The sequence below is a fragment of the Synechococcus sp. BDU 130192 genome, assembly GCF_963876085.1.
Lineage (GTDB): Bacteria > Cyanobacteriota > Cyanobacteriia > Cyanobacteriales > MRBY01 > MRBY01.
The window spans coordinates 57,672-113,816 of sequence record NZ_CAWNNO010000044.1 but is presented as its reverse complement, the minus strand read 5'-3'; the positions used below and the strand labels follow the sequence as shown (position 1 = coordinate 113,816).

The window sequence follows — 56,145 nt, the reverse complement described above, 5'->3', positions numbered from 1 at the left end:
ACCCGTCGTTGGTACCGCATTACCCAACGGCTGGCTCCCCAGTGGACGCCGAATCCCCAAGAACTGATCAGCTCGCAAATGTGGGAATATCAGCTCCTTTACCAAGGGATCACAACCAAACAACTGACGGTCATGCAAGCGAAGGCAATTATTCGGGCGATCGCCCAGGAAGTCTTCTTCGATCTTGGTTGCTATGCCGATGCCACCATCGAATCCCATGAAACCCAAAAAAATGCCACAGAAATCGCCCTCAGTTTGTCCTTGTCTTACCTAGAAGTCGAACCCGACCTCAAGCGAGTGATGCAACTCCAACAACAATGGCAAGCCGCTGGTCTTGGTAACTTGAGTCCCACCCTCGCCCCAGTGCTAAAGGCAGGTATTGATGCCAGTGCCCTTGGCAGTTTGGGGCAGTATCTCAATGGACAATTCACCATGTGGGACATTTCTGTGTGTCTTGGTAAATCGGTTAATAGCGTTGCCAATGCCCTAATTCCCCTATTAAAAAAGCGCATTGTTCAACTGAAAAAAATTGCCGATTTACCCCCTCCCCTAGGCCATCTTGCAGAATCTACCGATGCTGATGGCCCCACCTCCGGCAGTCTGAGATCGCCCGAAAAGCGTGATGCCCTCATTGCTTGCATTGATGATAGCCCCGTGATTCTCCAAACCCTACGGAAAATCCTCGAAGGGGCTGGTTATCGCACCATCGGCATTAGTGAACCCATGCGGGGCGTTGCCAAGCTCATCGAGAGTCAACCGGACGTGATCATTCTTGACCTCGTGATGCCCAATGCTAGTGGTTACACCGTGTGTAAGTTTCTCAGACAAACCTCTGTGTTTGAAAAAACGCCAATTATTGTCTTGACCAGCCGCGATACCTTGATTGATCGCAATCGGGCCAAGCTCGTGGGGGCTTCAGATTTTTTGGGGAAACCACCGGATCCAGAGAAAACCATTGCCTTAATTGAAAAATATTTAGATGAAGTTGCCGCACAGGATAATGAAACAGAAGATGTCACCTTAAAAGTTTCTAGCTCTACCCGATAAAATTTGACTTTTCAAAGTTTACTTAAGGGTTGCTCTCAAACAAAAATTGTTATTTAATTTGAATTTTCCCCAGAGGTTTGTAATGGCAACTTTATTATTAGTTGAAGATAGTCCGACAGAAGCACAAATTATCACAAGTTGCCTAGAAAATGCCGGGTTTAGCTTGCTAAAGGTGACGACGGCAGAGGCAGCGCGGGCCATCTTGGATCACAAAATGATCGATGGCATTGTCTTGGATGTGGTGCTGCCAGGCCAAAGCGGTTTTGGCTTTTGTCGTGAGGTGAAAAATAATCCAAAAACCCAAAATATTCCTGTCATCATGTGCTCTAGCAAAGCTGAAAAAATGGATAAAAAATGGGCCAGTAAACAGGGGGCCAATGATTATGTCACTAAACCCATTGACCAAAATGAATTGTTAAACGCGGTACGGCGTTGGATCCCTTAAGCTTGGCGCTGCCTGATTTGCCATCCCGTCTAGCGCAACTATTTGTTGACTGAAGTTTGATTTGGAGCGTTGTTTATGGCCCCTGTGACCTCTGCCCCGGAAAGTAGCACAACACAATACATTGGTATTCTTTTGGCCGATGGTTTTCGGGCCATGGTGCCCACGGCTCAATTGGTCGAAACGATCAATGTCGAGTTGGGACACATTGTGCAAATGCCTGATTTGCCGCCTGCGGTGGTGGGGGTCTGTGGCTGGCGCGGCGATGTGCTGTGGCTGGTGGATTTAGCCTATGCCCTGCGTTTGCCTCCTTTATTGGCTGGTGATTATGGGCGATCGCAATGCCATGTTTTACGGGTTACGGTCAACCACCAGACATTCGGGATTCTCGTCGCCGAGGTGCAGCATCTCATACGCGGCGATCGCCTGGAGTTATTACCTGGTCCTCCAGGGCAAATCCCCCGTGAGGTTTCAGCTTTGGTGGCTGGCCAGTTTCGGACGGCTTCGGGGGAAACCATCTTGAGCATCAACCTCGAAGCCTTGCTAGATCACCTCAAATCCCCAGGCTAATTTTTCCAGACTGAATAATGAATCGGCCTAATGTTTCGGCCCCTCATTTTTTCATTTCCCTGCGTTTATCTAAATTGAAATTCCCTGAAACTGCCATGACTCAAGCTCCCTTCCGCCCCAACAGCTCCCAAGACAACCGTCTTCAGCCCCAATCCCTTGGCCACGACCGCAAAGAACGACCCATTGAAGAAACAGTGACCATTGTGCCGGTACAGGCCACCAACGCCAACAACGGCAAGCATTCCACCCTCACCTCAAAGGCTGGCACCCTTGTGAGTGAACTCAGTAATCTTCGTTCCAACATCGACATGATGACGGAAGAACTCCAATCTCTGTTAGCCACAGAACGGGCGGCAGTGGAACGGGCTGAGCTTCTCAATGCGATGACTTCCCACATTCGTGAGTCCTTAAGTTTTGAATATATTCTCAATGCGACGGTCTCGGATGCGCGCAATGCCCTGGATGTAGACCGGGTGGTGGTGTATGTCTTTGATGATCCAGATTGGCTCGGCAAAGTGATGTACGAGTCTGTGGAACGGCGGTGGCCCAGCGCTTTGGGAATGTCCTATTCTCTAGTGGGGTTGTCAGACCATGCCATTCGGCTCTTTCAGCAGGGGCGGGTTGAAGCGTTCAATAATCTCGGCCACGGGACGACAACGGATGATACCCAACTGGATCAATGGCAACAATTGGAAGTCCAGGCAAGTTTAACGGCACCGCTGCTTTTGGGGGGAGAGTTGTATGGGTTATTGGTGGCCCACCAATGTGCGATCGCCAGGGAATGGTCAGAGTCGGAGATCGAATTTTTCCGGCAGTTAGCGGTGCAGGTGGGTTACGCCCTCGACCAGGCCCAATTGTTAGATCAACAGCGGGCGGCGGCGGAACAGGCTCAATGGTTAAACCAAATCAGTGCGCGGATCCGGGAATCTCTCACGCCAGCGGATATTTTTGCGGCGGTGGTTCAGGAAGTGCAAACTGCGCTCCGGGGCGATCGCACGGTGGTCTATCAGCTCGGTGAAAATGCCCTTGGGGGTCAAGTGGTTGCTGAGGCTGTGGAACGGCAATTTCCGACAATCCTGGGCCTAGAACTCGATCTTCCCTGGTTGGAGGCCTCCCACCAAGACGCCTATCTCCGGGGTCAGGTGACTGTCATCGAGGATATCTACGATGCCAACCTTGATGAAGCGGTGCTCAATCACCTAAAGGCAAAAGGGATTCGCGCCAGTGCGATCGCCCCCATTATCGCCCGCCAAAAACTCATGGGCTTTTTGATGGTGCATCAATGCTCACTACCCCGCCGTTGGGCCGATAGTGAACTAGAGATTTTGCGCCAGGCCGCCACCCAGGTCAGCACTGCCCTCGATCAAGCCTTTGCCCTCCAACAGCAAGAAAATGCCGCCCTCCAGGCCCAAATTCTCAATGAATTGTCGTCCCGTCTCGGTAGTTTTAACGACACCGCAGAGATCCTCGAAACAGCAGTAGACGATGCCCGCGAAGCCCTCCAAGCCGACCGAGTGCTCATTTTCCGGGTCGATGGCCCCCAAAAAGCCATGGCGATCGCCGAAGCTGCCGATCCCCGCTGGAAAAGCCTCATGGGCAAAACACTCCAGGACTGTGGCCTCGATGAACGCTACCTCAAGCAGGCCCAGCGCGGCAAACTCACCGTCCTAAATCGCCTCAGCGACATCGGTTTGAGTGCCTCCCAACTAGAAACCCTCGACCAGGCCCAGGTGCGGGCGATGATGATTGCTCCTATTACCATCGAACGCAATCTTTTCGGCCTGATCGTCGTCCACCGTTGCCAAGGTGCCCACCCCTGGCAAGAGGTCGATAGCAACCTACTCCAGCAAATTAGCAACCAAGTTAACTTTGCCCTCGAACGCATTAGCCTTATTGAACAACGGCAGATGACCGCCGAGCGCGCCCAACGCCTCAGTGAGATGAGTGCCCGTCTCCAGGAATCCCTCGAAGTCCAAGAAATTCTCAGCGCCGCCGTCGAAGAAGCGCGAGACATCCTCACTGCTGATCGAGCGATTGTCTATCGCTTGGATCAAAACTGGCGCGGCCTGATCAATGCAGAATCCGTTGTGTCTGGTTTTGAGTCGATCCTGGGATTAAAAACCAACGAACCCCGTGTCACCGAAAAATTTGCCAAGGCCTACATCCGGGGGAAAGTGACGGCCTACGCCAACATCTACGAAGCTGACTTTATCGACTGTCACATCACCGAATTTGCGACCCATGCCGTTAAAGGCTACATGGCCGTTGGCATCGTCGCTAACCAAAAGCTCTATGGCATGTTGATCGTGCATCAATGTTCTGGGCCGCGCCAATGGACTGACCTAGAGATCAATACCCTAAAGCAAATTGCCCAGCAGATTGGCTATGTTCTAGAGCAGGCGTTCCTCAAGGAAGAACAAGACCGTGCCAAGCGCCTGAATGAAACCCGGATGCGACTCCAGGCCGCCTCGACGGTAGAGGCCATTCTCAATGTCGCCGTCGAAGAAGCCCAGGATCTTTTGGGTACAGACCGGTCGATTGTCTATGAATTTGATTCCTCTTGGAAAGGGCTAATCACCGCAGAATCGGTGGAGCAGGGCTACCCCACAACCCTCGGCTTACGCACCAATGAACCCCGGGTCACAGAAAAGCTTTCAAAAAATTACCAGAAGGGTCACATCGTCGCGATTCCCGATATTTTTAATGCTGATTTTGTTGACTGCCATGTGAATGAGTTTGCCCCCTATGGTGTCAAGGGTTATATGGCCACCGGGATTAGTGCGAACCAACGTCTCTATGGCATGTTGATTGTGCACCAATGTGCCAGCACCCGTCTTTGGAGTGAGGTGGAAATTGATATCCTCCGTCAACTCTCAGAACAGGTGGGGTATGCCCTCGACCAGGCCCTCCTCCGCCGGGAACAGGAGCAGGCACTCGTCCGGACACGCCAAGTAAACCTCATCAGTTTCCGGATCCGTGAATCCCTCGATCTAGAACGGATCTTCCGGACTGGCGTCGAAGAAGCCCTCAAGCTTATGAAGTGCGATCGGGTCGTGGTTTATCGCTTTGATGACAACTGGGATGGCCGGATTAAATACGAAGCCGTCAAATCCGGTTGGCGCAAACTCAGCGAAGATATGATGACCTCCGGCGATGCCCCCTGTTTCCCCGAAGATTACGTTGAACCCTATCGCCAAGGGCGGGTGCAAGTGACCCCCGATGTCTCCCAAGCTGGCCTCACCGCTTGTCACGAAGAACAACTCGGTAAATGGCAGGTAAAGGCCAACGTGGTGGTTCCCATTCTCGTTAACCAAAAGCTTTATGGTCTTTTGGGGGCGCACCAATGTTCGAGTACCAGAGAATGGGAGGCTCCCCTGGTAGAGTCCTTCCGTCAGGTGGCGATCCAGTTGGGCTATGCCCTCGACCAAGCCCTCCTCCTCGAAGAAGTCGAAACATCCCGTCGCCAAGCAGAAATTGTTTCCGAAGAACAGCGTCAACAGCGGGAGCAACTCCAAGGGCAAATTGAAAACTTCCTCGAAGAAATCGAAGAATCCTTTGAAGGGGATTTGACCGTGCGGGCTGGGGTCACCGAAGGGGAAATGGGCACTGTCGCTGACTTTTTCAACGCCACCCTCGAAAATCTCCAACTGCTCGTACAGCGGGTACAGGAATCGACAACCATTGTGTCAGACACTGCCCAAGAAAGTGAATCCTTGATTCAAAACCTGTCTGCGGAAGCGTTGCGCCAAGCTGAGAGCGTCAATGTGGCCCTCGATAAGCTCTTTAAAATGACTGGATCCATCCAAGAGGTCGCCAGCAACGCCCAGGAAGCCCAAGCCAAAGTCCAATTGGCCAACAAAACCCTCCAATCAGGGGACATGGCCATGAACCGGACGGTCCAGGGGATTGTGGCGATCCAACAAACCGTTGAAGCAACGGCCCGCAAGGTTAAAAATCTGGCGGATTCTTCCCAGAAGATCTCCCGGGTCTTAAACCTGATCCGCGAACTGGCCAACCAAACCAATCTCCTCGCCCTGAATGCTTCTGTGGAGGCAACTCGCGCCGGGGAAGAAGAACAGGGATTTGCCGTCGCCAATGAAGTGCGCACCCTAGCGGAACAATCGGCCAACGCCACCAAGGAGATTGAGGCGATCATCGAAGAAATCCAGGCGGAAACCAACGAGGTAATCAAAGCCATGGATGTGGGCCGGAAGCGGGTCTTGATCGGGACGAAATTAGTGAAAGGGACACGCCAAGCCCTCACGGATCTTGCCAAGGTCAGTATGAGTATCAACCAAACCGTCGAAAAAATTGCGGATTCGGCGTCTACCCAGGTTGATATTTCCAATGAGCTGAACCAAACGATGCAGGATGTGGCCAATGTTTCTAATCAAACCTCCGCCCAATCGGTGAAGGTGGCGGAATCGTTCACCAAGCTCCTGGGAGTAGCCGGGGAACTGCAACAGAGTGTGTCTCGCTTTAAGGTGCAGTAGTTGTCGGGGTATCGGGGAGAGGCGATCGCCCTTTCCCCACCCTGTCGAGTAACATCGCATCGCAACATTATTTTTTATCATCACATCGGTTGAGTAGGGGATCATCATCCAATCATGGCCAAGGAAACAGTTGATACAAACGATCAAGCCTATGAATTCTTTGTCCAGGAATCACAGGCGCTTTTGCAGCACCTCGAAACGGGTTTGATGAACCTCTGCCAAGACCACGAAACACCGACAATCCATGGTTTGATGCGGGCCGCCCATTCCATTAAAGGGGGAGCCGCCTGTGTGGGCTTGATGGCTATCCAAGCGATCGCCCATGATCTAGAAAACGGCATCCGGGCTCTTTACAAAGAAGACACTGTATTCGATGTGGAGCTGGAAAACCTGTTGCTCGAAGCCTATGACGCCCTCCAAGACCCGATCAATCAGCAAATTCACCAGGGAGAATATGACCCTGACCACGCTTTAGGACGGGCAAAACCGATCTTTAGCCAGTTAGAAGAGAAGTTAGGCCATGCCCTAGATGAAGCGGCAGAACTGCCAGAAATGCAGATGGAAGGGGATATTACTGAATTTATTTTCAAAGAAGAAGTCCCCCAAGCCCTTGGTCGCCTCGAAAATTACGTCAACAAACCGCCGACGAAAAATCCCCACGGGGAACTCGTTTCCCAAATGGAAGTTTTGGCAACCCTAGGCGATATGTTGAACCTCGAAGGCTTTGCGGCGATCGCCCAGGTGGCCCAAACGGCCCTTGAAACCAATGCTGAGCAGTACCTAGAGATTGCCCGCTGCGCCCTTGCTGATTTCCAAGCGGGCCAAGCCGCTGTCCTCGCTGGCGATCGCACCCAGGGTGGAGAACCCAGTGCCGCCCTCCACCAACTCAGCCAAACCCAGACTCCCTCCCCGTCAACGACACCAGAAGCTCTTCCCCTAGAGACGGTCAATGACCTCGTGAATAACGGCAATGGCGAAGATTTAGGAAACGGTCTTTCCCTCGATGCCGATGAACTGGCCGCCCTCCAATTTTTAACCCAAAATGCCCGACCAGAAGCCGAGATGCGACCCGTCCTGAGTGACATTGATCTGGCTGAACTGATCCTAGAAGCCGATGACGCCCTAGGGGAGGTCGATGTAGATCTCACGAGCTTGGTGCTCATGGATGAACCGGAACCCAGCGAACCGATCATCCAGAATGATATTGTTTTCACCGAGGACGAGACTCCCCCCAGCCCTCCTCAGACTAAGGCGTTAGAACCCAAGTTAATTCCAAATTCTGCAGCAGCAGCACCAGTCCCAGAAAAGGCTCCGGTGCCAGAAAAGGCGATCGCCCCCCCTGCCAATCCCGTTCTACCAAGCATTGACACCAATAGCCTCAGCGTGCGCCTCGACATGGGCCGCCTCAATCACCTCAACAGCCTGGTTGGCGAATTAGTCACCCAGGACAACAGCGCCCTACTCCGGAATAAACAAAGCAGCGACACCCTCGATTCCCTCAAACGCTGGTATGGTCGCTTCGATAAAATTACCGCGCAATTCCAAGAATATGCCAAAGAACTAGTGGTCAAAAATCCCCAGGCCCGGGCTCAGTTGGCACAATTTGTCATTTTTGCTTCGACCATGACCGAGGAAATGGCCCAGCTCAGTGAAACCATTGAAGACACCACCCTCATCGCCCAGCAGGATCAGCAGGCCCTCAAACAACGACAACAAACCCTCAAACAACTAGAAAATAATCTAATCCAAGCGCGGATGTTGTCCATTGGGGAGCTTCTGAACCGTTTTCCGCGTACTGTGCGTGATCTTTCCGTTAAGGGTAATAAACCCGTCAGCCTGAACCTAGAAGGAACCGATACCCTTGTGGATCGAGCGATTTTATCGAAGCTCTATGATCCTCTGGTTCACTTAGTTCGTAATGCCTTTGACCATGGCATCGACTCCCCCGAAGAGCGCCTTGCCCACAATAAATCAGAAGCGGGCACGATTACAATCAAAGCCTACAACCGGGGCAACTCTACCTACCTTGAAATCCAGGATGATGGTCGCGGCATTGACATTGAAAAGGTTCGTGCCAAAGCCGTGCGCAAAGGCTTAGTCAGTGCCACTGAAGCGGCGGAATTATCTCGGTCACAACTGTATGAATTACTCTTTGTTCCGGGTTTTTCAACAGCAGAAAAAGTCAGTCATTTATCGGGTCGGGGGGTGGGCCTTGATGCGGTACGTCTGCAAATTCGCGCCCTCAAGGGGAATATTTCCCTGACCTCTGAGCTAGGCCAAGGGACAACTTTTACCCTCCGGCTCCCCTGGAGTATGACCATTACAAAATTGTTGATTTTCCGTTGTCAGGAGAGTGTCTTTGCGGTTCCCATCAATAGTTTGTCGGCGATCGCCGCTGCCGAAAAAGCAGATCTCACAAAAGACGGTCATCAAGAACAGTTCCGCTGGCAGGGGAAAACAGTGCCCCTTGTCCAAGCCCTCCTGAGTGGCTTTAATTATCCCGCTTCGGCCATTGCCAGTCGCCAACAAATTGGCTCTTTAGCCCAGGGCAATATCAGTAATATTTGGAATCAAGTGGGCCAACAGATGGTTTTGGTCATGGCCCAGGCCAATGAAGTGATTGGTTTGCGGGTCGATCAAATTCTCCTCGAACAAGATCTGGTGATCAAACCCTTTGGGACGGCGATCGCCTCACCTCGGTATATTTCTGGTTGCACCATTTTAGGGGATGGTCGTCTCGTTCCTGTCCTAGATAGTGCCGCCCTCATTGAACGGGTCTGCCAAAAAGATAGCCACAACACAACCATCATTAATCCCCAATTCCAGACCCGCCAGCCAAAATTAACTTTGCCGACTGTCCTCGCCATTGATGATTCTCTAACGACCCGACAAACCCTCTCCACCACCCTGCAAAAGGCTGGTTATCGCGTCATCCAGGCCCAAGACGGTGCCGATGGCCTCAACCAATTGGAGCTTCACCCTGAAGTGGTCGGGATTATTTGTGACGTGGAAATGCCCAATATGAACGGCTTTGAGTTTCTCGGCCGCTGTCGCAAAAAACATCCAAAAGCGGAACTTCCGGTGCTAATGCTGACTTCCCGGGGCAGTAAACGCTACCGGCAGTTGGCCCAGCAGTTGGGGGCAAATGGCTACTTAACGAAGCCCTATTTAGATCAAGAGTTAATTGAAACCCTCCAAGGGGCGATCGCCGAAACAAAGGCACAACCAGCGGCGATCGCCACCCCTTAATTACTACAGAAATTAGCTCATTTTCGGACGGCGTACCTGTTGGTCTTCCATCTGGGCCTTGGCTTTGGCGGCACTCTTCCGTAGGAACTGGAGCCGTGTTTCGTAATCCTTGCGTTTGCGGCGGTTGGGGGTTTGCTCAATCAGGGCTTTAAGGGCACTCCCCAAACTCTTGTAGGCATTGGGTAGGGTATAACCAAACCGAGTAGCGAGGCGAATCGCCTGTTCGTCGGCATCAATGGCGATGGTCATCCGTTTTTCACCGCTATTTTTTTGCCACAGTCGGTAGCCCGAAAAACCACAAAGGGCGATCGCCAAAACCAAGAGCAAACCATCCTGAACCCAAAGCTCGCCCACAGCACCCCCCAGACCAATGGCGAGGGCTGCCATTTCCCAGCCTTCCCGGGGAATTGTATCGTTCTGGATCTTTGCGACTTCATGCCAAAACAAGAGGTTGCGTTGGTCAATGGCGAGATTTTCCCACTTCGCCAAATCAATTTGAATTTCGACTTCATCTTTGCCTAATTCTTCGCAGCGGATGAGGGGGGGATTGACTTCTGTGGTGCCCTCAACCATCACCCAACTTTGCAACTCAGGGGGCAACAGCGTCTTGAGGCGACGCAGCTCACTCATTTCGGCTCTGGCAGAAAAAGTGGAATAGGAAGTCATAGGATCGGCAATCTGTAGGTGGGCTAGGGAATAAATTCTTGCTTCGTTATAACAATTGTAAACTTTCGTGACCTAATCCTTTTGTTAACCTTGGACAGCATCAACAAAGGCGATCGCCTAGGAAGTCAAAGAGGCATTGCGAAACTTCTTTGCCTGTTCTTCAATGCGCTCAGCCAAGCGATTACAAACTAAATTACACAGGTCGTAGATCAGTTCATCACTGACCCGATAATAGGCAGAAGTTCCTTCACTCCGTCGCTGTAAAATTCCCGCCTGGAGCATCACCTTGAGGTGTTTAGACACGTTTGCTTGGCTTGTATCCGTTGCCTGAACCAAATCCTGGACGCAGCGTTCCCCGTCCTGTAAAAGACCTAAAATCCTCAACCGCATCGGTTCTCCCAGAACACTAAAGTACGAAGCTACCTGTTGGAGAACTTCTGGGGGCATCTGATGGTCGTCAGGCATTGGTTTTCTCAGAAAAAGGAATAGATAGTTTAAGACTATTGTATCAATTGATTATTGGAACGCTTAGGTTGGGTTGACCCACATTAGGGTCTGACCAAATTCAATGGGTTCACCGTCTTCAACGGCAATTTTAACAACTTCACCGCTGACTTCTGCCTCAATCTCATTCATTAATTTCATCGCTTCGATGATGCAAACGGTTTGACCATTGCCAACGCGATCGCCGACGGCAACAAAGGGATCTTCCCCAGGGGCCGGCGCGCGGTAAAACGTTCCCACCATGGGGGAGGTAATGGCGACCCACTTATCATCAATGCTCGCACTGGGAGCCGAGGTTTCCGCTTGGGGGGCTTCTGGGGTTGCAGTCGGTTGAGAAACAACGGGAGTGGACGTCGCTGGTTGGGCGATCGCCTCAGGCATCACCATCGTCTGGGGAGCAGCCACAACAGTACCTTTGCTCACACGGAGTTCAAAATCATCGGTTTTGAGTTCAAACTCGGTGACATTGGTTTGGCCGATGGTGGATAGAAGTTCTTGGATCTCTTGTAAATTAATAGCCACAGAACAGGTTATTCCTCACAACTGCATGGGTAGGGGGGAGATCCAAGCCAGGATTAGTGCGGATCTCCAAAAAAGCTTTGGGGCTTTATTCGCGACCGAGATAGGTATCGGTGCGGGTATCGATCTTGATGCGCTCACCAATCGAGATAAAAAGAGGCACATTGACCTGGGCCCCTGTGGAAACGATGGCGGGTTTGGTGCCCCCTGTGGCCGTGTCGCCTTTCACACCAGGATCTGTCTCCGTGACTTCGAGGACAACGGTATTCGGGAGTTCAACGTCAATGACTTGGCTGTTCCAGAAGAGGACATTAACTTCCATTTCTTCCATCAAGTATTTAACGCGATCGCCAATTTGCGCTTCCGTTAGGCGGACTTCCTCATAGGTTTCCATATCCATAAAGACAAACTGCTCGCCCTCTTTATAGGTATGTTGCATAGTGCGTTTGTCGAGGATCGCTTGGGGAACGGTTTCACCAGCGCGGAATGTTTTTTCAACGACGCTGCCTGTTTGGGCGTTTTTTAGTTTTGTCCGGACAAAGGCGGAACCTTTACCGGGTTTAACGTGGAGAAATTCGACGACGCGCCACACTGAACCGTCTAATTCGATGGATGTACCAGTACGAAAGTCATTACTTGAAATCATGGAGCTTTAGCAACATTACGGGCTTGCATAATCAAACCATATTCTACCGTTGATAGGGAAATTTCCGGCTAAATTCCTCCACTGCTTTCGGGGGGAGGTGTTTTTCAGGTTTTAGGGGTGGCGATCGCCGCAATGCCGCAAACTTCTAAGCCCCCACGCACAAGGGTTTGTTGGGCTTCGGTGGCCGTTGTCCCTGTTGTGTAAATGTCGTCAATCAGCAAAATAGGCCGGCGCAATCCTTGGGATATGACTTTAGGGTTAAGAGAAAAAGCCCGTTGCAGCTCCCGTTGTCGTTGTGCCACCGTCAGTTCAAAGAGGGCTTGGGTTGCTTTTGGGCGTTGGAGAAGCTGGGCTTCGTAGCGTAATCCGGTGACTTGGGCAAATTGACGGGCGATAATCTCTGCTTGGTTAAAACCCCGTTGCTGTTGTTTTGCGGGGTGCATTGGGATAGGGATAACGGTTAATTTTTGCTGGTTTGGAAAGGATTTTCGCCATTGCAAACCCAATTGGGTACCGAGCCAGCGTCCCAGTTGAGGGCAATTGTCGTATTTCATTGTGGCGATCGCCCGTTTGAGAATGCCGTCATACTGGCCCCAGACGAATAGCGGCAGATCGTTTTGCCAGTGGCGTTTAGGATTGATGAGCTTTGTTTTTTGTAATTGGCGATCGCAGTCCCGACAGACGATATTTTCTCCAGGGCGATCGCAGAGGGGACATTTATCCTGAAGAAATAGGGAAAAGAAATCTTGAAAAAGCTTCATGCAAATTGGCGCAATCTATTTAGACATGGCTGGTATTAGCAAAAAAGACTTGCAGTTGCTCATAGGCAGTTACAGGCAACCGAGACTCTAAGCTTTGCCACTGGCTTGGTTGAAGCGACTTGACCCCTAACAATTCTAGGGCGATAACATTTTCATTCTGGTCATAATCCAAAATTATTCCCGCACTGATTTCCTCAGATTCAACGTAACTCCCTTTCTGAATCTTGAGATAGGCAGCATCCGTTTCTGGGTCGTATTCGATCATGTTCATCCCTTAAAGCTCCTGTCAAAAAATACAGTAATAATGACGGGGGGTTGTTTTTCTGAATTGTAAACGACCCTTAAAGCACGATTTCCATACTCTGGGATGCGTTTCCAGGCTCGGCAAGCATTTGGCCTCTCGTCTCGGTCAATATAATCTGGCGCCGTTAAGGTTCGTCGTATCCATTCTGGATTAATATAATTACGATCGCTTTTTTGTAAGACGTCACGGGCATGGCGGGAAAGTATATACCCATCGAGGGGGTCAAGCATTGGTACTACTGATATTCTAGCCCTACTCATTTTACGTTTTGGAAGAAACAAAAAAACTCTCCTAACCTAGGAGAGCATCGAAGTAGCGACAGGTTATTGATCACGAGTAACGAGTAGTTTCTATTTAGCGAATTGAATGTCTAAGGTACGCATATAAATTTGCATCCCTGCATCCTGTACCGGAAAAACAAAGGCATCTTCGTCAGACTCATTGTGGTGGGAATGCCAAAGGCTCGGCGGCGTTACAAAAACGCTATTGGGCTGCCACATCACTTTCACTGGGTTGATGATATTGCCATCGTTATCAAGGGATTTGCCGATCAACGTGTAGGTATTTTCTTTCGCTGAAACCGCTAAATCTAAGGCAATGGAATTGTGACGGTGGGGCTTTTGGGAAGAATGGGGCGGCACCAGATTATACAGAGACCACATGGTGTGGGTGGCGGTGCGGGTGGCTTCACTTTCGGGGTTGCCTAAAATTACACCGTTACGGTTGAGGTTGCGGCGAATGCCTTCTTCCCGGATACGTTCAATTTCGCTGTTGAGATATTCGCTGGCGTAGAAAGCCGGTTCAAAGCGGGGGGCAGTGGGCCGAACGCCAAGATAAGCCAACATCGGCGCATCGTGAACCCAATAGAGCGCACTATCTTCATCGGCATAGTGGGTAACGCCTGCATTCATTGGCAGGGTAAAGGAGTCACCTTTTTTCCATTCGAGCACGCCATATTCAGTTTCGGTACGCCCGGCACCACGCATCACATAAAAAACTTCAGAACTGGAAGCGGCGATCGCCGGAATCTGTTCCCCAGCATTAATCCGAATATAGTTAGCGAGAAGATTCGGAGTCGTGGCGGGGTATTTTGTCCCCAGTTCCACCGCAAGGTCGAGGGGGATGACCCGTGTTTCACCGGATTCATGGAGGCTGGCCGGAAATGCACGAATGGGTACATCTGCTAAACGCGGATTGGCTGCCTTGTGATATTCCCAGCTGAGAGCTGTCTTTTGCCAAGTCTGATTCATGACATTTTCCATATCCCGACTCCCGCTCAACCTAAATTGATGCCTAAAGAAAAATGTCTCTCCGCGACGCCCTATCAAGCCATTGTTTGGGTCGATGCAAAGAGATGTTTAATCAAAGTTAACATGAATGCCAGTAATAACAGTACATTTAGCAACAAAATCCCTAAAGGGTGCCATTGTTTATGCTAATCACGGCAATGTTTTTTACTCACTTTGTCTACTTGTAAAAGTCGTTGGTTGAAGTAGAGGCAATGGGTTCGTAAACTTTTTCTTTTTCCACATGGGGAGCCAATTGTAGCTCCGGCAAAATCGGGTGAAAGGGCTGATGGAGGCTAATCATTTGGGCGAGGGTTTTTTTCAATTCAGTGCGGGGCACAATCGCATCCACAAACCCATGTTGGAGTAAATATTCAGACGTCTGGAAATCGTCAGGAAGTTTTTCGCGCAATGTTTGTTCAATGACGCGGCGTCCAGCAAAACCGATGGTTGCTTTGGGTTCGGCAAGAATCAAATCTCCCAACATCGCAAAGCTAGCGGTGACGCCCCCGGTGGTGGGATTAGTCAGGACAGGGATGTAGAGTAATTTTTTGGTGCGATGGCGTTCGAGGGCACCAGAGATTTTCGCCATCTGCATCAGACTGAGCATGCCCTCTTGCATTCTTGCTCCACCAGAAGCACAAACAACCACCACGGGTAAACCTTCGGCGGTGCCATGTTCTACGAGGCGACAAATTTTTTCGCCGACGACGGATCCCATGCTGCCGCCCATAAAGCCAAAGTCCATCACTGCTAAAGCAAGGGGCAAACCGTCAATCAGTCCTGTGCCAGTGATCACGGCATCGGTGAGGCTTGTTTTTTCTTGGTAATCTTTGAGGCGATCGCTATAGGCTTTTTTGTCGCGGAATTTCAGGGGATCGGTCGGCGCGACATTCTGACCAATTTCTGTCCAGGTGCCTTCGTCAATCAATTGACGTACCCGTTCCCGACTGCCGACCCGGTTATGGAAGCCACACTCTTTACAGACCATTTGATTGTTGCGGAGGTCTTTGGTGTAGGTGAGGGCATCGCAGGATTTGCATTTCGTCCAGAGGCCATCGGCAATCTCGCGCTCCTGTTGGGGCTGGAGCTGGGTTTCAGAATTTTGGCGATTTGCGGCAAACCAATCAAAAAGAGACATAGGCGGTTAGGGCGAAACACAAGGGTTTAGGGGTCATCTTCCGGGGGACTGAGCAGGAGTAAGGCGGTCCATTGATCAGGCGATCGCACCTGGAGGGCAGCTTGACTACCCTGCCCAAAATAAATGCCCAGTCCAATATCCAAAACGCGGTTGGGGATACTGTGGGCGGTGAGAATTTCTCCCATCATCTCAGCTTCCCAACGGGCTTTTGTGGTTTTAATTGTAATCCAAGTCACAGTTTAGAAAAAGACAAAAGGTAGAGGTGCCTAAAGCACAAGGACAATTCTAAATGGTTTATTTCAACAAAACCCTCCATTAATCTGGGCAAATGCGGCGGGAGCCATCTCCTATAATGATCGGGTTTATCTTGTGTGCGGAGTTAAAAAAATGTCGCCTTTGCCCCATAAGCAGATCGGTGTCGCCGTTATTCGCGATCGCCAGGGAAAAATTTTAATTGATCGCCGTTTAGACCAAGGGGAAATGGCGGGCCTGTGGGAGTTTCCTGGGGGGAAGATCGAACCAGGGGAAACAGTAGAAGCCTGTATTGCGCGAGAAATCCAAGAAGAAATTAATCTCCAGGTAGAGGTGGGCGATCGCCTTATGCTAATTGAACATGATTACCCGAAATTCAAAGTTTCACTCCATGTGCATTGGTGCAGTGTCCTGGCTGGAGATGCCAAACCCCTTGAATGTGCAGAGATTTTGTGGGTCAATCCCGGCGAATTGGGGCAATACCAGTTCCCAGAAGCCAATCAAGCGATCATCGAGGCAATTCAAGAAAGCTAAATGGAACCCTAAATCTGGGCTAATCGTCTAAGAATTTTAGTTTGGGTGTGAGGGCAATAGAAGGGCGTCGGGGGATCGTAACTCAGGCCAGATCTCCGGGCGCTTTTCTATGGCTGGGGCGTGAAATTTTCGAGGGGGGCGATCGCCTCAAAGGCCATGCGGGCGGCAGCTTGTTCAGCGGCTTTTTTAGAACGACCAACCCCTTTACCGAGCAAAGTATCCCCCAGCTTCACTTCCGCCAAAAACCGTTCTTCTTCGTGGCGAAATTCTGGATTTTCAGTCACTTGGTAGGTGGGGAGTTTTTGGTATTCCCCTTGGCTCCAGGTTTGTAGGGCATCTTTATAATTTTCCCGGGCTGGATCTTGTTTAATCTCAGCGGCTTTGTGGCGGAGATGCTCATCGAGCCAAGGATGCACAAGGCTTAAATCGTTGGTGGTGAGAAATAAAGCCCCCAACATCGCCTCAAAGGCATCGGCCAACAGGGAAATTTCCCCAGCACCGTGGTAATGGCCGTGGTAGGACAAATATTTTTTGAGATTGTAGCGGTGGGCAAATTCTGCCAGGGTGCGATCGCTCACGAGGATCGACCGAATGGCGGCAAATTCTCCCACGGGTTCAGCGGGATATTCGGCATAGAGCACTTCAGACGCGGCCAGACGCACCACCGCATCGCCGATAAATTCTAACTGTTCATAATTTTTGTCGGGGGAAATGCTGGGGTGGGTGAGGGCCAGATCCAGTAAATCCCAGCGCATACCATGGTAATCGGGGAGGCCGAGGCGATCGATGAGGCGACGGAGGCTTTTTTGACGTTGGGGAGGAACCATGGAAATACTAAGATGGCAAAAGCAGGGAACTTTGCCTGGTGATTTTCGTCTACTCTCTACACCATAGCAATTTGAGGCAACATCAGCGGAAAATTATGGGCTTTTTTGGGCAACGGATCACACGGCTCACTCAGTTAACCCTAGGCTCTGCCTTGGTCGCGGCGGGCTTGTTTCCCAGCCCTGGGGCGATCGCCAAACCGGATCGCAAACCCGAACCGACAATCGTGCAGCAATCTTCGGGGTCTAGTCAGGGGCTTCCTGGCCGCCAAACGTGGCAGGGCATCCTGGCTGATATTCGTAATCAATATCAAACCATTCCAGACAGCCGCTTTACCCAGTTACAGGGGGATAATTTTTTTCGGGATCAGCTTTTTTCTCTGTTCTGGGGGCAAACGGGCGATCGCCGCACCATCCAAGAAATCCTTGTCGATCTGCTGCTGAATGGCTCCCGTTCCCAAACTTCCCAAGGCTATTACTTTTACGACGTGGATCGCCGCTGCCTCCCTCCGGGCCAACAACAACGCCTCGCCAGCGGTAAACCGATTCCCCCAGGCATCCTACAAAAGTGCGGGCGGCCAATTTTCCGGAATTATTGATCGAGCGTGATTTTTAGGCCAGCAAGTCGATACAATCGGCACCATGGATAAAAAATGGTCACTAATTATCTATCTATGCTGTGCGATCGCCGCCGGCTGGGGTCTATTTGAATTAGTCTCCCGTTTCCTCGTTGAACAATTTTGGTTCGCTGAGCTAGGGTATCGTTCTGTCTTTTTGAAGCAGGTTTCCCTACGCATTGGCCTGTGGAGTCTTGGTTTTTGTGGCTCCTTTGTGTTCCTCTGGATAAATTACCGGGTGGTTGACCGCCAGGAATGGCAAATAATCCCGGATCAGTCGGGGGGCGATCGCCAAACCAATGTGCCCCGGCCTCCGTTGCAATGGTGGCAAAAATTTTTCCTCGAACCCATCCCCTATCACAAGAAAATTCCTGAATCGCCAGCGATCAATTTTCGGGGACTACTGCTGTTAATGGCCGGGTTTAGCCTATTGATTGTCTTGATTTTGTTCCACTACGGCTCGGTGGTCTGGGAGATGGGACAACGGGACATGAGCCTGCCGCTAATTACCCCTGCTTTACCGGATCCCCTGGCATTCAAATCATTGCGCAGTTTGTGGCAATTTACCCAACAGCAAATCTGGCGTTTGGGGTTAGCTGCGGTGGTGTTGGGGGGGATTCTCTGGCGACGGTGGTTTTCCTTGCGGGCGATCGCCGTGGTTTTAAGTCTCTGTTTCGGGACGATCCTGGCGAATAATTGGGTGCGGATATTCCAGGGTTGGTTTGGGGTGCCCTTCAGCCAAATTGATCCGATCTATAACCATGATGCTGGTTTCTATGTTTTTACCCTGCCCCTGTGGCAAATCCTCGACTTTTGGTTTGAGGGTTTATTTCTCTATGGTTTGGTGAGTGTCACCCTGTACTATCTGCTATCTGGCGATAGTTTTTCCCAGGGGCAGTTTCCGGGCTTTAGTCCAGCCCAGTTACGGCATCTCAATCTCTTGGCGGGCCTCCTCTTCCTCGCCGTGGCCGGACGCCATTGGTTAGTACGTTATGAGCTGCTCTACTCCAAGCTGGGGGTGGTTTATGGGGTGAGCTATACCAATATCAACGTCGATCAACACGTGGAAATTCTCCTCACAGTTTTGGCCTTGGCGATCTCCGCTTGGTGTTTAGGGCAATTCTGGCGTTATCCCCACCGCCGTACCGTTTCTATCCGTCGCCAACAGCCCCAGGTGTTAAAGGGCATTCTTTTGTATATCGGCGTTATGGCCATCGGTGCTATTCTCTCTGCCGGGACCCAACGTCTCATCGTGCAACCGAATGAATTAGCCCGGGAGCGTCCCTATCTGGAATACAGCATCGCCTCCACCCGCAGGGCCTTTGGGCTGGATGCCATCGAGTCACGGGTGTTTAACCCAGAAGGAGAACTCACCGCCTCCGACATTGACAGCAATCCCCTAACCATCAACAACATCCGCCTATGGGACAGTCGCCCCATCCTGCAAACTAACCGCCAATTGCAGCAAATCCGGCTGTATTATCGCTTTTCAGATGCTGACATTGATCGCTATACCCTACGCCTAAACCCAGACCAAAATCCCAGCCAACAACAGGTGATCATTGCCCCCAGGGAGCTAGATTATGAAGCGGTGCCAGAACAAGCAAAGACTTGGGTGAACAAGCATCTCATTTATACCCATGGCTATGGTTTTACGGTGAGTCCAGTCAACCGGGCTGAGGAGACTGGCTTACCCCAATATTATGTACAGGATATTGGGGCTGGGGCGACGGCAGATAATGGCAACTTGACTACCTTAACCCCAGCGGTACGGGAGGCAATTCCCATTGGTCAACCGCGCATTTACTACGGTGAACTGACCAATAACTACGTGATGACCGATACCAAGGTGCAGGAGTTGGACTATCCCAGTGGGGAAGATAACCGCTACAACACCTACGACGGGACGGGGGGCATTGCCTTTGGGAATCCTTTGAAACGTTTGTTTTTCGCGCAATATCTCCGGGATTGGCGGATCTTGTTATCCAATGATCTCACCGGTGATACTCGCTTGTTGATGCGACGCAATATTAATCAACGGGTGCGGGCGATCGCCCCATTTTTGCGGTTTGACCGTGATCCCTACCTCGTGTCAGCCGACATTGGCGAGACCAATCGCCTCGGCGAAAAAAATTACCTCTATTGGATTTTGGATGCCTACACCACCAGTGACCATTATCCCTATGCCGATCCGGGGGAACATCCCTTCAACTACATCCGCAACTCCGTTAAGGTGGTGATCAATGCCTACAATGGCACAGTGCGTTTTTATATCGCCGATGCTGCCGATCCGATGATCCAAACTTGGGCAAGGGCCTTTCCAGAATTGTTTCGTTCCTTTGCCGAATTGCCCGATGGTTTAAAAGAACACCTGCGCTATCCAACTGACTTGTTCAATGTGCAGTCCGAACGCCTCCTGAGCTATCACATGCAGGATCCCCAGGTTTTCTATAACCGCGAAGACCAGTGGGAAATTCCCCAGGAAGTTTATGGAAATGAACCCCAGGAGATCGCCCCCTACTATCTGATCATGCGGCTACCCACGGCCACTTCAGAGGAATTTATTTTGCTCCACCCCTATACCCCCACCAGTCGCCCTAATTTAATTGCCTGGTTAGCGGGCCGCGCCGATGGAGAACATTATGGCAAGCTGTTACTTTACCAATTCCCGAAACAGAAGTTGATTTATGGGCCGGATCAAATTGAAGCCCTCATTAAACAAGACCCGGTTATTTCTCAGCAAATTTCCCTCTGGAATCGAGAAGGTTCCCGGGCAGTGCAGGGCAAGTTATTGGTAATTCCCATTGAACAGTCGCTCCTCTATGTGGAACCCCTTTACCTAGAGGCCGAAGAAAATAGCGTCCCGACCTTGGCACGGGTGATCGTGGTTTATAACAACCAAATTGTGATGTCCCGCACCTTGGAAACAGCCCTCAACACGATTTTTCGTCCGGAGCAAGTAACGCCCCAGGAGGAGACGATTTTTCGAGATCTAGAAACAGATGTGGTCGTTCCACCACCTGTCTAGGGAAATTGCCCTTCAGCGTAAATATCACAATTTATGAGCGATCGCCTTTTGCGGCGGTGACCTGAACCATCATGAAGGGATTAGTGATGGATTTGGTAATAACCCATGTTTTTTGATTGCTTTGGGAAGGTCGTTCGTTCTACGGTGCTGGTATCTGGGGCCATGGTCAGTTTGGTGATCGCCCCCCTATCTCTCTGGGCCGAAACGGTAGAATTGCAACTGCTTCACCTCAATGATGTTTATGAAATTACGCCCCTGGGTGGTGGGGCAACGGGGGGGCTGGCGCGGTTGGCGACCCTACGCAAGGAACTGCTCGCCGAAAATCCCCACACTTTCACCGTTTTAGCTGGGGATTTATTTAGTCCGTCGGCCTTGGGGACTGCGGTGGTGGATGGCGATCGCCTCGCAGGAAAACAAATTGTGGCGGTGATGAACCAAGTGGGCTTGGATCTTGCCACCTTCGGTAACCACGAATTTGACATTAGTGAATCCCAGTTCAAGCAACGCCTAGCAGAATCAGACTTCCAGTGGTTTTCGGGGAATGTCCTGACGGCGGCGGGGGAACCCTGGGATAATGTGCCTCCCTACGTGATTGAAACCATTTATGGTGAGGCGGGAACTCCGGTGCGGATTGGTTTTGTGGGGGTGGTAATTCCGAGCAATCCCGTGGATTATGTCACCTACCTCGACCCGCTAGAACAGATGGAAACCCTCGTCGCAGAATTAGAGACACAAACGGATATTATTGTGGCGGTCACTCACCTGGCGATGCAGGATGACCATTATCTTGCTGAAAATATCCCGGAAATTGACCTAATCCTGGGGGGCCACGACCATGAAAATATTCAACAGTGGCGTGGTGCGGATTTTACGCCGATTTTCAAGGCTGATGCCAATGCTCGCACGGTTTATCTCCACAATCTCAGCTACGACACAGAAACGGAGCAGCTTACAGTGCAATCACATTTGCAACCGATTACCGGGGCGATCGCCGCAGATCCAGAAACAGAACAGGAGGTTAATTATTGGCAGCAACTGGCCTTTGATGGTTTTCGGGCTGATGGTTTTGAACCAGAGCAAATCATTACCGAAAGTCCAATCGCCCTAGATGGTTTGGAAAGTTCCGTGCGCAACCAACCGACGGCGTTAACGGACATCATTGCCCAGTCAATGTTAACGGCGACACCCGCTGCCGAATTAGCCATTTTTAATGGCGGCTCGATCCGTGTTGATGATGTGCTGCCTCCCGGCCCGTTGTCCCAGTATGATGTGATTCGGATTTTGCCCTTCGGGGGAAATTTAGCCACCGTTGAGATTAAGGGGATGACTCTGGAACGAATTCTCAATCAGGGCGTAACCAATCGCGGCACGGGGGGATATTTGCAAACGGCGGGGGTGACCTTTGTTCCGGAAAGTCAAACCTGGCAAATTGGCGATCGCCCTTTAGATCCCGAACGCATTTATCGGGTCGCAGCGACGGAATTTCTCATCTCTGGGCGGGAAACGGGCCTCGATTTCTTGACGCCTGAACATCCCGATGTGACTTTGCTCGAAACGGGGGAAGATGTGCGCTTTGCCTTCATTCAACAACTCCAGCAGCAATGGGCCGATTAGAACCTTCCCCTAACCCTCTAGCCCTTCCGCTGGAAGGGAACAAGAAGTCTCCCTTATGAAGGGAGATTTAGAGGGATGTGGGGATGTGGATACCCTATTTTTCAAAGCGCACCGCATACCACTGCAAAAAACCGTCCTCGATTTCCAGTTCGCAATAATCTGCGAGGAGTTGATCAATTTGCTCAGCTTGGGAGGGGAGTTTGGCCAAATCGGCGGGCAATAGATCCGGCTGGATACTGAGGAGCGTTTCAAAAAAGGTGCGGATCTCGTCGGGCTCCATCAATTGTTCCGGGTGGTCGTGGCGCAACACCACATAACCATCCACTTGGTACATAATCGGATCTGCCATAATATGCCTTAATGCTTTTTGGTTTAATTGTACGCCCATGGCCCCCATCAGTGAGCTCACCCAAAATCCCCTCGTTTGTCTGCCCTATGAACAGGTCTTTGCAAGCCTAGGCGATCGCTTTTCTGATGAAGTAACAGCGGCAGATTTTCCCCACCATGAGCTACGCTTCCGCAATGACGCCGTTTTAGAAAAATTGGGCCTCGAACCGAAACAAGTAGACGATCAAGATTTCCTCGAAGCGTTCGGTCAGTTCCAAGCGCCCCATCCCTTGCGGGCCATGTGTTACCACGGCTATCAATTCGGTCAGTACAATCCCCAGTTAGGGGACGGACGGGGTTTTCTCTACGGGCAGGTGCGCGCCCAGGATGGCTTACTCTACGATCTCGGTACGAAAGGTTCTGGTCAAACTCCCTATTCCCGCAATGGCGATGGGCGTTTAACCCTCAAGGGTGGCGTTCGGGAAGTTTTGGCGGCAGAGGCACTGCATCAACTAGGCGTGAATACTTCCCGCTGTCTAAGCCTGATCGAAACAGGGGAATCCCTCTGGCGGGGGGACGAGCCTTCTCCCACTCGGTCTTCGGTGATGGTCAGGTTCCAGCGATCGCATATTCGGTTTGGCACCTTTGAGCGGCTCTACTACCTACAACGGCGGGACTTATTACAGCAACTCCTCGACCATGTGGTGGAACATTACTACGACGAATATGCTGGAGACCAGGATGCCTACGCCCTGTTCTACGCTGATTTGGTGAAGCGGGTGGCACGATTAGCGGCTCAGTGGATGGCGGCGGGCTTTTGCCACGGGGTTTTGAATACGGACAATATGGCAATTACGGGGGAAAGCTTTGATTATGGCCCCTACGCGTTTATTCCCAGCTATGACCGCAAGTTTACGGCGGCTTACTTCGACTACAGTGGTCGCTATAGCTATGGCAACCAACCAATGATCTGCCGCCTGAATTTAGAAATGTTGCAAATGCCCCTGGCGCTGGTGATGGATAAGCGGGATTTGGCGACGGGCCTCGTGAATTATGAAATCGAATATGAGCAAACCTATCGCCAGTTAATGCTCGAAAAATTGGGGCTGCAAGATTTGCCGGAAGATCTAGGGGCCGATCTGTTTGCCGCAACCCTGGCACTGTTGGAGGAAACCCAAACGGGCTACCACGACTTTTTCTATCAATTAGCGACCCAGTTTAATTACGCTTGGCGATCGCATTCCAGCACCATTTTGGAAAATAGTGATTTGTCAGGGCCGCTCTTTGAACAATGGCAAGGACTTTACCAGCGGGCCTTACAGGAGATCCCTGAACCTGAGTTGGCACAAATTGGCGATCGCCTGACCTCCCAAAACCCGAAAACGGCTTTGCTGCGTCCGATGATTGAATCTATTTGGGAACCGATCACCACAGAAAATAATTGGCAACCCTTTAACAATTTACTCGACAGAATTCGCACGAAACAATAATCTTTTGAACGAAACAGTTTTTATTTTGATTGAGATTAACCCCGATGGAATGGACAGACGAAGCTAAAGAACTCTTTAAAAAAATTCCCTTTTTTGTGCGGCCCTTTGCTAAAAAGAAAATTGAAAAACTTGCCGAAGAAATGGGGGCAAAAATCATCGATAAGGAGATTTATATCCAGGCTAAAGCTCAATTTAATGACCCCAAAAAATCGGGGGAAACCTAATTTTATCGCCCGTGATTGGGGAAGGTGAGAATATCGACAGCCGCCACATCACAGGCTTTGCCATCGCCCATCACTGCCCGCATTTCTTGATAATCTTGCTGGAGTTGGGCTTGGCGATCGCCATCCTGAAGTAATGCCAAAGATTCTTGGGCAATGCGGGGGGCGGTCGCTTCTGTTTGTAGTAGTTCGGGAACGATGCGCCGCATCAGGGTCAAATTCACTGGACACATAAAAGGAATCGAAAATTTCAGCAGATGTTTCGCAATCCAAGCGGTGACGGGATGCACTTTGTACAGCACCACCTGGGGGACGTCTAACAGGGCAATTTCGAGGTTTACGGTGCCCGATTTTGTGATCGCTAGATCCGCAGCGGCGATCGCCAAGGGAGTTTGGGCCGGATTATCAATCAAAATTGCATTTAAACCCGCCTCATTAACCGCTGTTTCTAGAATGTTGCGGTAGTGGGGCAAGGCGACGGGAATTAAAAACTTCACCTCTGGCACCTGACGCTGGAGAATTTTGGCCGCTTCCACCATCACAGGTAACAGGTATTTCAGCTCCTGGCGGCGGGAGGCTGGCAACAAGGTAATCAGGGGGCGGTCTTGGTTGAGGCCCAGTTTTTCCCTAGCGGTGGCACGACGGGGACAGGTGGCCATTTTTGCCACGAGGGGATGGCCCACAAATTTTACGTCTATGCCGTATTCTGCAAAGTAACGGGCTTCTTCCGGGAAAATGGCAAGAATCCGGTCGGTGATGCGGGCGATCGCCTTTGTATTGTTGTCATTAAACGACCAAACCCAGGCCTGGGGCGCAATATAGTAAATAATTGGCACCTGGGGCAACTGACGGCGGACAAAATTACCGATACCAATATTCGGGCCGATGTAATCGATCAGCACCACCAGATCCGGCGGATTTTCTTTGAGATAGCGTTTCGCCTGCCGTTGAATGCGGAGGGTCGGAATGATATAGGGTAGGGATTCGATCAGACCGATGGAGCCAATTTTTGTAGTGTTACCCAGGAGGGTTGCTCCCGCTGCGGCCATGCGATCGCCACCGAGGGCAGTAATTTTTAGGTCAATATTGAGCGCCTCGGCCTGACGAAAGAGCGCTTCCACCAAGAGACTCCCCTGGAGATCGCCGGACACTTCCCCCGTACTGATGAAAATATGCATTATCGCCTAGCTCCGTTTCCCCGGAATTAAACCCCGACGGCTGGGATCGAGGGCTTTTTCGAGAAACTGTTGGAGATGTTGGAGATGTTCATGGTCGCCGATAGTCGCAAGTTGGGCGATCGCCTCGGAGGTTTTGAGATCCGAGCGGTACAGTAAGCGAAATGCTTGTTTAAGCAGACCCATTTCCGCCGGGGTTAAACCACTGCGCTTGAGGCCCACCAAATTCAAAGAACGCACCTTCGACGGATTGCCTTCGACCAGCATAAAGGGCGGCACATCCCGGTCAATGCGACTCATGCCCCCCAACATTGCCATCTTGCCGATATGTACAAACTGGTGAATGCCCAACATCCCACCAATCACCGCTCGCGATTCGATTTCCACATGGCCGGCGATCGCCACATTGTTCGCAATGATGATGTTGTTTTCCAGAATGCAATTGTGGGCCACGTGCACATAGGCCATCAGGAGATTGTCATTCCCAATGATCGTTTTTTCTCCCGCCGCCGTCGCCCGATTCACCGTCACATATTCGCGGATCGTATTGCGATCGCCAATTTCAACTAAACTGGCCGCTCCCTGATACTTGAGATCCTGTGGTTCTAAGCCAATGGCCGCCCCTGGGTAAATCCGATTCCCCTGACCAATGCGCGTATAACCATCCAAAATTGCATGGGCACCAATAACCGTACCTTCCCCAACCGTGACATATTCACCAATCACTGCATAGGGGCCAACCTGAACCGTTGGATGAATTTGAGCGTTGGGGTGAACCACCGCCGTCGGATGAATCAGAGTACTCAAAAGAATTCTCCAGTGTGCTCCATAGTAGTGTAGTGGGCCTCAGGGCCAATTATTCAAAATTCAGACGGGAAAAGAGCATCTCCCCTTCCACCGCCACTTGACCATCCACGGTGCCACAGCCCTTCATTTTCGCAATGCGCTTGGCCTTTACCGTGATCACTTCCACCGTCATAATTAGCTGATCACCAGGGACTACCGGTCGCCGAAACCGAACTTTATCAATCCCAGCAAACGCAAAAAAGCTATCTTCCATCCCCGGCATTTGGGTCAAAATAAACCCGCCCACCTGGGCCATCGCTTCCACCATCAGTACCCCCGGCATGATCGGGTGATTTGGGATGTGACCTTGGAAATGGGGTTCATTAAAGGTGATATTTTTCAGGCCCACAGCCTTTTCACCGGGAATATATTCGAGGATGCGGTCTACCAGCGAAAAAGGATAGCGGTGGGGTAATAATTTTTGAATCTCTTCGACGGGGATCGGCTGGGCCAAAGTTCCGGGATGTTCTGTGGTCATAGACGGTGATCAATTAATAACAGTCTGTGCGGCTAGTTTAGATTACTACAAAATGTTAATTCTGCAGCGCTTCTCCACGGCAGATCTGTATTAGTGCCCCATGCGGATGAAAATCAGGTCAGTCCATGGCTTCGATTAAGAACCTTTTTGATTTGCGGAACGAAATCGCCCTTCTATGAAATCTCGCTTTTGGAGATGTTTTGTGTTCCGCCCGGTCACCCGCTTGCGCCACATCTTAAAACTAGAGCGTTTCATATAGCGCCGCATGACTTGAATTACTTCCTTTTCCTGAAGCCCAAATTGCATCTCAATGGCCTCAAAGGTGGTGCGGTCTTCCCAGGCCATTTCGATCACCCGGTCAATGGTGGCCTCATCTAGCGCCTCAAAATTCATTGTTGTCTTTTAATAAGTTCTATCTAAATCAGTTTCACGCTGTACTGTAGCGCAAATCTTTAATTCGGTAATTCGAGGGGGATTTGTCCCAAAATGCCCTTACGAAATTCATTGAGCAACGTAACTGCACTACGTTCCCTGTCGCCTTGGAAGCGATGGTCTCCGAGGGCAATGACATAATCTTCGCCAGACATATCGAGGGGGTCGAGGTCATAGCGCTCAGTCAGATGCTGTTCTAAATTCAGTTCCACGAGCAAATCCACCATGGCCGCTGCGACCAGTTGGTTGTCATAGGAGGCTGCGCCAATGTCCTCACAAATGGCTAGTTTCACCGCATTATGTTGATCATCGAGCTTCCAGGGAATTACCCCTGGGGCATCAAGCATTTCAATTTGGTCAGAGATTCTCACCCAGCGCAATTGTTTCGTCACCCCAGCTTTGCGGGCACTTTCGACGACTTTTTTACCGACTAAACGGTTAATCAGGGCCGATTTCCCAACGTTAGGTAAACCCATAACCACTGCCCGCACTGGACGGGGCCGCATCCCCCGGGAAATGCGGCGATCATTCATTGCTTTTCCAGCTAATTGGGCGGCTTTAATCACGCCTTTAACCCCGGTTCCTTTTTTGGCATCGGTAAAGACAGGCTGAATTTTTTGGGCTTGGTACCAGTCACGCCATTGACTGAGGGTTTCGCTGGGGATCATATCCCGCCGATTGACCACAACAACTCTGGGCTTTTCACCAATCCATTCATCGACTTGGGGGTGGTGGGATGCGAAGGGGATGCGGGCATCGAGGACTTCTAGCACCACATCAACGCGGTTGAGCTGTTCTTTGAGTTGGCGTTCAGCTTTGGCAATGTGGCCGGGATACCATTGGATCGGTTGGGGCATGGGAACGAAGTCAAAACGGTGTTTTTTATCATACTGCCTTGGGTTGGGTCGAAAATTGCTTAGGGGCAAATTAGCGGCGCTTTTGGCGACTCACCACAAAAAAGACCACAGCGATAGAACACTGTGATCCGGATGGGAGTATGAAAAAGTTAAGGCTGAATGTCTGTTAGGCGAAAAATCTTAGAATTGGGGGCCAAGACCAACTTTGGGGGCATAGACCGCGCGATCGCCAAGTTCATCTTCAATGCGGAGTAAGCGATTGTATTTCGCTACCCGTTCACTGCGGCAGAGGGAACCAGTTTTGATTTGGCCGGCACGGGTTGCCACCGCCAGATCAGCGATGGTGGTATCTTCCGTTTCCCCAGAGCGGTGACTAATCACGGACTGATAGCCATTGCGGGTCGCCAGATCGATGGTTTCGAGGGTTTCAGTGAGGGTGCCAATTTGGTTGAGCTTGATAAGTACCGCATTACCTGCTTTTTTCTCAATGCCCTGTTGGAGTCGCACTTTGTTGGTGACAAACAAGTCATCTCCAACCAGTTGTACCCTGTGGCCGATGCGTGCGGTCAAAATTGTCCAGCTATCCCAATCATCTTCATGGAGACCATCCTCAATGGAAACAATTGGGTACTTTTCGACCATCGCCGTCAGGTAATCGATAAATTCTGCGGGACTGTGGGCTGTACCGTCGTAGGTGTACTGACCATCGGCGTAAAATTCACTGGCGGCAATGTCGAGGGCGAGGGCCACCTGTGTACCGGGTTCATAGCCCGCCGCTTTGATCGAATCCACGAGAATTTCGAGAGCTTCTTCGTTAGAGCCTAGGTTAGGGGCAAATCCTCCCTCATCACCGACACCTGTTAATAAACCCTTGCTGTCAAGTACCTTGCTCAGGGCAGTAAAAACTTCCGCTCCCCAACGGAGTGCTTCCTTAAAGGAACTGGCCCCCACCGGGACGATCATAAATTCTTGGAAATCAACGTTATTAGCTGCGTGGGCACCGCCATTGATCACGTTCATCAAGGGCACGGGGAGGACATTAGCCAAAGGGCCACCGAGATAACGATAGAGGGGCAGGGCGAGTTCCGCTGCTGCCGCTTTTGCCGCCGCGAGGGATACCGCCAAAATGGCATTGGCCCCTAGATTAGATTTGTTGTCAGAGCCATCCCGGGCAATCATGGCGTAATCAACTGTCGTTTGGTCAAGGGCATCTTTACCGATCAGTTCCGGGGCAATTTTTTCTTTCGCATTGCGCACGGCCTTTAGTACCCCATTGCCGCCATAACGGGCTTTGTCTCCGTCCCGCAGTTCATGGGCTTCAAAACTACCGGTAGAGGCTCCACTGGGCACTTGGGCGAGACCTACTGCACCGCTTTCTAAACGAACTTCTGCCTCGACGGTGGGGCGACCTCTGGAATCTAAAATTTCTCTAGCATCTATTGCTTCGATGATTGCTTCGGATTTGTCCAGCATTTGGGATTACTCACTGACCATTGATATTCAGGTATAAACATACCCTGTTCTGGTGGATTTGTTGCTTTTTTTAGGGGGGATTTTGGGAACAATGGCCCGTTGTCAAGGTTCAGGGATATATCTTGATATTTTCTTTAGGTTTGCGGCGATCGCCAACGGGAAGATAGCCAGGGAGTTGAAGGGTAGGGTTTTTTCAAGATACACTGAGGGCGTTGTCACACCGCCAAACCGACTTCGAGTCACATCAAGCCGCCACCGCGATCGCCACATTTTTTTGCAGCTTTTTGAATCAATGGAAGACTCAAGGAAATGGCTAAGAAGCGACTGGGGTTGTAAGTGCCTGGAACGCGGTACAGGATTTTAGGAGGCGAATAGAGTCATGGCAAATAGTCGACGGGTATCAAAAGTGTCTTCGCTAATCAAGCGGGAAGTGAGTTTGATGCTCATGCAAGATATTAAAGATGACCGAGTTGGGGCGGGCATGGTGAGCATTACTGAAGTGGAAGTGTCTGGGGATTTACAGCACGCCAAGATTTTTGTGAGCATCTACGGTTCCGAGGAAGCCCGGGCCGAAACGATGGAAGGACTGCGGGCCAGCCAAGGGTTTGTGCGTCGTACCCTGGGTCAACGGATTCGTCTGCGGCGATCGCCAGAGGTTTTATTCATCGAAGACCGTTCCCTTGAAGAGGGAGACCGGATGATCCATCTCATTAACCAACTAGAAATTAAGGATCCAGAGGAACTAGAAGCCCAAGAATCCGAGGAAATGGTGTAGCGCCCTTGGTGATGGCTTCCCTCCCCCCGGTTGAATCCTTGTCTCTCCGTCAGGCGATCGCCCAGATGATCGTCGTGCGGGGGGCTGGCTATCTATTTGACTACGAACGCCCCTACCCCCAGTGGGAAGCTGATCAAACGACCCTACAACGCTGGATCGAGGCGGGGATCGGTGGTGTAATCCTTTTGGGGGGAAGTGCCGCCGAGGTAGCCCAGAAAACCAAGCAATTGCAGAGTTGGGCCGAAATTCCCCTCCTGATTGCCGCAGATATCGAAGAAGGGGTCGGCCAACGGTTTCGCGGTGCGACGGAATTTCCGCCTCCCATGGCTTTCGGTGAGATTTGGCGTACGGATCCCCACCAGGCGATCGCCCTTGCAGAAACCATGGGCGCAACTACGGCCCAGGAAGCCCTCAGCCTTGGTATCAATTGGGTTTTGGCCCCGGTGCTGGATGTGAATAACAATCCCCACAACCCGGTGATCAACATCCGTGCCTTCGGGGAAACGCCTGATCAGGTGAGTGCCTTGGGTACTGCGTTTATCCGGGGAGCGCAACAATATGCTGTTTTAACGACGGCAAAACATTTCCCTGGCCATGGGGACACAGCAACTGATTCCCACCTCGCGCTCCCCACCATTTCCCACGATGACACGCGCTTAAATACCGTCGAACTGCCTCCCTTTAAGACCGCCATCCAAGGGGGCGTAGATGCGGTGATGAGTGCCCACCTCATGATCCCCGCTTGGGATCAACAATATCCAGCAACCCTTTCGCCAGCAATTCTTACGGGCCAACTGCGGCACAAGCTGGGGTTTGAAGGGTTAATTGTCACCGATGCGTTGGTCATGGGGGGAGTGACCCAGTTTGCGGCTCCTGATACCGTTGTTGTCCAGGCGATCGCCGCTGGGGCGGATATTCTCCTGATGCCTCCCGATGTGGATGGAGCGATTATTGCCATCGAAGCGGCGATCAAAACAGGTCAACTTTCAGAAAGTCGCATCTATGAATCCGTAGAACGAATTTGGCAGGCCAAGCAAAAAATCCTTATGGCAACACCATCAACTTTTCCCCAGGGGATCAGCGGGGATCGCCCGGAAACGAGAAAAACCGTTGCCATGGTGCTGGAAAGAGCGACTAAACATCAAAAATCCCCCGTAAAAATATCAAGTTTTCCTGACAATTTTGCGCGCAACTTAATTGTGGTGGATTCAGTTTTAAAAAGCCCTTTTTTGCGTCCCAATTGTCCGGCGATCGCCATTCCCCAACGCCACGGTTATGCCGCTGAAATTGTCGAATTAAAAACGCTCCCTCGCCTGCAGTTAGAAGCGATCCCTACCCTTATCCAGTGTTTTCTTCGGGGTAATCCGTTTACGGAAAAACTGGCAGATCCCATTGATGTTCTCCAAAAAATTGCCGCCCAAATACCGTTACAGGGCGTTATCTTTTACGGCAGTCCCTACTTCCTCGAAGCTTTACAAACGACTTTGCCAGAAATTCCCTGGTGGTTTAGCTATGGTCAAATGGCGATCTCCCAAGCCGAAATCTGTACAGCCCTCTGGGAAGAAGCGCCCCAAGCGGATCCCAGCGCCGCCGAATTCATTTAAAAAGTTCGCTGGACTTTGGACAACGGATAATCAAACCTTAATGATCTTTGATTACATTACTTAAAGTTTCGCTAAAAACGTTATTGATAAGTATTGAAATATACAGCGTTTTCTGTATAGCAATGCCTTGCATAATCCAATAGAATAGGCATGGAACAAACATCAGCCACCCAAGAGGTAAATCCTATGACCACCACGACAATGCCTCCGGCGTCTCCTACCCCAAAACATTTTTCTATTGAAATGCTCAAGGACGAAGCCCGTCAGTTGGTCGAATCAGGAACAGTAGACTGCTGCCAGCCCATTTATGTCCTCTGTCAGTTCATTCCAGCCCGGGAATGGGTTTGCGTAGAATGTGAACTTGAACGAAATGGTTTTCTTCTCCGGGATCAAATTGCGGATCTAAATCCAGCCCAATGCTGGTCTGATGACTAAATAAATTCACTGTTGTCGGTATCTGGGTGCGCTGCCCAACGCCGACCATTTCCTTGGATGACTTTCCATGACTCAATCTGTCTTTGCATTGCGATCGCCTTTCTTTTTTTCATTGGGACAAATTCGCGATGAAGTAAAACAATTAGTCGAGCAAAATCGCATCAGTCGTCAACAGCCCCTCTATAGCCTTTGTGAATATATTCCTCCCCGCGAGTGGCACTGCATCGAAGTCGAGCTAGAACGCTGTGGCTTTCTTCTCCGGGACTGCATCGGGGATTTGTTAGGGGCAGAGCGATGGGAGAACGATTAAACGATTAATTGCTCTCGTCATTCTTGCTCTAGGGAATAGACAAAAAAATAGGGCAGCAACTTTAACTGCCCCAAGCGGTTGGACTCACATAAGATTTACCGACAGCTCCGCACTCGATGCCTAGTTTGGTTCGTTTTCTTGTTTGTCCTGACGGAGCGCCGCAAGCTCGCTTTTGAGGGTGACAATTTGATCTGTTAGGTTCTTTAGTTCGTTTTGCAGATCGCTATCTTTTACTTCCGTTGCCGTGGTCACGATTTCTTGGGTACCGGGTTCCCTGGCGGCTTTGTCTTGCTGGAAGATTTTTTCGAGGAATTTACGGGCTTCTTGCTCGGTCATTTCACCTTTTTCTGACCATTCTTCGGCGCGATTTTGAAGCTCTGTACGAAATTCAGAAATTGTCACTTCCCGTTTGGTGGGATCTTGGATCGTTTCGACTAAGGTGGCAGCGGCCCCAACGGTGACATGGAAGCCCTTTTGAAACAGTTCAAAGAAGTTTGTGGATGTACTCATGGCAACAGTTTTCTCGCTTGAGGGATTGAGATGGGACTAGAAAATTGCATTATTTATGTTTAGCCTAGCGCACCGCCACAAAAATCGCTGTTATCTTTCACACTAATCGGCCTGGGCCAGATAATTCTCTAAATCTTCGATTAAACGGGGTAATTCTGCTTCGCTGGTGAGCCGAATCCGATCATCCCGGAGGGTGATCAATACCTTGGCGGCGAAGGGACTGGGGTAAATATTCGGATTGCAAAAAATCTCTAAAAAAATGTCCCCGGTGTACTGATAATTCATGGATTCTTGGGGCTGGGGACGGCCTTTGGGGTTACTATTGCCGGTGATCGCCTTCATGCTGTGCATCAGTTGATCGATTTCTGCTTTGAGGGTTTGGGCGGCAGTGCTGGTGAACCGAAAGGTGACAGAACCTTGTAATAAATTGAGGGTGAGGGGCGTTGACATTCTGTTAGTTTAAACTCGAAAAAATAACGATGGTTTCATCATAGGAATTCCTGGGGCGATCGCCAATTTTTTGTGATCTTTTATTGAGCAATGTCGCTGAATGCTAATTTAATTGATTTTGCCGGAGGGCTGTGCCACATCGCTTACAAAATTGAGCATCTTGATCATGAAAAGCTAGACCACATTTTGTGCAGTCGATTTCCTGTTGATTCGCACTTTTGAGAAACTGGCGCACTAAATCCCCTAACTGCCAAGGAATCACCGCAATCCCCGTGAGAATCATGGTTAAAGTTACGACTTTGCCAATGTCTGAAATGGGCGTTTTATCGCCGAAACCCACTGTAGTCATCGTCACCACGGCAAAATACAAAGCATCTAAAAAGTTGCCAAAAACAGCAGGGTTAATGTCATGTTCGACTTGATAAATTAGGCCAGAATAAACAAAGATAATTGTAAATAAGGTCAGGAGAATTCGGCTGAGAATAATGCTGTCTTCGGCCTTGATCTTAAAAATCGAGATTTCTAGGCGAAAAAATCGGATCAAGCGTAGTAATCGAAACCAGCGGAACAGCCGCACAAAACGAATGTCGAGGAAGCCAAAAAATAATGGGGCGATCGCCAACAGATCAAGGTAGGAAAAAAAGCTAAAAATAAACTTCCGAGGTTCAGCGGCCCCCACACAGCGACAGCAATATTCCACGGCAAATAAAATCAAAATGCCTGTATCTAAATAATCCAAATATTGTGCCCAAACCGTTGGCAAAGGATAGGTTTGCGCCACAAAAATCCCCGACGAAATGAAAATCAGTCCACACAAAGCCAAATTGAGGAGGCGGCCTGTGCCACTGTCAAAATCATCGAGGTAACGGCCTAGTCTTAATCGCCAAGGCAATTGGCTTTCCATCGGAATTTCTTGCCTAGGCGGGAGTATGGCCTGCTTCGGTAATAATGTTTTTTAAGGCCGTTTCAGAAAGCGTTGTCTGAATCGAAACTACTTTACTAGGAATATCGACGGCAACTTGGGCCTTTTGATCATGATTTTGGATGGCTTTTGTAATGGTTTGACCGCAGACTTCACAGGCGATTGTCGGCACAGTAATTGTAAATTCCATAAATATTAAAAAATAACGGTTTACGGTAAGTATTTAGTCAGTTTTAAAGCCTTTCGTTTGAAATTGATTTCAATGTTAGTTTAGTAACTTACGCCAGGTTTGAGCACCAACAATCCCATCTCCATCTAATTTCAAGGCAGTTTGAGCCGCAATGACAGCGATGCGAGTATTCGGGCCAAAAATACCATCGATACGGCCTGTGTAATAGCCCAATGCCTTCAGGCGAGTTTGCAAGAGTTTCACCGAATCCCCTTCCATGCCTTCCTTTAACAGGGGCAGTGTATCTGGATCTGTGCTGGTGGCCGTCTGATTTGTGCTGGAGCTGGGAGTTGCCTCGGCATCAGTTGCTTCCTGGGCTGGGGTTGCGGGGGTTTCGTTCTGGGTTGTTGCTGGGCTACTGGCTGTTGGAGTTGGGGCTTGTTCCTCAGCAACGGGCAAATTCGCCGCCGAAATCGGAAATAATGTCTCCCAAGTGGTGCGATCCATGACTCCGGTCTGGGGGATTTGGGCCGCCTTTTGAAATTGGTAGACTGCGATCACGGTAGCTTCGTCATAGGTACCCGTGGTTTCGCCGCTGTAGTAGCCCAGCAGTCGCAGGGTGGTTTGCAGCTCCTGAACCATAGTCCCCGTACTGCCAATGCGCAATTCTGGTCGGGGAGATTGGGCGCTGACTAGAGGGCTAAGACCGAGGCTACTCGACAAAATCAGGGCTGTCGATAGACCTAAATTTAAAACGGTTTGACGCGCAGACATGACGATTTTCTTCATGATGTTTAGGGGGCGATCGCCTTTTACGATAGCTGAAGATCTTCGATCAGGGAAAGGGCCGTTTGGGAGCCCACCACCGACACATAGGGATGGCGAAAATGACGTTGGGCCGCTTGATGGGTTTCCGCCGTTGTGATCTTTTCGACGTGGTGCTGGAAAGCTTGATCAAAGTCGATGCCGAGGCCAATGCTCTCATACCACCCAAAAATTTGTGCCAATTCAGCATTGGTCTGTTTCCCCAGGGCGTACTGGCCGAGGAGTTTATTCTTCGCAATTTGCAAATCCGCTTCCGACAGGGGAGCCGCCACCAGCCGTTGGATTTCTTGGTGTAATCCATTCAAGGCGATCGCCGTATTTTGGGGGGCCGTACCAATGTAGGTAATAAATTGGGATTGACTCAAGCGCGTGGGAAAAAACGCCGACACGTCATAGGCAAGCCCTTGTTTTTCTCGCAATTCCACAAACAGCCGACTAGATAGTCCATTACCCAAATAAGTGCTGAGGAGTTTCAAGGCAAAAAAATCATCATCGGCCACCGTTCCCGTCAGATAACCCAAGATAATGATCGCCTGTTGACTCTCTTTTTCCTTTGTCCACACCCCTCCCTGGGGCTGTAGGGGCGCAATTTCTAAGCTTGGTAGCGGCGTTGTCGGGTTTTGCCAATCCCCCAAGGTTTGTTCCACGATTGCCTCTGCCTGTTCGAGGGTCAGCCGACCGGAGAGGCTAATCACCAAATTGTCTGGCCGGAAATGGGTTTGGTGGGCCTGTTGTAAATCTGCAGCCGTGAATCGCGCCACCGTTTCTGCCGTCCCTAAAATAGATTGGCCGTAGGGGTGCTGGGGATACATCTGGCTCCGGAGGAGGTCATAGGCCACATTAAAGGGCTGTTCCATTTGGGAACGGATATTTTGTAGGGTAATTTTGCGCTCTAACTCCACCTCTTCGGGGGGGAAAGTCGGTTCCCGGAGGATTTCTGCTGCTAGCTTGAAAATTGTATAAAAATCCTTTGTGACTGTCTTGAGACTCAGGGCCACATAATCGTTGGACGCACTCGCGCCGAGGCTCGCGCCGATGGATTCGATTTGTTCGGCAATTTCAACGGCACTGTAACGGCTTGTTCCCTTCGTAATCACTGCCGCCAAGAGATGAAATAAGCCCGCTTGGTCGAGGGATTCCCACCGTCCGCCCGCCTGGGGAAAAAATAAGCGCGCTGCCACCAAGTCTGCCACAGGATTTTCCGTCACAATTAGGGTAATGCCATTTTTGAGGACGGTGCGGTGGGTCATTTGGGGAGACGTGGGGCTAGCAACCATGGGCAGATGAAACTTTCCGAAAAAGAACGCTGGCGTTTCACTTTAGCAAATTCCTGGGGTGAGGAACGCTGCAAGGTACGCTATTTGAGAAAAGCGATAAAAATATTTACTGACTGTGTTCCATCCTGACGCGATTCAAGGGGCCTTAAGCGATCTTCTCGCCTGTGAAACGACACTTCCCATCGAAGTTTTCCCGGAGCTTGACTCGACCAACGCGCTCCTGTGGCAACGGTATCAAGCACAATGCACAATGCCTAGGGTGGCGATCGCCTTAACCCAGACAGCGGGGCGGGGCCAGTGGGGACGCACCTGGATTTCCGCACCAGGGGGATTATATTTGTCGGTTTTGTTGCCTATAAAATTAGATCCCCAATTTGCCTATAGCCTAACCCTGGCCAGCGTCTGGGGGATTATTGAGATGTTCCAACAGCAAGGGCTTCCCGTACAAATTAAATGGCCCAATGATCTTCTCCTGCAAGGCAAAAAACTGGGGGGCATTAAAACCGAAACAAAAGTCTCCCAGGGGAAAATTAGCGCGGCCGTGGTCGGGGTCGGCATTAACTACCAAAATCCGGTTCCCCCGACGGGCATTAACCTCGAACAATTCTGGCAAGGGGAGCTAAAAATTAAAGGCGATCACCTTGCTGCGTTGGTTATTGCCGGAATTCTAGAGGGGACGCAAAAACTAGCTCGAAATTCAATTGAAAATATATTGCCGGGCTATTTAAAACATCTCAAAAACCTAGGCGAAATAATCACCTACGAAGGCCATCAAGGGATCATTACCGGGGTCAATCAAAAGGGCGAACTACTGGTTAAACTTAGCGCTCCCGGTGCCAGTAGTATTGTAAAAATTCCCCCTGGTCAAATTTCCCTCGGCTATCTGTAGAGAATCTCGTTTTAGATTTGACTTTCCTAATAGAGCTTGCCACACTGCAAATCGTTGTCTCAGAACAAATACTCAAGAATATGTCAACCTATCTCGTTACTGGCGCAAACCGGGGCATCGGCCTGGAATATTGCCGTCAACTTAAAGCCCAAGGCGATCGCGTGATTGCCGTTTGTCGGACGCCTTCTGAGGAACTGCTGCAACTGGGTGTAACAGTAAAAGCAGACGTGGATCTGACGAATCCCGATGCCGTTAAACAGCTTGCCCAAGATCTCCAGGGGGAAACCATTGATGTCTTGATTAACAACGCCGGGATTTTAGAACGGGTCGATTTGGATCAGCTAGATGTTGACAGTATTCGCCGTCAATTTGAAGTCAATGCGATCGCCCCGCTGCGTTTCACCCAAGCCCTTTTAGCGAATCTTAAATCTGGTTCAAAAATTATCCTGATGACCAGTCGCATGGGTTCCATCGAAGACAATACCTCCGGCGGTTCCTATGGCTATCGGATGTCAAAAGTCGCCCTTTCCATGGCCGGAAAATCCCTGGCGATCGATCTCAAACCCAGGGGAATTGCGGTGGGTATTTTACACCCAGGCCTCGTCAAAACGCGGATGATTAATTTCCGGGAAGATGGCATTAGCCCCGCTGTGGCAGTCGAAGGATTACTGGCCCGCATTGAAGCACTAAATCTCGATAATACAGGCACGTTTTGGCACGCCAATGGGGAGATTTTGCCCTGGTAATACGTCATTTTTTCTAACTGTAGAGGTTGGCGACGTATTCCCCGTAGCCATTGTAGGGTAGGGTTTCCTTCATTTCCCAGCTAAATTCTGGGGTATTGCCAATAAATTTTTCGGTGGCCTGAGACCAACGGGGATGGGGCACATTTGGCTCGACGTTGGCTTCAAATTTGTACTCGTGGCCGTCGATGGTGTTCCAGTAGGTGGCAGGTTGTTCCGCGAGAAATTCAATTTTGACGATAGATTTTGCCCCCTTAAAGCCGTATTTCCAGGGAATGACCATCCGCAGCGGCGCACCATGCTGTTTCGGCAAATCGTGGCCATAGATTCCCAGAGCAAAGAAAGCGAGTTCATTATTCATCTCTTCGATGCGCAGTCCCTCGGTATAGGGCCAGGGCAGATTCCCCAAGTGGAAACTGGGGCCATAGGTAACATTTTCGTCGTAATAGCTGGTGAAGCGGACAAATTTTGCTTGGGTCTTGGGTTCGACGGCTTTGATTAATTCGCGCATGGGGAAGCCAATCCAGGGCAGCACCATCGACCAGGCTTCGACACAACGGAAGCGGTAGATGCGTTCTTCGAGGGGGAATTTTGTTTTCAGGTCGTCGATGTCATAGGTGTGGGGGTTGTTCACGAGACCGCCCACTTCTACTTGCCAGGGCTTAGCGGGGAGATTTTGGGCGTTTTGCCAGATGCCTTTGGTGCCGCCAAATTCGTAGAAATTATTGTACTGACCGGCGAAGAGTTCTTTGGTGATGGGGCGATCGCCAATTTTCCGGAAGTTGGGATTTTTAATCGCGTCTAGTTTGGGCAAATCTAAAGTTTCACGGAGGGCGCTGTACTGCTGATCCTGGGACTGACAACTCGCTAAACCAATGCCGACCCCAGCCCCCAGGAGAGTTTTGATAAATTTGCGGCGGTTCCAATAGACGCTTTCGGTGGTGACGAGATTTTCGGAAAGGGTATAGCTGGGGGGGACTTTAAACAGCACCATGGCAGGTTTTGCAGAGGACGAGTAGGTTATACGTTTTAAAAATCTAACGCATTTTGCCAAGGGTCTCCGGCCCCAACTTCGTTAACATCCCTTTACAATTTGAAAAGATATGTCATGTGTTCAAGCAATTGTTAGGGAAATTTAGGTGAAGGTTTTTTTGCAGCTCCAGCCGGAAATGCGCTGGAATTTGGGCTTGTTATTTTTAGCGGCCCTGGGATTTTGGTTGAGTATGACCAGTTTATTGCCGGTGCTTCCGGCCTATATCCAAGATCTGGGGGCAACAGATCAGCAGGTGGGCTTTGTGATGGGTTGCTTTGCCATTGGTCTGCTTTTGGCCCGCACCCGCCTCGGTAAAATGGTCGATGAGCAGGGTCGCAAACGGGTGATTCTCATTGGTGCTGTGGTGGTGGCGATCGCCCCTTGGGGATATATTTTTTTAAATTCGATTCCCCAGATGATGGTGTGGCGAGCCTTCCATGGAATTAGTATCGCCGCTTTTACGACGGGTTACAGTGCCCTAGTGGTAGATTTGGCCCCAGAACGAAACCGGGGTGAGGTGATCAGTTACATGAGTTTGGCGATTCCGGTAGGGATGTCCATTGGGCCAGTGTTGGGGGGTTATCTCCTGGGCGTCGTCGATTACCCGTGGATCTTTGCGGTGTCGGGTCTGTGTGGGGTGGGGGCTTTGCTCCTGGCTAGTCAAACTAAAGAATCAAATCCCCAGGCGATCGCCATTGATAAAAATTCCCTGACGCCCAACCAAGGGGAAACCAACCGCGATTACCCGGAACTATTTCGCCATAAGGGGCTCTACATTCCTTCCTTGATTATGCTCTGCATTGGCTTGGTATTCGGCGTGTTAGTGACGTTTCTCCCCCTATACATTCGGGAACTGGGCTTAAATTTCAATACCGGACTGTTCTATGGGGCGGCGGCCATTTCCAGTTTTAGCAGTCGTATCCTCGTGGGTCGGGCGTCGGATACCTTGGGGCGGGGTTTGTTTATTAGCGGCAGTCTGCTCTGTTACGCGGCGACAATGCTGATCCTTACCAATGCCAGCGGGACGAATTGGTTTGTCCTGGCAGGGGCAGTGGAAGGTTTGGGGGCGGGTACGCTGGTGCCGATGATGATTGCCCTGATGTCGGATCGTTCCTCCAGTGCGGAGCGGGGAAAGGTTTATTCTATTTGTATTGGCGGCTTTGATGTGGGGATTGCCCTGGCGGGTTTGCTCCTCGGCACCGTGACCCAGACCGTCGGTTATCAAGGGATTTTTGCGATCGCCGCTGGGTTAGCCCTGTTTTCTTTCTTTATCTTCCTCACCCAAGGAAATGCCAAAATTGGTACCTCCTTTAAATTTGCCCTTGGGCGCACCGGCGATCGCTATGCCCAAAAATTCTAAAGTTTAAGAATATTTCGCACAGTTCAAGATGAAACATCCCGAACCTCTTTCCCTACCTCCCCTTGCCCCCTACGAAGACCGTTTGCTCCATGCCCTTGCTTTTTTTCGGACAGGCCGCGCCGTGGAAACCCAAGCCCACCATTGCCTATCTATGTACCTACGCCAGGGGGAAGCGCGTGTGATGGGAGAAGTGGGCTTCTATGCCAAGTTGCTCAAGATCAGTCCCGATGAATTATTGGAATTGATCTATTGCAATCCAAGCCAAGCCCAAACGCTGTTAGCCGAATTTGGGGCGATCGCCCCCGTCGCAGAGGAAAATCATTCGGCATAATGGAAGAAAACCATTCCGTTGCGATGCATCGATGAGCGCACCCCAAGGGCCCGACACCTATCAAGTTGAAGATATCCAAGCCATTCTCCAATTGGCGATCGCCCGCCGGGATACCGATGGCGAACTGACCCGCAGCCAACTCGAAGAAATTGCCGCTGACCTGGGCATTCCCCAAACCGACCTCGTCGCTGCCGAACAGACTTGGCTCGACCTCAAGGTTGAAACTAGCAAAAAGCAAGAATTCAATTTATATCGCCGTCAACGCCTCAAAAACCGCGCGATCCGTTTTGGTATCGTCAATAGCTTCCTCGTTGGCCTGGATACCCTCGATACCGGACATCCTTCCTGGTCTCTGTATGTGCTGCTGCTGTGGGGGCTGTTTTTTACCCTACGCAGTTGGCGACTGTGGCAAACCAGCGGCACCGATTACGAAACAGAATTTCAGAAATGGGACCGCAAAATGCAACTCAAAGAATCTGTCCAAACCCTCTGGCAAAAAACCCAGGAATTCCTTAAGGGCATTTCTTAGGGCCACGTTTAATCCAGTCATCATTGCTAACCCAAGCCCATGACCCAGATTCCTAAACCCATCGCGACTGAATTAGAGGATTTTTTACGTCAGAAAAATATTGAAGCTTCCCCTGCTTGGGAATTTCTGTTTGGGTCTGCAAAACAAAAGCCGATGCCGTCTCTATTCCACTCCCGTCTCCAGCGCAATTTGGTAAACGCCATTAACCAGCAAACTACCCAGTATGAAGCGATTCAGGAATTGCGTTGCATTGTGCCGCCCCTGTCGCCTGTGCCGAATATTGTGGTCGCCAAAGCAGAGAGATTAACAGAAGATGGCCCATTACAGGGAGCACCGGACTGGCTAATTGAAATTCGCTCCCTCGACCAGAGCACCCTTGATCTTCAAAACAAAATTCTGCATTGTTTGGGGCAAGGAACAGAATTGGCTTGGTTAATAGATATTCAGCGGGAACGGGTTTGGGTTTGGGAACAGGATGAGCTACCCATTATTTATGCTGGCGATAACGTTTTACCGACTCTAGGGGCAATCAAAAATCTGACGGTTGCAACAGTGATCGCCATGACCCAGCAGCGTTCAACCTGAATTTTCCCGTTAATTGTCGAGCCTCGTAATCCACTCTCTAAAGGATGACCGTGCCCCGTTGGTCAATGTCTAACACATGGGCGATCGCCTTTACACCAATCTCTTCCCAAGCGGTTTGCATCGCCGTTGCGACTTTGGGGGCATTTTCTGGCGCCGCAAGCGCTAATAACGTCGGGCCAGCGCCACTGATTACCATGCCATAGGCCCCAGCGGCGATCGCGGCTTGTTGCACTGGGTCATAGCCTTTAATCAGGTTTTTTCGGTAGGGCTGATGAATTTGATCATCCAGGGCTGCCGTTAAATATTCAGCCTTGTTTTGCGCTAACCCGTGGGGCAACAAACCCAACCGCGACGCATTGAAAATTGCCTGGGCCCGGGCGTACTGTTGGGGCAAAACGGCGCGGGCTTCTTCCGTGGACAGCTCAAAATCAGGGATCGCCACCACAGGCACCACATTTTTATGCCAAACCCAAGGACAAATCACCCAATCCTGCTGATGTTTTACCGACAGTTGACAGCCCCCCAGTAGGGCAGGCACCACATTATCGGGGTGGCCCTCCATTTCGATGGCGAGGTTCATAATTTCCTGCTGGCTCAGAGGAGATCCGGCCAGGGCATTGGCCCCCACCAAGCCGCCCACAATTGCCGTCGCGGAACTGCCCAACCCACGGGATAAAGGCACTTTGAGATCAATGGCAATATTTACATGGGGAACAGGCTGGCCGAGGCTTGCAAAGACTTTCGCAAAGGCACGGTAGAGCAGATTGTCGGCTGTGGCTTCGAGCTTCTGGGTTTCCACATCCGCACCGACGAGTTCGAGGCTGAAAAATGGCTCCCTTTCCCCCGCAAGGCGAAATTGGAACTGGTTATGGAGACTAAGGGCAGCGCCTAAGCAGTCAAACCCGGCGCCAATATTGGCAGTGGTAGCAGGGACTTGGACGTGGATAGAGGTCATAAACTTTTTCAAAAAAAACAAATCAAAGGCTAATGTCGGCCTTCAGCAGAATGACTTGATCGGCTGGAACGGCGATCGCCCCGAGGCCATTTTGATTGAGACGATTTAACAATTCGGTGATCCGGGCGGAATCTGCGGTGTGGGCCGCGAGTAGATAACCGCGTCCCCCATAGGCGACCAGACCAATATTTTGCCCCATTAAGCGCTGCAACTGATTGGCGATCACCAAATTCCCGCCGTATTCTACCAGCACCCCAAATCCCCCCCGGAGTCCTTGGGGTCGGAAGTTAGCTGGCCCTTGGGTTGCGGGGGGAGGCGTCGATTTTGTTTCTGCCTGGGGCTGGGCCGGGGGCAGAGCAACGTTACGGGTTGGTGTCCCGGTTGTTTCGACCACCAGATCGGGGGCGATCGCCGTTGCCATGGGGGGAATAGTCGGCGCTTGGCTGGTTTCTAGGGCCAAATCACTATCTACTGGGGTGATCACCATCAAGGGCAAACCCACCGCTTCCCCAAAATATTCAGCCCACTGGGTCGCGTTTTCGAGGCTCGTAAAGCCCCCGACCCGACTGAGAACGTTGCCGTCGTATTCACAAACCACTGCCTGTTGGTTTTCCGGGAGGGTTTGACTCACTTGATTGCGCACTTCCGCCTGGAGGGGTTGAGATGGGGTAAATACCAATACCAAAAACTCTGCGCCCTGAGGCGGCTGACATTGGGATAAACCCCGCTGGGCAACACTGGGGGGGACAAAGGCGATCGCCGCGATACTGCCGATGCAAGCAGCACGCCCAAGCCTAATCAACGGTTGCCAGAAATTGCCCATCATAAGTTCACACGCCAGAAAGAATAGGGGAGTCTAAGCGGCTAGGGACTTGAGGGGCTCTGGAATTTCCTCAGAGGGAGCCTCAAATTCGCCGACGTAGATATACTCCAACCGTAATTTTAACCAAGTAATAAATTGCTTCTTCGTGGAGATGATCGCCACACAGGGTTTGGGGGTTTTTTCGCTCGCTTCTTTGAGGCTAGGAGCGTTGATAAAGGCCGGATTCTCCACTACCCAAAAATCCCGTTCTTTGCCTTGTTCTTCGTAGTGGCGGATGCGTTCTTTGATTACTTCTTCGAAGGGTTCTTCTTCAAAGAGAAATTTTTGGCTGGCCAGGGCAAAATGATAGGTCGTCATCACTTGTTCAATATAGAAAGATTTATAACTGTTTTTGTTCCAGTAAAGATACCCTACAATTGTCCCCACATGGCAAGCTTCATCTCCCGCACGGCCCGTTCTAGGCCCACCAACACAGCCCGGCTGATGATGGTATGCCCGATGTTTAACTCTTCCATGCCTTCGATACAAGCGACGGGGTAAACATTACGATAGGTTAAGCCATGGCCGGCGTTGACCCGTAACCCCAGGGCGATCGCCTGTTTTGCCCCAGTTTTGAGGGTCGCCAATTCTGCCTGCTGCTGATCTGAGTCCTGGGCCTCGGCATATTTCCCCGTGTGCAGCTCAATAAATTGCGCCCCGGTTTTCTGGGCCGCTTCGATTTGCTCTAGCTCAGCATCGATAAACCAACTGACGGGAATCCTGGCCCCCTGGAGTTGTTCAACCACTTCCTTAAACCGGGCAAAATTACCCACGATGTCGATCCCCCCTTCCGTGGTGATTTCCTCGCGTTTTTCGGGGACGAGGGTCACGTAGTCGGGTTTGATGTCTAAGGCGATCGCCACCATTTCTGTCGTGGGGGCCATCTCTAAGTTCAGGTGGGACTGCACCGTCTGCCGCAGGATTTTGACATCCCGGTCTTGGATATGCCGCCGGTCTTCCCGGAGGTGTACCGTAATCCCGTCGGCTCCCCCCAGTTCTGCTAAGGTTGCCGCCGCCACTGGATCTGGTTCTACCGTGCGTCGCGCTTGGCGAATCGTTGCAACATGGTCAATATTCACACCGAGGGTCAGGCGAGGATTTGGGGAAACCATTAGGGAAAATAAGCTTAGAAGATAAAAAACTAAAAGCCCATTTTATCAGGGTTGCCAAAGGAGATGGAAGGGGCATTACGCAGAATTTGCAGGGGATTACCACGATCCCCCACTGGATCTCTGGGGGCGGCGATCGCCCTTAAATAAACGATTCCCAAATCTTAAAATGACGTCGGTGAAAATCAGACCTATGATGGATTCTGGGGAAAAAATCCCGAAAAAGTTTGAATTGTTACTTTTCGAGATCCCCCCTCCAGTCATACACTTGACACAGAGGTCAAAGGCAGTCGTGAGGTCTTTTTTGTGAAACGAGTCCTAGGAATCATACTTGGCGGCGGCGCAGGTACTCGCCTATATCCGCTAACAAAACTCAGAGCTAAGCCCGCAGTACCTCTAGCAGGCAAATATCGTCTAATTGATATTCCTGTTAGCAATTGCATTAATTCTGAAATTCATAAAATCTACGTTTTAACCCAATTTAATTCAGCATCTTTAAATCGTCACATTAGTCGAACCTACAACTTTACCGGGTTCACCGAAGGCTTTACCGAAGTACTCGCAGCCCAGCAAACTAAAGAAAATCCCGATTGGTTCCAAGGCACCGCCGACGCTGTCCGACAGTACAGTTGGCTTCTAGAAGACTGGGATGTCGATGAATACATCATCCTCTCCGGTGATCACCTCTACCGTATGGACTATCGCGAATTTATCCAGCGCCACCGTGACACCGGAGCAGACATTACCTTGTCTGTGGTTCCCGTGGGCGAAAAAGTGGCTCCCGCCTTTGGGTTGATGAAAATTGATGCCAATGGTCGCGTAGTAGACTTTAGTGAAAAGCCCACCGGTGAAGCCCTCAAGGCGATGCAGGTGGATACCCAGTCCTTGGGTCTCGATCCAGAGCAGGCGAAAGAAAAGCCCTACATTGCGTCGATGGGGATCTACGTCTTTAAGAAACAAGTACTCCTCGATCTACTCAAAGAAGGCAAAGATAAAACCGATTTCGGGAAAGAAATTATTCCTGATGCGGCCAAGGACTACAACGTTCAGGCCTATCTCTTTGATGATTATTGGGCTGACATTGGGACCATCGAAGCTTTCTATGAAGCAAACCTTGGCTTGACGAAGCAGCCGATCCCACCCTTTAGTTTCTATGACGAAAAGGCACCCATCTACACCCGGGCACGCTACTTACCGCCGACGAAGGTGCTCAACGCTGACGTGACAGAATCGATGATCAGCGAAGGTTGCATCATTAAAAACTGCCGCATTCACCACTCAGTTCTTGGTATTCGCACCCGTGTCGAAGCGGACTGCACTATCGAAGATACGATGATCATGGGTGCAGATTATTATCAGCCCTATGAAAAGCGCCAGGATTGTCTCCGTCGTGGCAAGCCTCCCATTGGGATTGGTGAAGGTACAACGATTCGCCGGGCGATCGTCGATAAAAATGCACGCATCGGTAAAAACGTGATGATCGTCAATAAGGAAAATGTGGAGGAGTCAAACCGTGAGGAGCTTGGCTACTACATTCGCAGTGGCATTACAGTGGTGCTAAAGAACGCCGTTATTCCCGACGGTACGGTCATTTAAGATCTGTTGCGGCCCTTGTTTTAAAAATTCTTTTTAAATCACATTTTTTGTCTAGGCAATGTGCCCTGTCTCTCGGTGAGATGGGGTTTTTTTGTGGACAGAGATAACCTTTGGCATTACTAAGTATCGAGAGACCAAGACCAGTGGTTTTGCTGGAGTCGTTGGGCAATGGTCGCTCCCCAGGCTTCTAATTGGACAGTAAATTCGGGCTGATCTAAACCCTTGCGCCACATGATCAGGGCGTCTTCTCCGGTGTCTTGGTAGTACCCTTTACGGCGTCCGGCCAGGGTAAAACCAAATTTTTCGTAAAGGGCGATCGCCCGCTGATTGGATTCTTTGACTTCGAGGGTCGCCCGTTCTAAACCCCGTAACCAAGCATCCCGGAGCAAACCCAACAAAATGAGTTGTCCCAAGCCCTGCCGTTGCACCTCCGGATGAACTGCCATCAGCGTAATGTGAGCTTCTTCGACAATCGCCCAGAGACAACCCAATCCCAATAATTTATTTGGATCATGGGGAGCCGGCACAATCAGCAAGGTACTATTTGGACTTTCTAGCTCCCGTAGATAACCATCCTTAGACCAAAGGCCACCAAAACATAATTGATCTAAAATCAATGCCTGGGGCAGTGTTTGTTCTGTCAGGGCCTGCACCGATAAAGCAACTGCACTCACGAATCTCACCACTCACTCATAAAAATACTTGAAAAGTTTATCAAATGCGAACAGCAGAAAAATTGAAAGACACCAGGTTAAGTCATTAAATTTTTATGTTCATGGTGGTGCCGAAAATAATCATCCATCATCCTCTCTCAGTAGCAAAGACAATTAGTTTATAAAAATTGTTAAACAGTTTTTTTATCCATTTGTACAATGACAGCAGATTTCACGCACAAACGATGCAAAAAAAAAGTAGAACTCTCAAAGCAATTACCTTAAAAAGTATGGCAGTTGTCGCTCTGTGTAGCGGCTCCCTCTTGGGGTTTAGTCACAATGCTATGGCCCAGGAATTTAACGGTGGCTCGATGACTGTATCGGAAGGAAGAAATGGTACAGAAATTACTATCAAAACTAAGAATGGTAGTACCATTCGAGTTCGTGTCAGTGAAAGTGGAGCTTCGAATGTAAACAATACTTCGAGCAGCGGTGAAAATACCAATACGACGACGGGCCGGGATGGTGATCAAACGACAACTACCAACGCCAATGAAAATTTAGACAAATAGCCGCCATTTCCATAGCAAGGGTGATTATTTTTTCGGTATCCTTATTTACCTATGATTCTATTGAATCTAGTAAAAGATAACCACAAAGTAATTGCTTATGTTAACCGCAGCCTCCACTGACAATACAGGTCGGCAATATTTGCCCCAAAATCCAGATGGCCTGTCTCCCAACCAAGCGTTAATGCCCCTGACCAGCACCGTAAATGGCCAGGATCACTTAGTGGTGGGAGGCTGCGATGTGACTGAATTGGTCAAGCAATATGGTTCTCCGTTATATATCCTCGATGAATACACCCTGAGAACCACCTGCCGTCAATACCGCGACAGTTTCCAAAAATATTACGGTGGTGAATCCCTCGTGATTTATGCATCTAAGGCCTGGAGCTGCATGGCCATCTGCGCCATTGTTGACAGTGAAGGGTTAGGCTTTGATGTGGTTTCTGGGGGAGAACTCTACACAACCCTCAAAGCTGGAGTCAGCCCGCAAAAAATTTATTTCCATGGCAACAACAAATCCCGTGAGGAGCTGAATTTTGCCCTCGACCAAGGGGTGACGATCATTGTTGATAATTTCTTTGAGTTGGAATTGCTCAAGGCACTCACAGGCGATCGCCAAACAACGGCCAAGATTATTTTGCGCCTCACCCCCGGTATCGAGTGCCACACCCACGAATATATCCGCACTGGGCATTTAGATAGCAAATTTGGCTTTGACCCGAACCAAATTGAAGCGGCCTTTGCCCTGGTGAGCCAGGCTGAATTTTTAAACTGTATTGGCCTCCATGCCCACATTGGGTCGCAAATTTTTGAACAACAACCCCACAAAGATCTCGGTGATGTCCTCGCTGGTTGGTACAAAAAAGCCGCTGACTATGGCCTAAACCCAGAAATTCTCAACCTTGGCGGCGGTTTAGGGATTCGCTATACCGAATCCGATGATCCCCCCAGCATTGAAGCCTGGTCGCAAAATGTTGCCCAGTCCCTCGAAGCCGCCTGCCGGAGCCATGGGATTGCGCTACCCAAATTGATCGTAGAGCCGGGTCGCTCCCTCGTCGGCAGTGCTTGCATTACCGCCTATACCGTCGGGAGCCGTAAGGTTGTGCCAGAAATTCGTACCTACGTTTCTGTGGATGGCGGCATGTCTGATAATCCCCGTCCGATTACCTACCAATCTCTGTACCGGGCGGTCATTGCCAATCGTCTGTCTGCCCCCTGTGAGGAAACAGTCACGGTAGCAGGTAAGCATTGTGAGTCGGGGGATGTGGTGATCAAGGATGCCCAACTGCCCACGCCCCAACCGGGGGATATCCTTGTGGTGCTGGCGACGGGAGCCTATAACTACAGTATGGCCTCGAATTACAATCGCATCGGTCGCCCGGCAGCCGTACTGGTGAATGAAGGGGATGCCCAATTGATTATCCGTCGGGAAACCTTGGAGGATTTAGTGCGTCAAGATTGTTTACCGGAGCGGCTACGTCAAGGCTGATCTATTTTCATTGGTTAAACATTTTTGGGGTAACGGGGTAGATGGGGTGGCCACATTGAGGCGATCGCTGACCCCGTTTTTCTTTGCCCAAGGTTACCCCCGCCATGACATGATAGAGTCTGATGGCAAGTTGTTGGTTGTGCTGGAGTAGCGGTAATAGAGGATGCCAGATTGGCTGTTTGACATTGCGGATATTGCGCTGACATTGTTCTTAGTGTATGTGGCGGTTTTTGCCATTCGAGACCGACGAACCCTCTGGGTGATGCGGGGGTTTTTGCTGTTGATGATTGCTGATAAGGCAGCAGAAATATACCAGTTTGAGTATGCGGCGGCTCTCCTCGATAAATTACTGTTGATCTCTGCGGTGGCGATCGCCCTAGTCTACCAAACCCAACTGAAGCGCCTATTAGAGAAATTAGGCCAAGGTAAAATCATGGAATTGCTCCGGCCCGTCGAGGCGCGGAATACGAACTCCGAAAATACCGTGCTCGACCGGATTGTTGAATCGGTTAAAGAACTCTCCCAATCCCGTACCGGAGCGCTAATTCTCATTGAAACCACCGCCATTCCCATCGATAAAAAAGGCATTGCCCAGCCCGGAGTCCCCATCGATGCAGAGGTCTCTAAGGAACTGCTCCAATCGATTTTCTACGACAAAAATCCCCTCCACGATGGCGCGATCTTGATCCGTGACTCCCGGGTGGTGGCCGCAAAGGTCTTCTTCCATTTGTCCGAAAAATCCGGCTTTCGTCAGTTAGGCACCCGTCACCTGGCCGCCCGCAGCATCACAGAACAAGCTGAAAACTGCGTCTGTGTTGTGGTTTCCGAAGAAACGGGTTCTATTTCCCTCGCAGACCGGGGGAACCTGAATCGCCCCCTCACCAGCAATGAACTCAAAGAACTGCTCTCGGAATATTTCACCACTGGCGATCGCGAATCTGTAACGCCGTCCCTAGGTGACCTGGGTCGTCGGCTAAAATCTCAAGGGGAAGATTTACTCAAGTTTCTTCGGCAACTGAATCTCCCTTTCACCAACAAAGATTAACCTTTGACTGTAACTATGGTTCATCCTTTGCCCGCTGACCTCGATCCCCAAAAGCTTCCCAAACACATCGCTGTCATCATGGATGGGAATGGTCGTTGGGGCCAACAGCGTGGTTTACCCAGAATTATGGGTCACCAAAAAGGGGTAGACACAATCCGCAATATGCTCACCTACTGCCAGGACTGGGGAATCCATGCCCTCACGGTCTATGCGTTCTCCACCGAAAACTGGCGGCGTCCCCCCACCGAGGTGGAATTTTTGATGACCTTGTTTGAAAAGGTGCTGCGGCGAGAAATTAAAATTTGGGCGGCCAAAGGGATTCAAATTCGCTTTGTGGGGGATCTGACCTCCTTACCCTATTCCCTCCAGGCGGAAATTCAACGCTCCGTCATTCAAACCCAGCATAATAACGGCATTCAATTTACCGTTGCCACCAACTACGGCGGCCGCCAAGAATTAGTCCAAGCCTGTCGGGCGATCGCCACCAAAGTTGCTGCCGGGGAACTGCGACCCAGCGATATCAACGAAACCCTGATCAACGATCACCTTTATACCCACGGCATCCCTGATCCCGATCTCTTGATCCGCACCAGCGGTGAAATGCGCCTGAGTAATTTTTTGTTGTGGCAAATGGCCTATAGCGAAATTTATGTCACCCCTACCCTCTGGCCCGATTTTGACAAAACCGAACTCCACCGCGCCCTCTTGGCTTTTCAACAACGGGAACGTCGCTTCGGTAAAGCCACCGTTTAATCCCCTGAACAATGTCATAAAATCGTCATGCAGTTATCTAAGGCTGGGCTTCGGGTATTGTTTAAAAAAATTGCGCCAAGGAGTTGACATATACAATTTCTGACTTTATATTATTAAAAGTGACCTAAACCACTTGGGACTGTAGTTCAGCTGGTTAGAATGCCTGCCTGTCACGCAGGAGGTCGCGGGTTCGAGTCCCGTCAGTCCCGTACAGTAAAGAAGAATATAATCCGTCCTTGGGTGTGGATGCAGATATTGCAACACAATGCGGTAAATAGCTCTAGCCAGGAATAGTGATGTACTGGTAGGCTGATATCAGAATTTCAAAGGCAGTGAACTAGGATGGCATGGCGTCGGCGTGATTTTTTACAAGCTTTGGGGTTGACCTGTGGTGCCCTGGGGTTTTCTTCGTTTTTACGGCCATCTGATCTCAAACAATCTGCCCAGGCTCTCAGTCAATTTCGGGGTCGCAAGATCGCGTTGCTCATCGGCATCGATCAATATGGTCAAGGGCCTAATTTGGGGGGGTGTCAGCAGGATCTAAAAATCCAGAAACATTTGCTGGAATCACGTTTTGGTTTTGCGGCGACGGACATCGTCACTCTCCGTAATGATCAAGCCAGTGGCAGCGGTATTTTTACAACGTTTCAAACAGACCTGAAGACAAAAGTGAAACCGGAGGATCTGGTTTTTGTGCATTTCAGCGGCTATGGTACTCGCTTAGTCACAGACCCAACGGATCCAGAACCAATACCAGCCCTGGTGCTCCCGGGGAAATCTGGCCCTGAGGCGATCGCCCTGAGCACTTTTCAAGCCTTAATCCAAGATCTCAATCCAGCCCAAGGAATTCTCGTCTTGGATACCAGTTTTGATCCTGGCTCCCGACCCCCGGCCCCCTATTGGCGACCCCGCACTTATCCGGATGAAACGGCGATCGCCCCCATTGTTGCCCCCGAAACCACCACTGTCAAATCAAATTCTAGTTTTGCGTTAGGACGATCAGCTTTGATTCAACTGTGGGCTGCCACCGAGGGCGTTACCCCAGAAGTGCAAATTAATGGTGTGATGACGGGACTGTTTACGGCGGCCCTTGGGCAATATCTCTCCGCCTATGACCCGATGGTCACCGTCACTACGGCCCAGACAAACCTTGCTGTGCGTTTACCCAAGGATGAGACGCAACCGGCAACAATGACCTTTTTGGGTACCAAAACCGCGCCCCTCTATGGCACTCTCCCCAGCGATACGTTGCCAGCGACGGGTCAGATCTTTAGCCAAAATCCCACGGGGTTAGAAGTCTATTTGGGGGGCTTTGAACCGGAAATTTTGCAGGCGATCGCCCCCGGTAGTGAATTGACAATTCGTACCGAAACAGCGCCGATTCTCCAACTCAGCGGCAAAGCAGGGGTTTTCGGCCAAGGGAAATCTTCTACGCAGAATGTCACCGTTGGCACAGCAATCCAAGAAACGAAACGCCATCTGCCCCGCAACCTCGCCTTAAAAATTGCCCTGGCTGAGGATCTCAGTCGCATCGAACGGGTGGATGCCACGAGTGCTTTTGCAAGTCTGACCAACATCGCCAGCGTCAGTAACCCCCAAGATTGGGTGGATTATGTTTTTGATGAAGCCTATCAATTGACCACCGTCCCTGGCAAAATTGTCCCCGGAGTGGTGCCAGCAAGCGATACCAACGAAGCGATCAAATCTTCAGTCAATCGACTCCTCCCCCGCCTAGAACAATTATTAGCCTTAAAATGGCTCCGGTTGTTGGTCAATGAAACCAGTACCCAACTGCCTTTGAAAGTAACGGTCCAACGTCTGGATCGTTTTTCGACCCTGCTGACGGCAAAAACAACACCCTTTAGCCTGGGGCAGTCGAAGAGCAATCCTAATCCTCAACCGACGTTTACGGTGGGAGAAAAGGGGCAATATCAATTGGAAAATACGGGAACGCAACCTCTATTTTGTCTAGGTTTTGCCCAAAGCCCGAAACAAGAATTACTGCTCCTGACTGCTAAAGAAGGTCTCAAGATCCCCCCAGAAACCGCAACCAGCCCCCTAGAATTAACGGCGCTACGTCCCTTGGGAGTGTGGACAATTTATTGGATCATTGGCGATCGCCCCTTTGAAAATTTCCAAGACCAGGCCACCCAACTTTTTGGGGATTTAGAGACCATTCCCCAGAAGCTAGAAAAATCCCTGCCTCTCATCCAAGGCCTCCTCAGTGATTTGCAAGTGGTTCCCCCAGAAGGCACAGAACCCAACAAAGAAAATTATGTTTTCTCCACGACCCAGTGGGCGGGTTTGTGCTTTACCTACACCGTTGTGGAAACGGAGGCGTCATCCTAATTTTGGCGCTTGGCATAATTAAAAAAAATCAAATCAAACAATAAAAAACCCCAAGACAAAACCCTGGGGTCAAAAATTATTGTTTTTTTAAGTTGAAGGATTGGGTCTTGGTGTGGGTATTTTCCGCAGCCCAAACTCGCCAGGTGAATGATTTTTATTTTGAATTAAAGGCCGGGGAGGTTGAGGCCACTGGTTAGCTCTTCCATCCGGGTGCGCATGGTTTCGGTGGATTTGGTATAGGCATCGGTCAGTGCTTCAGAAACGGCAGCCGAAAGTTCCTCTGCGCCCTTGGCGATCGCCTCTGGGGAAATTTCTACGCCCCGTGGTTCCTGGTTACCGCTGAGAATCACTTTTACAGAACCGTCGGCATTGGTACCTTCAATGTCCATCGCTTCGAGCTCTTCTTGGAGTTTTTTCGCCCCTTCCTGTACCTTTTGGGCTTGCTGGAATGCGGCGGCCAGCTCTTTCATTTTCCCGAGTCCAAATCCTTGTGGCATAGTCTTTACAAAATAATAATGTTCGTGATTGTCTCGTCTAGATTAGACCCCTAGGGCATCTAATCCGTAACCTATCTTAATATCTCCCGGCACCATTTGACGTTTTCAGGGGAGTTTCTGCCGGGGCTTAGGAAAAATCCCCCAGAATTTTCACTTCGGGTTTGAGTAAAACCTGCCAGCTCTGCTCCACCTGGGCTTGGACGTGTTGAATTAGTTGAAAAATGTCCATGGCCTTCGCCCCGCCACAATTGACAATAAAATTAGCATGGCGTTCGGCCACCTGGGCTCCGCCAATTTGATACCCTTTCAATCCTGTTTGTTCAATTAAATGGCCCGCCGCCTGGGGATAGGGATTGCGGAAAACACTGCCACAACTGGGTAAATGGTAAGGCTGGGTCGATTTGCGCATCCGGAGATTCCGATTGGTTTCTGCCCGTACCGCTGCTTTATCAAAACCGGGTTCCAGTTGAAAAGCGGCTTCGAGCACCAGGCGATCGCTCCCTTGGAGATTAGACGTACGGTAACGGTAATCGAGATCCGTCGGTTGGAGTTGATGGATTGTCCCGTCGGGATCAAGCACCTTGAGCCACAACAACTGATCGGCAACACAACCTTGGTGAGCGCCGGCATTCATCACTACACTCCCGCCAACACTCCCCGGAATCCCTACGGCCCACTCCAAACCTTTCCAACCCCGTTTCGCTGCATTCCAAGCAAGGCGAGCAATGGGTTCCCCCGCACTGGCTACGAGAATACCGTCGTCTTCTTGGGCATGGTAATAGCGCAATTTTTTGGTGTTGATGGTGAGACCAGGAATGCCTTTATCACTAATCAAAAGGTTAGAACCGGCCCCCAGAATAGTGAGGGGAAATCCCGATAAATGCTTGAGATACCATTCAAAACAGGCTTCTGTTTCCGCCAGATTGCTGGGTTCTGCATAAAATTCTGCCTGTCCCCCAACCCGAAAGGAGGTGTAGTGAGCCAAGGGAACTTGGGCTTGAATCAGGCTAGTGCCGTCGCCTAGGGTTGTCGCAGGAGCAGCAATCTGGGAACGGGAGGGGGAGCAAACCATGGCGTATTTCCGGGTCTAGGGGGCAAAGGTCAAAAGCACTTAGTCTGGGGCAGAACATTGGGTCAACGGCGCTTGGGGCAGCGCAGGGTCGCCATTGGCAGACAGTTGAGCCAAGAGGCTTGGGATAGTTTGGTTGAGATTCCCGGCTCCCAGAAACAGTATCAGATCCCCCGTTTGCAGTTGCGGTGCTAACCATGTGGGTAGGCTTTGGAGATCTGGGTAATAGGCAACGTCACCATCTTGTTGATGGGCGATCGCCTGCTGTAGGGCTTCACCTGTAAGGTTATCTACATTTTTCTCCCCTGCGCTATAAATATCAGTAATTATGGTCACATCTGCGTTTTTGAAAGCTTTTGCAAATTCATCGAAGAAAGCTTGGGTACGGCTGTACCGATGGGGTTGAAAGATTGCCACAACGCGCCGCCCTTGACCAGCCCGGAGCCGAGCAGCCTGGAGAGTCACTTCAATTTCACTGGGGTGGTGGGCGTAGTCATCAATGAGGGTAATGCCCTGGTATTGACCGCGAATTTCAAACCGTCGCTTTGCCCCTTGGAAAGAAGCTAAAGCTTCGGCAATGGGCTCAAAGGGCACACCACAGCACCGGGCGGCGGCGATCGCCCCCAGGGCATTACTCAGGTTGTGGGCACCCAGCA

General features: G+C 50.5%; 60 protein-coding genes and 1 tRNA gene (2 of these 61 running past the window's edge). 28 read left to right on the top strand and 33 right to left on the bottom strand.

The window, feature by feature from the left end; all coding sequences use genetic code 11:
- From AACT35_RS10615 to AACT35_RS10595, 5 genes are all read left to right on the top strand, one after another.
- Positions 1-1,047 carry the 3' portion of a response regulator gene (locus tag AACT35_RS10615; protein ID WP_030006794.1) on the top strand. Its footprint begins 162 nt before the window's first position, so 1,047 of the gene's 1,209 nt are visible here — the last part of the coding sequence; the start codon falls outside the window, past its left edge; its stop codon occupies positions 1,045-1,047.
- Positions 1,048-1,129: 82 nt separating this feature from the next.
- Positions 1,130-1,492, top strand: a complete 363-nt coding sequence (locus AACT35_RS10610) for a response regulator transcription factor (RefSeq protein WP_030006793.1) — start codon at positions 1,130-1,132, stop codon at positions 1,490-1,492.
- Positions 1,493-1,567: 75 nt separating this feature from the next.
- Positions 1,568-2,059: a chemotaxis protein CheW gene (locus AACT35_RS10605; RefSeq protein ID WP_099239930.1), complete on the top strand. Its 492-nt coding sequence runs from the start codon at positions 1,568-1,570 to the stop codon at positions 2,057-2,059.
- A 95-nt stretch (positions 2,060-2,154) separates the two neighbouring features.
- Positions 2,155-6,552: a GAF domain-containing protein gene (locus AACT35_RS10600; RefSeq protein WP_045441824.1), complete on the top strand. Its 4,398-nt coding sequence runs from the start codon at positions 2,155-2,157 to the stop codon at positions 6,550-6,552.
- Between the two features lie 114 nt (positions 6,553-6,666).
- Positions 6,667-9,801 carry a hybrid sensor histidine kinase/response regulator gene (locus AACT35_RS10595; protein ID WP_099239926.1) on the top strand — a complete coding sequence of 1,045 codons (3,135 nt, stop codon included), beginning with the start codon at positions 6,667-6,669 and terminating at the stop codon, positions 9,799-9,801.
- Positions 9,802-9,813: 12 nt separating this feature from the next.
- Here the strand turns inward: AACT35_RS10595 and AACT35_RS10590 are convergent, their stop codons facing one another.
- The 10 genes from AACT35_RS10590 to AACT35_RS10545 all read right to left on the bottom strand — a co-directional run bounded on the left by AACT35_RS10590 (position 9,814) and on the right by AACT35_RS10545 (position 15,864).
- Positions 9,814-10,467 (bottom strand): DUF3318 domain-containing protein, encoded by a 654-nt coding sequence (locus AACT35_RS10590; protein ID WP_012305691.1) that lies wholly within the window; start codon positions 10,465-10,467, stop codon positions 9,814-9,816.
- Between the two features lie 117 nt (positions 10,468-10,584).
- A complete protein-coding gene (locus AACT35_RS10585; protein WP_012305692.1) occupies positions 10,585-10,932 on the bottom strand; it encodes an ArsR/SmtB family transcription factor in 348 nt (115 codons plus the stop codon).
- Positions 10,933-10,995: 63 nt separating this feature from the next.
- Positions 10,996-11,493 (bottom strand): acetyl-CoA carboxylase biotin carboxyl carrier protein, encoded by a 498-nt coding sequence (accB, locus tag AACT35_RS10580; protein WP_099239924.1) that lies wholly within the window; start codon positions 11,491-11,493, stop codon positions 10,996-10,998.
- Between the two features lie 85 nt (positions 11,494-11,578).
- Complete coding sequence (efp, locus tag AACT35_RS10575) at positions 11,579-12,136, bottom strand: elongation factor P (RefSeq protein WP_012305694.1); 558 nt, start codon at positions 12,134-12,136, stop codon at positions 11,579-11,581.
- Between the two features lie 104 nt (positions 12,137-12,240).
- Positions 12,241-12,897, bottom strand: coding sequence for a ComF family protein (locus AACT35_RS10570; protein ID WP_099239922.1), 657 nt, complete (start codon positions 12,895-12,897; stop codon positions 12,241-12,243).
- 19 nt (positions 12,898-12,916) lie between these two features.
- The gene (locus AACT35_RS10565; protein WP_099239920.1) at positions 12,917-13,168 is read right to left on the bottom strand and encodes a DUF2283 domain-containing protein; all 252 of its coding nucleotides are present in this window, start codon (positions 13,166-13,168) and stop codon (positions 12,917-12,919) included.
- Complete coding sequence (locus AACT35_RS10560) at positions 13,165-13,431, bottom strand: DUF4258 domain-containing protein (protein ID WP_099239918.1); 267 nt, start codon at positions 13,429-13,431, stop codon at positions 13,165-13,167. Before AACT35_RS10560 ends, AACT35_RS10565 begins: the two co-directional genes overlap by 4 nt.
- A 120-nt stretch (positions 13,432-13,551) precedes the next feature.
- On the bottom strand, positions 13,552-14,451 hold the full coding sequence (locus AACT35_RS10555) for a hypothetical protein (RefSeq protein ID WP_223209900.1): 900 nt from the start codon (positions 14,449-14,451) through the stop codon (positions 13,552-13,554).
- Positions 14,452-14,668: 217 nt separating this feature from the next.
- On the bottom strand, positions 14,669-15,628 hold the full coding sequence (accD, locus tag AACT35_RS10550; RefSeq protein WP_062431589.1) for an acetyl-CoA carboxylase, carboxyltransferase subunit beta: 960 nt from the start codon (positions 15,626-15,628) through the stop codon (positions 14,669-14,671).
- A 26-nt stretch (positions 15,629-15,654) separates the two neighbouring features.
- A complete protein-coding gene (locus AACT35_RS10545) occupies positions 15,655-15,864 on the bottom strand; it encodes a hypothetical protein (protein ID WP_012305700.1) in 210 nt (69 codons plus the stop codon).
- A 151-nt stretch (positions 15,865-16,015) separates the two neighbouring features.
- Between AACT35_RS10545 and mutT the strand changes: the two genes are divergently transcribed.
- Positions 16,016-16,414, top strand: coding sequence for an 8-oxo-dGTP diphosphatase MutT (mutT, locus tag AACT35_RS10540; protein ID WP_099239916.1), 399 nt, complete (start codon positions 16,016-16,018; stop codon positions 16,412-16,414).
- Between the two features lie 107 nt (positions 16,415-16,521).
- Here the strand turns inward: mutT and rnc are convergent, their stop codons facing one another.
- On the bottom strand, positions 16,522-17,241 hold the full coding sequence (gene rnc, locus AACT35_RS10535) for a ribonuclease III (protein ID WP_012305702.1): 720 nt from the start codon (positions 17,239-17,241) through the stop codon (positions 16,522-16,524).
- A gap of 95 nt (positions 17,242-17,336) precedes the next feature.
- On the opposite strand from rnc, the gene AACT35_RS10530 reads away from it, so the two are divergent.
- The 3 genes from AACT35_RS10530 (at position 17,337) to AACT35_RS10520 (ending at position 22,497) form a co-directional block, all read left to right on the top strand.
- Complete coding sequence (locus AACT35_RS10530) at positions 17,337-17,837, top strand: hypothetical protein (protein ID WP_099239914.1); 501 nt, start codon at positions 17,337-17,339, stop codon at positions 17,835-17,837.
- A gap of 43 nt (positions 17,838-17,880) precedes the next feature.
- Positions 17,881-20,883, top strand: coding sequence for a UPF0182 family protein (locus AACT35_RS10525; protein ID WP_099239912.1), 3,003 nt, complete (start codon positions 17,881-17,883; stop codon positions 20,881-20,883).
- Between the two features lie 105 nt (positions 20,884-20,988).
- Positions 20,989-22,497, top strand: a complete 1,509-nt coding sequence (locus tag AACT35_RS10520; protein ID WP_254048039.1) for a bifunctional metallophosphatase/5'-nucleotidase — start codon at positions 20,989-20,991, stop codon at positions 22,495-22,497.
- 94 nt (positions 22,498-22,591) lie between these two features.
- Here AACT35_RS10520 and AACT35_RS10515 read toward each other — a convergent pair whose 3' ends face one another.
- Positions 22,592-22,846 (bottom strand): chlororespiratory reduction protein 7, encoded by a 255-nt coding sequence (locus AACT35_RS10515; protein WP_099240105.1) that lies wholly within the window; start codon positions 22,844-22,846, stop codon positions 22,592-22,594.
- 37 nt (positions 22,847-22,883) lie between these two features.
- Here AACT35_RS10515 and AACT35_RS10510 point away from each other — a divergent pair, with 37 nt between their 5' ends.
- Both AACT35_RS10510 and AACT35_RS10505 read left to right on the top strand, forming a co-directional pair.
- Positions 22,884-24,314: a protein adenylyltransferase SelO gene (locus tag AACT35_RS10510; protein ID WP_099239910.1), complete on the top strand. Its 1,431-nt coding sequence runs from the start codon at positions 22,884-22,886 to the stop codon at positions 24,312-24,314.
- A gap of 44 nt (positions 24,315-24,358) precedes the next feature.
- Complete coding sequence (locus tag AACT35_RS10505) at positions 24,359-24,538, top strand: PCP reductase family protein (protein WP_065709839.1); 180 nt, start codon at positions 24,359-24,361, stop codon at positions 24,536-24,538.
- Positions 24,539-24,540: 2 nt separating this feature from the next.
- Here AACT35_RS10505 and lpxB read toward each other — a convergent pair whose 3' ends face one another.
- The 6 genes from lpxB to eno all read right to left on the bottom strand — a co-directional run bounded on the left by lpxB (position 24,541) and on the right by eno (position 29,796).
- Entirely contained in the window at positions 24,541-25,713 is a 1,173-nt protein-coding gene (gene lpxB, locus AACT35_RS10500; protein WP_099239908.1) for a lipid-A-disaccharide synthase, read from the bottom strand.
- A 6-nt stretch (positions 25,714-25,719) separates the two neighbouring features.
- The gene (gene lpxA / locus AACT35_RS10495) at positions 25,720-26,517 is read right to left on the bottom strand and encodes an acyl-ACP--UDP-N-acetylglucosamine O-acyltransferase (protein ID WP_012305710.1); all 798 of its coding nucleotides are present in this window, start codon (positions 26,515-26,517) and stop codon (positions 25,720-25,722) included.
- 49 nt (positions 26,518-26,566) lie between these two features.
- Positions 26,567-27,034 (bottom strand): 3-hydroxyacyl-ACP dehydratase FabZ, encoded by a 468-nt coding sequence (gene fabZ / locus AACT35_RS10490; RefSeq protein WP_012305711.1) that lies wholly within the window; start codon positions 27,032-27,034, stop codon positions 26,567-26,569.
- Between the two features lie 135 nt (positions 27,035-27,169).
- Positions 27,170-27,427, bottom strand: coding sequence for a TIGR03643 family protein (locus AACT35_RS10485; protein WP_099239906.1), 258 nt, complete (start codon positions 27,425-27,427; stop codon positions 27,170-27,172).
- A gap of 59 nt (positions 27,428-27,486) precedes the next feature.
- Positions 27,487-28,323, bottom strand: a complete 837-nt coding sequence (gene ylqF, locus AACT35_RS10480) for a ribosome biogenesis GTPase YlqF (RefSeq protein WP_012305713.1) — start codon at positions 28,321-28,323, stop codon at positions 27,487-27,489.
- Positions 28,324-28,503: 180 nt separating this feature from the next.
- Positions 28,504-29,796, bottom strand: coding sequence for a phosphopyruvate hydratase (eno, locus tag AACT35_RS10475; RefSeq protein WP_012305714.1), 1,293 nt, complete (start codon positions 29,794-29,796; stop codon positions 28,504-28,506).
- Between the two features lie 379 nt (positions 29,797-30,175).
- Between eno and rbfA the strand changes: the two genes are divergently transcribed.
- The 4 genes from rbfA to AACT35_RS10455 all read left to right on the top strand — a co-directional run bounded on the left by rbfA (position 30,176) and on the right by AACT35_RS10455 (position 32,920).
- Positions 30,176-30,571: a 30S ribosome-binding factor RbfA gene (gene rbfA, locus AACT35_RS10470; protein WP_012305715.1), complete on the top strand. Its 396-nt coding sequence runs from the start codon at positions 30,176-30,178 to the stop codon at positions 30,569-30,571.
- 11 nt (positions 30,572-30,582) lie between these two features.
- Positions 30,583-32,175, top strand: coding sequence for a glycoside hydrolase family 3 N-terminal domain-containing protein (locus tag AACT35_RS10465; protein WP_173867248.1), 1,593 nt, complete (start codon positions 30,583-30,585; stop codon positions 32,173-32,175).
- Between the two features lie 186 nt (positions 32,176-32,361).
- Positions 32,362-32,610: a DUF4327 family protein gene (locus AACT35_RS10460; RefSeq protein ID WP_012305717.1), complete on the top strand. Its 249-nt coding sequence runs from the start codon at positions 32,362-32,364 to the stop codon at positions 32,608-32,610.
- A gap of 67 nt (positions 32,611-32,677) precedes the next feature.
- Positions 32,678-32,920, top strand: a complete 243-nt coding sequence (locus AACT35_RS10455) for a DUF4327 family protein (protein ID WP_012305718.1) — start codon at positions 32,678-32,680, stop codon at positions 32,918-32,920.
- A gap of 120 nt (positions 32,921-33,040) precedes the next feature.
- On the opposite strand, the gene AACT35_RS10450 is transcribed toward AACT35_RS10455, so the two are convergent.
- The 6 genes from AACT35_RS10450 to AACT35_RS10425 all read right to left on the bottom strand — a co-directional run bounded on the left by AACT35_RS10450 (position 33,041) and on the right by AACT35_RS10425 (position 37,073).
- The gene (locus AACT35_RS10450) at positions 33,041-33,430 is read right to left on the bottom strand and encodes a hypothetical protein (protein ID WP_012305719.1); all 390 of its coding nucleotides are present in this window, start codon (positions 33,428-33,430) and stop codon (positions 33,041-33,043) included.
- 102 nt (positions 33,431-33,532) lie between these two features.
- Positions 33,533-33,880, bottom strand: a complete 348-nt coding sequence (locus AACT35_RS10445; protein WP_099239902.1) for a hypothetical protein — start codon at positions 33,878-33,880, stop codon at positions 33,533-33,535.
- A 103-nt stretch (positions 33,881-33,983) separates the two neighbouring features.
- On the bottom strand, positions 33,984-34,784 hold the full coding sequence (locus tag AACT35_RS10440; RefSeq protein WP_030006764.1) for an ion transporter: 801 nt from the start codon (positions 34,782-34,784) through the stop codon (positions 33,984-33,986).
- A gap of 13 nt (positions 34,785-34,797) precedes the next feature.
- On the bottom strand, positions 34,798-34,992 hold the full coding sequence (locus tag AACT35_RS10435) for a heavy-metal-associated domain-containing protein (protein ID WP_012305721.1): 195 nt from the start codon (positions 34,990-34,992) through the stop codon (positions 34,798-34,800).
- Between the two features lie 75 nt (positions 34,993-35,067).
- Positions 35,068-35,745: a peptidoglycan-binding domain-containing protein gene (locus AACT35_RS10430; RefSeq protein ID WP_254048038.1), complete on the bottom strand. Its 678-nt coding sequence runs from the start codon at positions 35,743-35,745 to the stop codon at positions 35,068-35,070.
- Positions 35,746-35,783: 38 nt separating this feature from the next.
- The gene (locus AACT35_RS10425) at positions 35,784-37,073 is read right to left on the bottom strand and encodes a M16 family metallopeptidase (protein ID WP_099239898.1); all 1,290 of its coding nucleotides are present in this window, start codon (positions 37,071-37,073) and stop codon (positions 35,784-35,786) included.
- Between the two features lie 115 nt (positions 37,074-37,188).
- Between AACT35_RS10425 and AACT35_RS10420 the strand changes: the two genes are divergently transcribed.
- A complete protein-coding gene (locus tag AACT35_RS10420; RefSeq protein ID WP_099239896.1) occupies positions 37,189-37,962 on the top strand; it encodes a biotin--[acetyl-CoA-carboxylase] ligase in 774 nt (257 codons plus the stop codon).
- Positions 37,963-38,042: 80 nt separating this feature from the next.
- Complete coding sequence (locus AACT35_RS10415) at positions 38,043-38,708, top strand: SDR family oxidoreductase (protein ID WP_099239894.1); 666 nt, start codon at positions 38,043-38,045, stop codon at positions 38,706-38,708.
- Positions 38,709-38,721: 13 nt separating this feature from the next.
- Here the strand turns inward: AACT35_RS10415 and msrP are convergent, their stop codons facing one another.
- Positions 38,722-39,699 carry a protein-methionine-sulfoxide reductase catalytic subunit MsrP gene (gene msrP, locus AACT35_RS10410; protein WP_099239892.1) on the bottom strand — a complete coding sequence of 326 codons (978 nt, stop codon included), beginning with the start codon at positions 39,697-39,699 and terminating at the stop codon, positions 38,722-38,724.
- A 145-nt stretch (positions 39,700-39,844) separates the two neighbouring features.
- Between msrP and AACT35_RS10405 the strand changes: the two genes are divergently transcribed.
- From AACT35_RS10405 to AACT35_RS10390, 4 genes are read left to right on the top strand one after another with little or no spacing between them, the layout of a single operon-like run.
- A complete protein-coding gene (locus AACT35_RS10405; RefSeq protein ID WP_099239889.1) occupies positions 39,845-41,098 on the top strand; it encodes an MFS transporter in 1,254 nt (417 codons plus the stop codon).
- 28 nt (positions 41,099-41,126) lie between these two features.
- Positions 41,127-41,429 (top strand): hypothetical protein, encoded by a 303-nt coding sequence (locus AACT35_RS10400; RefSeq protein ID WP_030006757.1) that lies wholly within the window; start codon positions 41,127-41,129, stop codon positions 41,427-41,429.
- 31 nt (positions 41,430-41,460) lie between these two features.
- Positions 41,461-41,958, top strand: a complete 498-nt coding sequence (locus AACT35_RS10395) for a 2TM domain-containing protein (protein WP_012305729.1) — start codon at positions 41,461-41,463, stop codon at positions 41,956-41,958.
- A 39-nt stretch (positions 41,959-41,997) separates the two neighbouring features.
- Entirely contained in the window at positions 41,998-42,543 is a 546-nt protein-coding gene (locus AACT35_RS10390) for a Uma2 family endonuclease (protein ID WP_099239887.1), read from the top strand.
- A gap of 37 nt (positions 42,544-42,580) precedes the next feature.
- Here the strand turns inward: AACT35_RS10390 and thrB are convergent, their stop codons facing one another.
- Genes thrB through AACT35_RS10370 form a run of 4 tightly spaced genes read right to left on the bottom strand, consistent with a single transcriptional unit; the run spans position 42,581 to position 45,472 of the window.
- Positions 42,581-43,498 carry a homoserine kinase gene (gene thrB / locus AACT35_RS10385; RefSeq protein WP_099239885.1) on the bottom strand — a complete coding sequence of 306 codons (918 nt, stop codon included), beginning with the start codon at positions 43,496-43,498 and terminating at the stop codon, positions 42,581-42,583.
- Positions 43,499-43,520: 22 nt separating this feature from the next.
- Positions 43,521-44,324: a hypothetical protein gene (locus tag AACT35_RS10380; RefSeq protein WP_143596804.1), complete on the bottom strand. Its 804-nt coding sequence runs from the start codon at positions 44,322-44,324 to the stop codon at positions 43,521-43,523.
- A 30-nt stretch (positions 44,325-44,354) separates the two neighbouring features.
- Positions 44,355-44,678, bottom strand: coding sequence for an MgPME-cyclase complex family protein (locus AACT35_RS10375; RefSeq protein ID WP_030006753.1), 324 nt, complete (start codon positions 44,676-44,678; stop codon positions 44,355-44,357).
- A gap of 53 nt (positions 44,679-44,731) precedes the next feature.
- Complete coding sequence (locus AACT35_RS10370; RefSeq protein ID WP_099239881.1) at positions 44,732-45,472, bottom strand: pyridoxine 5'-phosphate synthase; 741 nt, start codon at positions 45,470-45,472, stop codon at positions 44,732-44,734.
- 303 nt (positions 45,473-45,775) lie between these two features.
- On the opposite strand from AACT35_RS10370, the gene AACT35_RS10365 reads away from it, so the two are divergent.
- Positions 45,776-47,065: a glucose-1-phosphate adenylyltransferase gene (locus AACT35_RS10365; RefSeq protein ID WP_062431685.1), complete on the top strand. Its 1,290-nt coding sequence runs from the start codon at positions 45,776-45,778 to the stop codon at positions 47,063-47,065.
- A gap of 119 nt (positions 47,066-47,184) precedes the next feature.
- On the opposite strand, the gene rimI is transcribed toward AACT35_RS10365, so the two are convergent.
- Positions 47,185-47,739: a ribosomal protein S18-alanine N-acetyltransferase gene (gene rimI / locus AACT35_RS10360; RefSeq protein WP_099239879.1), complete on the bottom strand. Its 555-nt coding sequence runs from the start codon at positions 47,737-47,739 to the stop codon at positions 47,185-47,187.
- A 224-nt stretch (positions 47,740-47,963) separates the two neighbouring features.
- Here rimI and AACT35_RS10355 point away from each other — a divergent pair, with 224 nt between their 5' ends.
- The 6 genes from AACT35_RS10355 to AACT35_RS10330 all read left to right on the top strand — a co-directional run bounded on the left by AACT35_RS10355 (position 47,964) and on the right by AACT35_RS10330 (position 53,923).
- A complete protein-coding gene (locus AACT35_RS10355; RefSeq protein WP_065709858.1) occupies positions 47,964-48,290 on the top strand; it encodes a hypothetical protein in 327 nt (108 codons plus the stop codon).
- 97 nt (positions 48,291-48,387) lie between these two features.
- Complete coding sequence (gene lysA, locus AACT35_RS10350; RefSeq protein ID WP_099239875.1) at positions 48,388-49,776, top strand: diaminopimelate decarboxylase; 1,389 nt, start codon at positions 48,388-48,390, stop codon at positions 49,774-49,776.
- A 163-nt stretch (positions 49,777-49,939) separates the two neighbouring features.
- Entirely contained in the window at positions 49,940-50,821 is an 882-nt protein-coding gene (cdaA, locus tag AACT35_RS10345) for a diadenylate cyclase CdaA (RefSeq protein ID WP_099239873.1), read from the top strand.
- Positions 50,822-50,836: 15 nt separating this feature from the next.
- Entirely contained in the window at positions 50,837-51,574 is a 738-nt protein-coding gene (locus AACT35_RS10340; protein ID WP_012305739.1) for an isoprenyl transferase, read from the top strand.
- A 135-nt stretch (positions 51,575-51,709) separates the two neighbouring features.
- Positions 51,710-51,783: transfer RNA gene (locus tag AACT35_RS10335), tRNA-Asp, on the top strand.
- A gap of 133 nt (positions 51,784-51,916) precedes the next feature.
- On the top strand, positions 51,917-53,923 hold the full coding sequence (locus AACT35_RS10330; protein WP_099239871.1) for a caspase family protein: 2,007 nt from the start codon (positions 51,917-51,919) through the stop codon (positions 53,921-53,923).
- 164 nt (positions 53,924-54,087) lie between these two features.
- Here AACT35_RS10330 and AACT35_RS10325 read toward each other — a convergent pair whose 3' ends face one another.
- The 3 genes from AACT35_RS10325 to murC form a co-directional block, all read right to left on the bottom strand.
- Positions 54,088-54,420, bottom strand: a complete 333-nt coding sequence (locus AACT35_RS10325) for a YbaB/EbfC family nucleoid-associated protein (RefSeq protein WP_012305742.1) — start codon at positions 54,418-54,420, stop codon at positions 54,088-54,090.
- Positions 54,421-54,547: 127 nt separating this feature from the next.
- A complete protein-coding gene (gene murB / locus AACT35_RS10320) occupies positions 54,548-55,492 on the bottom strand; it encodes a UDP-N-acetylmuramate dehydrogenase (protein WP_065715718.1) in 945 nt (314 codons plus the stop codon).
- A 39-nt stretch (positions 55,493-55,531) separates the two neighbouring features.
- On the bottom strand, positions 55,532-56,145 hold the 3' end of the coding sequence (gene murC, locus AACT35_RS10315) for a UDP-N-acetylmuramate--L-alanine ligase (RefSeq protein WP_099239869.1). 853 nt of this gene lie beyond the right edge of the window; only the last 614 of its 1,467 coding nucleotides appear in the window; its start codon lies beyond the right edge, outside the window; it ends in the stop codon at positions 55,532-55,534.

Excerpts from the sequence above, each read along its gene's own strand:
- AACT35_RS10610 (WP_030006793.1), top strand. The coding sequence starts at position 1,130 with ATGGCAACTTTATTATTAGTTGAAGATAGTCCGACAGAAGCACAAATT.
- AACT35_RS10605 (WP_099239930.1), top strand. The coding sequence starts at position 1,568 with ATGGCCCCTGTGACCTCTGCCCCGGAAAGTAGCACAACACAATACATT.
- AACT35_RS10600 (WP_045441824.1), top strand. The coding sequence starts at position 2,155 with ATGACTCAAGCTCCCTTCCGCCCCAACAGCTCCCAAGACAACCGTCTT.
- AACT35_RS10595 (WP_099239926.1), top strand. The coding sequence starts at position 6,667 with ATGGCCAAGGAAACAGTTGATACAAACGATCAAGCCTATGAATTCTTT.
- AACT35_RS10590 (WP_012305691.1), bottom strand. The coding sequence starts at position 10,467 with ATGACTTCCTATTCCACTTTTTCTGCCAGAGCCGAAATGAGTGAGCTG.
- AACT35_RS10585 (WP_012305692.1), bottom strand. The coding sequence starts at position 10,932 with ATGCCTGACGACCATCAGATGCCCCCAGAAGTTCTCCAACAGGTAGCT.
- efp (WP_012305694.1), bottom strand. The coding sequence starts at position 12,136 with ATGATTTCAAGTAATGACTTTCGTACTGGTACATCCATCGAATTAGAC.
- AACT35_RS10570 (WP_099239922.1), bottom strand. The coding sequence starts at position 12,897 with ATGAAGCTTTTTCAAGATTTCTTTTCCCTATTTCTTCAGGATAAATGT.
- AACT35_RS10565 (WP_099239920.1), bottom strand. The coding sequence starts at position 13,168 with ATGAACATGATCGAATACGACCCAGAAACGGATGCTGCCTATCTCAAG.
- AACT35_RS10560 (WP_099239918.1), bottom strand. The coding sequence starts at position 13,431 with ATGCTTGACCCCCTCGATGGGTATATACTTTCCCGCCATGCCCGTGAC.
- AACT35_RS10555 (WP_223209900.1), bottom strand. The coding sequence starts at position 14,451 with ATGAATCAGACTTGGCAAAAGACAGCTCTCAGCTGGGAATATCACAAG.
- accD (WP_062431589.1), bottom strand. The coding sequence starts at position 15,628 with ATGTCTCTTTTTGATTGGTTTGCCGCAAATCGCCAAAATTCTGAAACC.
- mutT (WP_099239916.1), top strand. The coding sequence starts at position 16,016 with ATGTCGCCTTTGCCCCATAAGCAGATCGGTGTCGCCGTTATTCGCGAT.
- rnc (WP_012305702.1), bottom strand. The coding sequence starts at position 17,241 with ATGGTTCCTCCCCAACGTCAAAAAAGCCTCCGTCGCCTCATCGATCGC.
- AACT35_RS10530 (WP_099239914.1), top strand. The coding sequence starts at position 17,337 with ATGGGCTTTTTTGGGCAACGGATCACACGGCTCACTCAGTTAACCCTA.
- AACT35_RS10525 (WP_099239912.1), top strand. The coding sequence starts at position 17,881 with ATGGATAAAAAATGGTCACTAATTATCTATCTATGCTGTGCGATCGCC.
- AACT35_RS10520 (WP_254048039.1), top strand. The coding sequence starts at position 20,989 with ATGTTTTTTGATTGCTTTGGGAAGGTCGTTCGTTCTACGGTGCTGGTA.
- AACT35_RS10515 (WP_099240105.1), bottom strand. The coding sequence starts at position 22,846 with ATGGCAGATCCGATTATGTACCAAGTGGATGGTTATGTGGTGTTGCGC.
- AACT35_RS10510 (WP_099239910.1), top strand. The coding sequence starts at position 22,884 with ATGGCCCCCATCAGTGAGCTCACCCAAAATCCCCTCGTTTGTCTGCCC.
- AACT35_RS10505 (WP_065709839.1), top strand. The coding sequence starts at position 24,359 with ATGGAATGGACAGACGAAGCTAAAGAACTCTTTAAAAAAATTCCCTTT.
- lpxB (WP_099239908.1), bottom strand. The coding sequence starts at position 25,713 with ATGCATATTTTCATCAGTACGGGGGAAGTGTCCGGCGATCTCCAGGGG.
- fabZ (WP_012305711.1), bottom strand. The coding sequence starts at position 27,034 with ATGACCACAGAACATCCCGGAACTTTGGCCCAGCCGATCCCCGTCGAA.
- AACT35_RS10485 (WP_099239906.1), bottom strand. The coding sequence starts at position 27,427 with ATGAATTTTGAGGCGCTAGATGAGGCCACCATTGACCGGGTGATCGAA.
- ylqF (WP_012305713.1), bottom strand. The coding sequence starts at position 28,323 with ATGCCCCAACCGATCCAATGGTATCCCGGCCACATTGCCAAAGCTGAA.
- eno (WP_012305714.1), bottom strand. The coding sequence starts at position 29,796 with ATGCTGGACAAATCCGAAGCAATCATCGAAGCAATAGATGCTAGAGAA.
- rbfA (WP_012305715.1), top strand. The coding sequence starts at position 30,176 with ATGGCAAATAGTCGACGGGTATCAAAAGTGTCTTCGCTAATCAAGCGG.
- AACT35_RS10465 (WP_173867248.1), top strand. The coding sequence starts at position 30,583 with ATGGCTTCCCTCCCCCCGGTTGAATCCTTGTCTCTCCGTCAGGCGATC.
- AACT35_RS10460 (WP_012305717.1), top strand. The coding sequence starts at position 32,362 with ATGACCACCACGACAATGCCTCCGGCGTCTCCTACCCCAAAACATTTT.
- AACT35_RS10455 (WP_012305718.1), top strand. The coding sequence starts at position 32,678 with ATGACTCAATCTGTCTTTGCATTGCGATCGCCTTTCTTTTTTTCATTG.
- AACT35_RS10450 (WP_012305719.1), bottom strand. The coding sequence starts at position 33,430 with ATGAGTACATCCACAAACTTCTTTGAACTGTTTCAAAAGGGCTTCCAT.
- AACT35_RS10445 (WP_099239902.1), bottom strand. The coding sequence starts at position 33,880 with ATGTCAACGCCCCTCACCCTCAATTTATTACAAGGTTCTGTCACCTTT.
- AACT35_RS10440 (WP_030006764.1), bottom strand. The coding sequence starts at position 34,784 with ATGGAAAGCCAATTGCCTTGGCGATTAAGACTAGGCCGTTACCTCGAT.
- AACT35_RS10435 (WP_012305721.1), bottom strand. The coding sequence starts at position 34,992 with ATGGAATTTACAATTACTGTGCCGACAATCGCCTGTGAAGTCTGCGGT.
- AACT35_RS10430 (WP_254048038.1), bottom strand. The coding sequence starts at position 35,745 with ATGTCTGCGCGTCAAACCGTTTTAAATTTAGGTCTATCGACAGCCCTG.
- AACT35_RS10425 (WP_099239898.1), bottom strand. The coding sequence starts at position 37,073 with ATGGTTGCTAGCCCCACGTCTCCCCAAATGACCCACCGCACCGTCCTC.
- AACT35_RS10415 (WP_099239894.1), top strand. The coding sequence starts at position 38,043 with ATGTCAACCTATCTCGTTACTGGCGCAAACCGGGGCATCGGCCTGGAA.
- msrP (WP_099239892.1), bottom strand. The coding sequence starts at position 39,699 with ATGGTGCTGTTTAAAGTCCCCCCCAGCTATACCCTTTCCGAAAATCTC.
- AACT35_RS10400 (WP_030006757.1), top strand. The coding sequence starts at position 41,127 with ATGAAACATCCCGAACCTCTTTCCCTACCTCCCCTTGCCCCCTACGAA.
- AACT35_RS10395 (WP_012305729.1), top strand. The coding sequence starts at position 41,461 with ATGAGCGCACCCCAAGGGCCCGACACCTATCAAGTTGAAGATATCCAA.
- AACT35_RS10390 (WP_099239887.1), top strand. The coding sequence starts at position 41,998 with ATGACCCAGATTCCTAAACCCATCGCGACTGAATTAGAGGATTTTTTA.
- thrB (WP_099239885.1), bottom strand. The coding sequence starts at position 43,498 with ATGACCTCTATCCACGTCCAAGTCCCTGCTACCACTGCCAATATTGGC.
- AACT35_RS10380 (WP_143596804.1), bottom strand. The coding sequence starts at position 44,324 with ATGATGGGCAATTTCTGGCAACCGTTGATTAGGCTTGGGCGTGCTGCT.
- AACT35_RS10375 (WP_030006753.1), bottom strand. The coding sequence starts at position 44,678 with ATGACGACCTATCATTTTGCCCTGGCCAGCCAAAAATTTCTCTTTGAA.
- AACT35_RS10370 (WP_099239881.1), bottom strand. The coding sequence starts at position 45,472 with ATGGTTTCCCCAAATCCTCGCCTGACCCTCGGTGTGAATATTGACCAT.
- AACT35_RS10355 (WP_065709858.1), top strand. The coding sequence starts at position 47,964 with ATGCAAAAAAAAAGTAGAACTCTCAAAGCAATTACCTTAAAAAGTATG.
- lysA (WP_099239875.1), top strand. The coding sequence starts at position 48,388 with ATGTTAACCGCAGCCTCCACTGACAATACAGGTCGGCAATATTTGCCC.
- cdaA (WP_099239873.1), top strand. The coding sequence starts at position 49,940 with ATGCCAGATTGGCTGTTTGACATTGCGGATATTGCGCTGACATTGTTC.
- AACT35_RS10340 (WP_012305739.1), top strand. The coding sequence starts at position 50,837 with ATGGTTCATCCTTTGCCCGCTGACCTCGATCCCCAAAAGCTTCCCAAA.
- AACT35_RS10330 (WP_099239871.1), top strand. The coding sequence starts at position 51,917 with ATGGCATGGCGTCGGCGTGATTTTTTACAAGCTTTGGGGTTGACCTGT.
- AACT35_RS10325 (WP_012305742.1), bottom strand. The coding sequence starts at position 54,420 with ATGCCACAAGGATTTGGACTCGGGAAAATGAAAGAGCTGGCCGCCGCA.
- murB (WP_065715718.1), bottom strand. The coding sequence starts at position 55,492 with ATGGTTTGCTCCCCCTCCCGTTCCCAGATTGCTGCTCCTGCGACAACC.